Origin of the sequence: Longimicrobium sp. (genome assembly GCA_036387335.1) — a bacterium.
Lineage (GTDB): Bacteria > Gemmatimonadota > Gemmatimonadetes > Longimicrobiales > Longimicrobiaceae > Longimicrobium.
This window is the reverse complement of the sequence record DASVTZ010000025.1, coordinates 1-57,167: the sequence shown is the minus strand read 5'-3', so window position 1 is coordinate 57,167 and position 57,167 is coordinate 1. Positions and strand designations below refer to the sequence as shown.

55 protein-coding genes are annotated in these 57,167 nt (G+C 70.7%); 44 read left to right on the top strand and 11 right to left on the bottom strand.

Features of this window, described 5'->3' with window-relative positions:
• A partial coding sequence (locus tag VF647_02140) for a M1 family aminopeptidase (protein HEX8450864.1) occupies positions 1-2,106 on the top strand: 2,106 nt, incomplete at its 5' end.
• A gap of 386 nt (positions 2,107-2,492) precedes the next feature.
• On the opposite strand, the gene VF647_02135 is transcribed toward VF647_02140, so the two are convergent.
• Complete coding sequence (locus tag VF647_02135) at positions 2,493-2,663, bottom strand: hypothetical protein (protein HEX8450863.1); 171 nt, start codon at positions 2,661-2,663, stop codon at positions 2,493-2,495.
• 389 nt (positions 2,664-3,052) lie between these two features.
• On the opposite strand from VF647_02135, the gene VF647_02130 reads away from it, so the two are divergent.
• On the top strand, positions 3,053-3,364 hold the full coding sequence (locus VF647_02130; protein HEX8450862.1) for a hypothetical protein: 312 nt from the start codon (positions 3,053-3,055) through the stop codon (positions 3,362-3,364).
• A gap of 209 nt (positions 3,365-3,573) precedes the next feature.
• Positions 3,574-3,996 carry an NUDIX domain-containing protein gene (locus VF647_02125; GenBank protein HEX8450861.1) on the top strand — a complete coding sequence of 141 codons (423 nt, stop codon included), beginning with the start codon at positions 3,574-3,576 and terminating at the stop codon, positions 3,994-3,996.
• A 97-nt stretch (positions 3,997-4,093) separates the two neighbouring features.
• Here the strand turns inward: VF647_02125 and VF647_02120 are convergent, their stop codons facing one another.
• Complete coding sequence (locus VF647_02120; protein HEX8450860.1) at positions 4,094-5,281, bottom strand: patatin-like phospholipase family protein; 1,188 nt, start codon at positions 5,279-5,281, stop codon at positions 4,094-4,096.
• A complete protein-coding gene (locus tag VF647_02115) occupies positions 5,278-7,041 on the bottom strand; it encodes an amidohydrolase (GenBank protein HEX8450859.1) in 1,764 nt (587 codons plus the stop codon). Before VF647_02115 ends, VF647_02120 begins: the two co-directional genes overlap by 4 nt.
• A 239-nt stretch (positions 7,042-7,280) precedes the next feature.
• On the opposite strand from VF647_02115, the gene VF647_02110 reads away from it, so the two are divergent.
• Positions 7,281-8,354: a glycosyltransferase family 9 protein gene (locus VF647_02110; protein ID HEX8450858.1), complete on the top strand. Its 1,074-nt coding sequence runs from the start codon at positions 7,281-7,283 to the stop codon at positions 8,352-8,354.
• Here the strand turns inward: VF647_02110 and VF647_02105 are convergent.
• On the bottom strand, positions 8,324-9,028 hold the full coding sequence (locus tag VF647_02105; GenBank protein HEX8450857.1) for a lipopolysaccharide kinase InaA family protein: 705 nt from the start codon (positions 9,026-9,028) through the stop codon (positions 8,324-8,326). The genes VF647_02110 and VF647_02105 overlap by 31 nt on opposite strands.
• Positions 9,029-9,233: 205 nt before the next feature.
• Here VF647_02105 and VF647_02100 point away from each other — a divergent pair, with 205 nt between their 5' ends.
• From VF647_02100 to VF647_02015, 18 genes are all read left to right on the top strand, one after another.
• Positions 9,234-10,793, top strand: coding sequence for a response regulator (locus VF647_02100; GenBank protein HEX8450856.1), 1,560 nt, complete (start codon positions 9,234-9,236; stop codon positions 10,791-10,793).
• Complete coding sequence (locus VF647_02095) at positions 10,790-12,637, top strand: ABC transporter ATP-binding protein (protein HEX8450855.1); 1,848 nt, start codon at positions 10,790-10,792, stop codon at positions 12,635-12,637. The genes VF647_02100 and VF647_02095 overlap by 4 nt, the downstream gene beginning before the upstream one ends.
• Positions 12,638-12,957: 320 nt before the next feature.
• Positions 12,958-14,082, top strand: a complete 1,125-nt coding sequence (locus tag VF647_02090; GenBank protein HEX8450854.1) for a DegT/DnrJ/EryC1/StrS family aminotransferase — start codon at positions 12,958-12,960, stop codon at positions 14,080-14,082.
• 134 nt (positions 14,083-14,216) lie between these two features.
• Positions 14,217-15,290, top strand: a complete 1,074-nt coding sequence (locus VF647_02085) for a glycosyltransferase (GenBank protein HEX8450853.1) — start codon at positions 14,217-14,219, stop codon at positions 15,288-15,290.
• Positions 15,287-16,390, top strand: a complete 1,104-nt coding sequence (locus tag VF647_02080; GenBank protein HEX8450852.1) for a glycosyltransferase — start codon at positions 15,287-15,289, stop codon at positions 16,388-16,390. Before VF647_02085 ends, VF647_02080 begins: the two co-directional genes overlap by 4 nt.
• Positions 16,387-18,105 (top strand): hypothetical protein, encoded by a 1,719-nt coding sequence (locus VF647_02075; protein HEX8450851.1) that lies wholly within the window; start codon positions 16,387-16,389, stop codon positions 18,103-18,105. Before VF647_02080 ends, VF647_02075 begins: the two co-directional genes overlap by 4 nt.
• Before the next feature lie 3 nt (positions 18,106-18,108).
• The gene (locus VF647_02070) at positions 18,109-19,167 is read left to right on the top strand and encodes a glycosyltransferase family 9 protein (GenBank protein ID HEX8450850.1); all 1,059 of its coding nucleotides are present in this window, start codon (positions 18,109-18,111) and stop codon (positions 19,165-19,167) included.
• A 138-nt stretch (positions 19,168-19,305) separates the two neighbouring features.
• Complete coding sequence (locus VF647_02065; GenBank protein HEX8450849.1) at positions 19,306-20,292, top strand: lysophospholipid acyltransferase family protein; 987 nt, start codon at positions 19,306-19,308, stop codon at positions 20,290-20,292.
• Positions 20,289-21,131: a glycosyltransferase family 2 protein gene (locus VF647_02060; protein ID HEX8450848.1), complete on the top strand. Its 843-nt coding sequence runs from the start codon at positions 20,289-20,291 to the stop codon at positions 21,129-21,131. Before VF647_02065 ends, VF647_02060 begins: the two co-directional genes overlap by 4 nt.
• Before the next feature lie 15 nt (positions 21,132-21,146).
• Positions 21,147-21,902 carry a DUF3108 domain-containing protein gene (locus VF647_02055; protein ID HEX8450847.1) on the top strand — a complete coding sequence of 252 codons (756 nt, stop codon included), beginning with the start codon at positions 21,147-21,149 and terminating at the stop codon, positions 21,900-21,902.
• A gap of 19 nt (positions 21,903-21,921) precedes the next feature.
• On the top strand, positions 21,922-22,917 hold the full coding sequence (locus VF647_02050; GenBank protein ID HEX8450846.1) for a hypothetical protein: 996 nt from the start codon (positions 21,922-21,924) through the stop codon (positions 22,915-22,917).
• A 167-nt stretch (positions 22,918-23,084) separates the two neighbouring features.
• Positions 23,085-23,354 carry a hypothetical protein gene (locus VF647_02045; protein HEX8450845.1) on the top strand — a complete coding sequence of 90 codons (270 nt, stop codon included), beginning with the start codon at positions 23,085-23,087 and terminating at the stop codon, positions 23,352-23,354.
• Positions 23,355-23,377: 23 nt separating this feature from the next.
• Entirely contained in the window at positions 23,378-23,761 is a 384-nt protein-coding gene (locus VF647_02040) for a hypothetical protein (GenBank protein HEX8450844.1), read from the top strand.
• A gap of 1,108 nt (positions 23,762-24,869) precedes the next feature.
• Positions 24,870-25,478, top strand: a complete 609-nt coding sequence (locus tag VF647_02035) for an HAD-IA family hydrolase (GenBank protein ID HEX8450843.1) — start codon at positions 24,870-24,872, stop codon at positions 25,476-25,478.
• Positions 25,479-25,607: 129 nt separating this feature from the next.
• Positions 25,608-25,916: a hypothetical protein gene (locus VF647_02030; protein HEX8450842.1), complete on the top strand. Its 309-nt coding sequence runs from the start codon at positions 25,608-25,610 to the stop codon at positions 25,914-25,916.
• A gap of 250 nt (positions 25,917-26,166) precedes the next feature.
• Positions 26,167-26,889: a hypothetical protein gene (locus VF647_02025; protein ID HEX8450841.1), complete on the top strand. Its 723-nt coding sequence runs from the start codon at positions 26,167-26,169 to the stop codon at positions 26,887-26,889.
• Between the two features lie 218 nt (positions 26,890-27,107).
• The gene (locus VF647_02020; protein ID HEX8450840.1) at positions 27,108-27,428 is read left to right on the top strand and encodes a hypothetical protein; all 321 of its coding nucleotides are present in this window, start codon (positions 27,108-27,110) and stop codon (positions 27,426-27,428) included.
• Positions 27,429-27,616: 188 nt separating this feature from the next.
• Positions 27,617-28,075 (top strand): glycine-rich domain-containing protein-like, encoded by a 459-nt coding sequence (locus VF647_02015; protein ID HEX8450839.1) that lies wholly within the window; start codon positions 27,617-27,619, stop codon positions 28,073-28,075.
• Positions 28,076-28,126: 51 nt separating this feature from the next.
• Here the strand turns inward: VF647_02015 and VF647_02010 are convergent, their stop codons facing one another.
• Together VF647_02010 and VF647_02005 are read right to left on the bottom strand one after the other, a co-directional pair.
• Complete coding sequence (locus VF647_02010) at positions 28,127-28,954, bottom strand: alpha/beta fold hydrolase (protein ID HEX8450838.1); 828 nt, start codon at positions 28,952-28,954, stop codon at positions 28,127-28,129.
• Complete coding sequence (locus VF647_02005; GenBank protein HEX8450837.1) at positions 28,951-29,796, bottom strand: alpha/beta fold hydrolase; 846 nt, start codon at positions 29,794-29,796, stop codon at positions 28,951-28,953. The genes VF647_02010 and VF647_02005 overlap by 4 nt, the downstream gene beginning before the upstream one ends.
• Before the next feature lie 175 nt (positions 29,797-29,971).
• On the opposite strand from VF647_02005, the gene VF647_02000 reads away from it, so the two are divergent.
• The 14 genes from VF647_02000 (at position 29,972) to VF647_01935 (ending at position 45,333) form a co-directional block, all read left to right on the top strand.
• The gene (locus tag VF647_02000; protein ID HEX8450836.1) at positions 29,972-30,313 is read left to right on the top strand and encodes a hypothetical protein; all 342 of its coding nucleotides are present in this window, start codon (positions 29,972-29,974) and stop codon (positions 30,311-30,313) included.
• Between the two features lie 113 nt (positions 30,314-30,426).
• Positions 30,427-31,794, top strand: coding sequence for a hemolysin family protein (locus tag VF647_01995; GenBank protein ID HEX8450835.1), 1,368 nt, complete (start codon positions 30,427-30,429; stop codon positions 31,792-31,794).
• A gap of 545 nt (positions 31,795-32,339) precedes the next feature.
• A complete protein-coding gene (locus tag VF647_01990; GenBank protein ID HEX8450834.1) occupies positions 32,340-32,648 on the top strand; it encodes a BrnT family toxin in 309 nt (102 codons plus the stop codon).
• A gap of 308 nt (positions 32,649-32,956) precedes the next feature.
• Positions 32,957-35,593 carry an alanine--tRNA ligase gene (alaS, locus tag VF647_01985; protein ID HEX8450833.1) on the top strand — a complete coding sequence of 879 codons (2,637 nt, stop codon included), beginning with the start codon at positions 32,957-32,959 and terminating at the stop codon, positions 35,591-35,593.
• Entirely contained in the window at positions 35,590-35,898 is a 309-nt protein-coding gene (locus VF647_01980; protein ID HEX8450832.1) for a hypothetical protein, read from the top strand. The genes alaS and VF647_01980 overlap by 4 nt, the downstream gene beginning before the upstream one ends.
• 177 nt (positions 35,899-36,075) lie before the next feature.
• Entirely contained in the window at positions 36,076-36,660 is a 585-nt protein-coding gene (locus VF647_01975) for a hypothetical protein (protein ID HEX8450831.1), read from the top strand.
• The gene (locus VF647_01970) at positions 36,657-37,181 is read left to right on the top strand and encodes a hypothetical protein (protein HEX8450830.1); all 525 of its coding nucleotides are present in this window, start codon (positions 36,657-36,659) and stop codon (positions 37,179-37,181) included. The genes VF647_01975 and VF647_01970 overlap by 4 nt, the downstream gene beginning before the upstream one ends.
• 26 nt (positions 37,182-37,207) lie before the next feature.
• The gene (locus VF647_01965) at positions 37,208-37,612 is read left to right on the top strand and encodes a hypothetical protein (protein ID HEX8450829.1); all 405 of its coding nucleotides are present in this window, start codon (positions 37,208-37,210) and stop codon (positions 37,610-37,612) included.
• The gene (locus VF647_01960; protein HEX8450828.1) at positions 37,597-38,367 is read left to right on the top strand and encodes an SDR family oxidoreductase; all 771 of its coding nucleotides are present in this window, start codon (positions 37,597-37,599) and stop codon (positions 38,365-38,367) included. The genes VF647_01965 and VF647_01960 overlap by 16 nt, the downstream gene beginning before the upstream one ends.
• A complete protein-coding gene (locus VF647_01955) occupies positions 38,360-39,364 on the top strand; it encodes an asparaginase (protein HEX8450827.1) in 1,005 nt (334 codons plus the stop codon). The genes VF647_01960 and VF647_01955 overlap by 8 nt, the downstream gene beginning before the upstream one ends.
• A 100-nt stretch (positions 39,365-39,464) precedes the next feature.
• On the top strand, positions 39,465-39,890 hold the full coding sequence (locus tag VF647_01950) for a hypothetical protein (protein HEX8450826.1): 426 nt from the start codon (positions 39,465-39,467) through the stop codon (positions 39,888-39,890).
• 253 nt (positions 39,891-40,143) lie between these two features.
• Complete coding sequence (locus VF647_01945) at positions 40,144-42,186, top strand: PQQ-binding-like beta-propeller repeat protein (GenBank protein HEX8450825.1); 2,043 nt, start codon at positions 40,144-40,146, stop codon at positions 42,184-42,186.
• Positions 42,187-42,618: 432 nt separating this feature from the next.
• The gene (locus VF647_01940) at positions 42,619-43,095 is read left to right on the top strand and encodes an Lrp/AsnC family transcriptional regulator (protein ID HEX8450824.1); all 477 of its coding nucleotides are present in this window, start codon (positions 42,619-42,621) and stop codon (positions 43,093-43,095) included.
• Positions 43,096-43,140: 45 nt separating this feature from the next.
• Positions 43,141-45,333: a glutamine synthetase III gene (locus tag VF647_01935; protein HEX8450823.1), complete on the top strand. Its 2,193-nt coding sequence runs from the start codon at positions 43,141-43,143 to the stop codon at positions 45,331-45,333.
• Between the two features lie 237 nt (positions 45,334-45,570).
• Here the strand turns inward: VF647_01935 and VF647_01930 are convergent, their stop codons facing one another.
• Positions 45,571-46,095, bottom strand: coding sequence for a hypothetical protein (locus VF647_01930; GenBank protein HEX8450822.1), 525 nt, complete (start codon positions 46,093-46,095; stop codon positions 45,571-45,573).
• Positions 46,096-46,426: 331 nt separating this feature from the next.
• Positions 46,427-46,894: a hypothetical protein gene (locus tag VF647_01925; protein HEX8450821.1), complete on the bottom strand. Its 468-nt coding sequence runs from the start codon at positions 46,892-46,894 to the stop codon at positions 46,427-46,429.
• A 132-nt stretch (positions 46,895-47,026) separates the two neighbouring features.
• Between VF647_01925 and VF647_01920 the strand changes: the two genes are divergently transcribed.
• The 3 genes from VF647_01920 to VF647_01910 are packed head-to-tail and all read left to right on the top strand — an operon-like array spanning position 47,027 to position 49,817.
• Positions 47,027-48,367, top strand: coding sequence for a CCA tRNA nucleotidyltransferase (locus tag VF647_01920; GenBank protein ID HEX8450820.1), 1,341 nt, complete (start codon positions 47,027-47,029; stop codon positions 48,365-48,367).
• A 3-nt stretch (positions 48,368-48,370) separates the two neighbouring features.
• On the top strand, positions 48,371-49,318 hold the full coding sequence (locus VF647_01915; GenBank protein ID HEX8450819.1) for a hypothetical protein: 948 nt from the start codon (positions 48,371-48,373) through the stop codon (positions 49,316-49,318).
• Positions 49,311-49,817 carry a DinB family protein gene (locus VF647_01910; GenBank protein HEX8450818.1) on the top strand — a complete coding sequence of 169 codons (507 nt, stop codon included), beginning with the start codon at positions 49,311-49,313 and terminating at the stop codon, positions 49,815-49,817. Before VF647_01915 ends, VF647_01910 begins: the two co-directional genes overlap by 8 nt.
• Positions 49,818-49,841: 24 nt before the next feature.
• Here the strand turns inward: VF647_01910 and VF647_01905 are convergent, their stop codons facing one another.
• A complete protein-coding gene (locus VF647_01905) occupies positions 49,842-51,410 on the bottom strand; it encodes an FAD-binding oxidoreductase (GenBank protein HEX8450817.1) in 1,569 nt (522 codons plus the stop codon).
• 71 nt (positions 51,411-51,481) lie between these two features.
• On the bottom strand, positions 51,482-51,925 hold the full coding sequence (locus VF647_01900) for a transcriptional repressor (protein ID HEX8450816.1): 444 nt from the start codon (positions 51,923-51,925) through the stop codon (positions 51,482-51,484).
• A gap of 187 nt (positions 51,926-52,112) precedes the next feature.
• Between VF647_01900 and VF647_01895 the strand changes: the two genes are divergently transcribed.
• Entirely contained in the window at positions 52,113-53,048 is a 936-nt protein-coding gene (locus VF647_01895; GenBank protein HEX8450815.1) for a hypothetical protein, read from the top strand.
• A 307-nt stretch (positions 53,049-53,355) separates the two neighbouring features.
• Here VF647_01895 and VF647_01890 read toward each other — a convergent pair whose 3' ends face one another.
• On the bottom strand, positions 53,356-53,931 hold the full coding sequence (locus VF647_01890; GenBank protein HEX8450814.1) for a GNAT family N-acetyltransferase: 576 nt from the start codon (positions 53,929-53,931) through the stop codon (positions 53,356-53,358).
• Positions 53,932-54,071: 140 nt separating this feature from the next.
• Between VF647_01890 and VF647_01885 the strand changes: the two genes are divergently transcribed.
• From VF647_01885 to coaD, 4 genes are all read left to right on the top strand, one after another.
• Entirely contained in the window at positions 54,072-54,239 is a 168-nt protein-coding gene (locus VF647_01885; protein ID HEX8450813.1) for a hypothetical protein, read from the top strand.
• Positions 54,240-54,317: 78 nt separating this feature from the next.
• Complete coding sequence (gene recJ / locus VF647_01880) at positions 54,318-56,042, top strand: single-stranded-DNA-specific exonuclease RecJ (protein HEX8450812.1); 1,725 nt, start codon at positions 54,318-54,320, stop codon at positions 56,040-56,042.
• 184 nt (positions 56,043-56,226) lie between these two features.
• Complete coding sequence (gene rsmD, locus VF647_01875; protein HEX8450811.1) at positions 56,227-56,754, top strand: 16S rRNA (guanine(966)-N(2))-methyltransferase RsmD; 528 nt, start codon at positions 56,227-56,229, stop codon at positions 56,752-56,754.
• Positions 56,751-57,167, top strand: a 417-nt coding sequence (gene coaD / locus VF647_01870; GenBank protein HEX8450810.1) for a pantetheine-phosphate adenylyltransferase, incomplete at its 3' end; no start/stop codon positions are given. The genes rsmD and coaD, both read left to right, overlap by 4 nt.

The window sequence follows — 57,167 nt, the reverse complement described above, 5'->3', positions numbered from 1 at the left end:
CCGACGATCTACGCGCTCGGGGTGAGCCACAACCTGCTCGTGTATGCATCGACGCCGTCGCTCCAGTACTCGGACAGGAACGGGTGGAACGGCGCCGAAGGGTCGTGGACGTGGTACGCGCTCTTCTGGGGCGGGGTGGCGGTGCTGCTGGCGATCGTCTCCAATCTCGTCTGGCGCCGCGGCGAGGAGCAGGGCGGCGGGTGGCGCACGCGGCTCGCCCGCGCCAGGGCCACGAGTCCAGTCCTGGTCGCCGCGGGTCTGGCGGGGCTGCTGGTGCTGGGGACGGGCGGCTTCATCGTCTACAACACGGCGATCCTCAACCCGTGGACGAGCGAGAGCGATTCGGAGCAGGTTCAGCTTCGCTACGAGCGCGAGTACAAGCGCTTCGAGTGGGCGCCGCAGCCCAGGATCACCGGGGTGAAGCTGCGGATGGAGCTCTTTCCACGCGCGCAGGAGCTGCGGGCGCGCGGCACGTACCGCCTCCACAACCGCACGCGGTCGCGCATCGACTCGGTGCACGTGGACATCTCCAGCAGCATGAAGATCCACTCGTTCACCTTCGACCGGCCGGCGACGAAGGTGGTGAGCGATTCGGCGGGTGGGTACTACGTCTACCGCCTGGCGCGTCCGCTCATGCCCGGCGACTCTGCCGAATTCCGCTTCGACGTCGCGCACCTCACCCCCGGCTTCACCGACGAGCCGCACTACGGGCCGGTGGTTGAGAACGGCACCTTCGTGAACAACGAGGTGCTGCCGCGCATCGGCTACAACCCGGAGGGCGAGATCACCGGAGAGGGCGACCGCGAGCACTACGGCCTCGCGACGCGCCCCCGCATCGCGCCGATCAGCGATCTGCGCGCCCGCAACCTCAACTTCATCTCGCGCGACGCGGACTGGGTGAGCTTCGAGGCGACCATCGTCACCGACGCGGACCAGACGGCGGTCGCGCCCGGCTACCTGGTTCGGCCGAGCTGGCTGGAGCGCGGGCGGCGCCACTTCCACTACCGGATGGACGCGCCGATCCTGAACTTCTACGCCTTCCTCTCCGGCCGCTACGCCGTGCGCCGCGATCGCTGGCGCAACGTGGCGATCGAGGTCTACCACCATCCGCCGCACGACCGGAACGTGGAGCGGATGATCGGGGCGGTGAAGAAGTCGCTGGACTACTACACGGCGGAGTTCGGCCCGTACCAGCACCGGCAGGTGCGCATCCTGGAGTTTCCGCGCTACGCCGAGTTCGCGCAGTCGTTCGCAAACACCATCCCGTACTCCGAGGGGATCGGCTTCATCGCGCAGGTGGGGAAGGAGGACATCGACTACCCCTTCTTTGTGACCGCGCACGAGGTGGCGCACCAGTGGTGGGGGCACCAGCTGGTGGGCGCGGACGTGCAGGGCGCCGCCATGCTGAGCGAGACGCTGGCCGAGTACAGCGCGCTGATGGTGATGGAGCGCGAGTTCGGGCGCGCCCACATCGGCCGCTTCCTGCGCTACGAGCTGGACCAGTACCTCCGCGGCCGCGGCAGCGAGGGACGCGCCGAGATGCCGCTGTCCCTCGTCGAGAACCAGCAGTACATCCACTACAACAAGGGCGCGCTGGCGATGTACGCCCTGCGCGACTACATCGGCGAGGCGCGGGTGAACGCCGCGCTCAAGAACTTCCTGGACGAGTGGAAGTTCCGCGGCCCCCCGTACCCCACCTCGCGCGACCTTCTGATGCACCTGCGCGCCGCCACCCCGGACTCGCTCGGCTACCTGATCGACGACCTCTTCCAGCGCGTCACGCTGTACGACAACGCTGCGGAGCGCGCCACCTCCCGCCGCCTCCCCGACGGCCGCTACCAGGTGGACGTCCGCGTCCGCGCGCGAAAGGTGCGCGCCGATTCGCTCGGCAACGAGACGGAGGTGCCGCTGGATGACCGCATCGAGATCGGCGTCTTCGGCGCCGGCAGGGAGGTGCCGCTCTACCTCGCCAAGCACCGCATCCGCTCCGGCGTGCAGACGGTGCGCGTGATCGTGAAGGAGATGCCGGAGCGCGCCGGCATCGACCCGCTCCACAAGCTGATCGACCGGGGGATCGAGGACAACGTGCGGGAGGTGGAGGGGTAGGGCGGAGGGCCCCCTCCCCCCGGCCCCCTCCCCCGCCTACGGGGGCGCAGGGCGGGAGAGGGGGAGAACTCCGCGCGCGCCGCACAGATCCGGTAGGGGCGCGATTTATCGCGCCCGTGGCCGATGCCGCACCGTCGCCCGCCAACTCGCACCCATTCCGTAGGGGCGCGATTTATCGCGCCCGCCCTTTCCATACCTCGACCATCGTCTCGCCGGGACCGATACCCGTAGGGGCAGACCTGTGTGTCTGCCCGACCTCCGGGTGGCACCACCGCCGGGGAATTCCAACGGCGGGCGCGGCTCGTCAGCGGCGCATGTGTGTTCTTGCAACGGGTCGCCGTCGTCCATCTTCGTGATTCGCGACTGGCTCGACCCCTGACGCCTGGCTAGTTCGGCCCGCGTGAGGCCCCGCGCGTTTCGACGGCCTTCAGCGCGTTGTGAACGCTGAGTTTCCGCTCCACGAGCACCACCTCATCGTCGGAGAGGTTCAGGAACTCCTGCACCGTTCCTACGCGCCAGCCCGCGCTCTCCAGTCGCTCCCGCTTCTCCTGCTGCATAGGCAACTCCTCCGATCGTCCGATAGCCCTGGGACTTCGTTGGCACCGCTTGCGCGTCCACCGGCGACAGCTCTGGGATGCACGTCGCCGCCAACTTGCCTGCCGAGATGGCGTTTGTCAACTTGGTCGAAGTGCTTGGGGGAAAGCAGGTTAGGGCCGTGGCGCGATGCGGGCGGGAGCGCTCTTCTGCGGGTCGTTAGCTCGTCACGAAGCGTTGCTCGTCATCCTCGTTGTGCTGGACGCGCCACGGGGGACCACGCTGCTCCGATGGTGGCAGGGTGGTTGCGTTGGGCTGGTCACGAGCGGCGGAATGGATGGGTTCCGCGCCCGTGGGAGGGCGGTGTGCCGCGATTCCTCGAGACAGGGGGTTGGCTATGTGGAGGAGATCGGTGGTTCTCGTGGCGGCGGTCGCCGCGGTGACGGGTGCGCTGGCGTGCGGCGACGGAGGCGGGGTGGACGAGAAGGGGACAGCGGACACGGAGACCCTCCAGCACAACCCCGATCCGGCGACCGGCAGCCCGGCCGGCGGCGGCGCGGCGGCGGGGAGCCAGCCGCCTTCGAACGGTGAGGGCGGGGCGGTGAACGCCCAGGGCACCGCCGACACCGAGCTGCTCCATCACAACCCTGACACGGTGACCGGGAGCCCCGCCGGCGGCGGCGCCGCTCCGGGAACTCAGGCGCCCGCCCCGACGCCTCCCTGAGGCCCGGCGGCAGGAAGCGACGAGCCCGACACCGGATGCGGTGTCGGGCTCGTTTCGTCGTCGCCAGGTTTGCGGCCCGCGACTCGCGTCTCGGCGAGCGGTGGCCACGGGCGAAATCGTTCTAGCGAGACTCCATGGGCGTGCGATTGAAAGACCGGCGGGCGCGGTCGCGAAAGGGCGGGCAGCTCTGGCGGCACCTGCGGACTGCGATGCGTCTCGTGCTGCGGCACCCGCTCGTGAGCGTGACCGTGGTGCCCGTGCGCGAGGATGGGCGCATCGTGCTGGCGCGCAGGGTGGACTCGGATCGCTGGGTGCTGCCGGGTGGGCTGCTCGACTGGGGCGAGACGGTGGAGGAGGCCGCCCGCCGCGAGCTGGAGGAGGAGACCGGGATGGAGGTGGCGCGGATGGGGCGGCTCGTCGGCGTCTACTCGGCACCGGGGCGCGATCCGCGAGGGCACTCGGTGACGATCCTCGTGGCGGCGGAGGTGCGCGGGACGGCCAGCATCAGCGACCCGCTTGAGATCAGCGAGATCCACGCGTTCGCGCCCGCCGAGGTCCCGTTCCAGCACATGGCGCTCGGCACCGACGTCATGCTGCGCAACTACCTCGCGGGGCAGACGGTCATCGCCTGATCGCAAACCATGGCTCACCGGGAGACGCGGAGGCGCGGAGAAATGCTTCTTCGCGCCTTACGGTTCTCTCTCTGTGCCCTCTGTGTGACGCGCCGTTTCAGTCCCCGCTGCCGCGCATGAAACGGTCGATCTCCTTGGAGCGGCGCTCGGCGTCTTCCTCGCCGAGGGCGATGAGGCGCTTCACGTAGTCGTCCTGGAACATCAGCATGCTGAGGACGTCCGGGGCGGCGGTCTCGCGCGTGCCGAGGCCACGGGTGAGGAGGCGGATGGGGCGCGGGAGGCGCGGCTCGTACTCGGCGGCGATGCGGGCCAGGTCGCGCGAGGGGCGCACCACCAGCAGGTCGACGACGCGCATCCCGTCGCGCCGCGTCTTGGGGACGCGGTTGAGGACCTCGTTCATCTTCTGCATGCGCAGCGCGTCCTGGTCGATCAGGTCCAGGAAGACGGCGTCGAAGAGGACGCCCATCACCTGCGCGGGCGGCGGATAGCCGTGCACCTGGGGCTTGGCCGCCTCGTCGAAGTTGCGGCCGTAGCGCGTGGAAACCGCGATGATCTTGTGCGCACCCAGGTGCAGCGCGGGGGAGAGCGGGGCCGTCAGCCGCACGTTGCCGTCGCCGTACCAGTGGTCGCCAATCTGGACCGCGGGGAAGAAGAGGGGGAGCGCGGCGGAAGCCATCACGTGCTCCACCCGTAGCCTCGTATTGACGCTGCGCCGCTGCGGCCGCTCCCACGTCTCGATGGCGCGCCCCTGCAGCCAGATCACCGACTGGCCCGTCGTGTAGCTGGTGGTGCCGATGGCCGCCGCCCGCAGCGTGCCGCGGTGCAGGTTGTAGTCGATGCCGGTCAGCTCGCCGTTCACGGGGCAGAGCGCTTCTTCGAGGAAGGAGCGCAGCGGCTCCGTGTCCACCACGCCGCGCACCCGCGACTCGCCGCGTGACGCCCGCGCGAACCGCATCCCCCAGCGCCCCATGTTGCCGAGGAGGGCGCCGGTGTCCACGTGGAAGATTCGCTCGGGCGTCAGCTCGCCCCAGAGCGCGGCGAGCTCGTCGGCGGCCTGGAGAAAGGTGCCGTGGTGCTGAGCCAGCAGGGCGACGTTGATGGCGCCCGCGGACACCCCCGTCAGGATAGGGATGTGCAGCTCCGGATACGCCTTCGCCAGGTAGCGGAGGAAGCCCACCTGGTACGCACCGCGCGCGCCCCCGCCGGTCAGGACGAGCCCGAGGTCGCCGTGGTCAGTGGTGCCGCGCTTCCGGGGCGCGGGCGTCTTCTCCGCCGGCTTCTTCACGGGCGCCGGAAGACGGTGCGGCCGCCCACCACCGTCATCGTGGGCTCGGCCTTGAGGATCTCCGCCTCGGGGATGGTCAGCAGGTCGGCGGACCAGACGACGAAGTCGGCGAACATGCCCGGGCGCAGCGTGCCTTTGCGCGCCTCTTCCCACTCGCCGTACGCGGACGCGGCGGTGTAGAGGCGGATCGCCTCGGCGCGGGTCAGGCGCTGCTCGGGGAGCCAGCCGCCCGGCGGCACCCCCGGCTCCTCGCGGCTCTGGCGCGTGACGGCGGAGTAGATGCCCTCCACCGGCGCCATCGGCTCCACGGCGAAGTCGGTTCCAAAGATGACCACCGCGCCCGAGTCGAGGAGCGTGCGCCAGGCGTAGGCGCCCTCCGCCGCGCGCTCGTGGCCGATGCGCGTCTCGGCCCAGCGCATGTCGCTGGTGGCGTGCGTGGGCTGCATGGACGCGATCACGCCGAGCTGCCGGAAGCGCGGGATGTCGCGCCGGTCCAGCACCTGCGCGTGCTCGATGCGGTGGCGGCGCGGGTGGGCGGGGTTGACCCGGATCACGCGCTCGAACGCGTCCAGCGCCTGCCGGTTTGCCGCGTCGCCGATGGCGTGCAGGATCACCTGGAGCCCCGCGCGGTCCGCCATGCCGACCAGCGAGTCGAGCTGCGCCTGCGTGTACTGTGGAAGTCCGCGGGTGGAATGGTCGTCCGCGAAGGGCTCCAGCATGGCCGCCGTGCGCGAGCCGAGCGTGCCGTCCGTGTACCCCTTCACCATCCCCAGCCGCACCCACTCGTCGCCGGTGGGGGCGGTGACGCCGCGCGCCTGCAGCTCGCGGATGGTGCGCTCGGTGAGCGGCAGCCAGCCGTAGACGCGCACCGTCAGCGAGTCGGCGGCGGCGAGGGCGCGGTACACCTCCACGTCGGCGGGGGAGACGTCGCTCTGAACGCTGGTGACGCCGGTGCGGGCCGCCATCTCCAGCGCCGCGCGGATGCCGCGCCTCACCTGCGCCGGGGTGGGATCGGGGACGACGCGCCCCACCAGCCCCTCGGCGGACTCCTTGAGGATGCCGGTCGGCTCGCCCGCGGGGGTGCGCACGATCTCGCCTCCGGCGGGGGCGCGGGTGGCGCGCGTGACCCCCGCGATGCGCAGCGCCTCGCGGTTCGCCCACGAGGTGTGCCCGTCCACGCGCGAGAGGAGCACGGGGTTGCGGGGGGCGGCGCGGTTCAGGATCTCGTTGGTCGGCCAGCCGCCCGGGCCGAGCTCGCTGGCGGGGAGGCGCGTGTGGTCCCATCCGCGACCCGTGATCCACTCGCCGGGCTGCGCGCGGGCGGCTGCGGCGGCCACTCGGCGCTCGATCTCGGCCAGCGACCGCGTGCCACCGAGGTCCACCGCCAGCAGCGACGCCCCGCCCGCGGCGAAGTGGATGTGCGCGTCGTTGAAGCCGGGCGTCACCAGGCGGCCTTCGAGGTTGTGCTGCGCCGTGTTCAGGCCCACCAGCGAATCGACCCCCACCCGCGGGCCGGCGTACACAACGCGGCCGCCCCGCACGGCCATCGCCTCCACGATCGTCCCCGCGCTGTCGCCCACGAAGATCTTGCCGTTGACCAGCACCATGTCCGCCGGCGCCGCGGGGTTTGGGCGTGTCAGGACGGGAGCCGCCTCGCTCCGCGGCATCGTGGGGACGGGCTGCGGGAGCGTGCGGGCGCAGCCGGCGGCGAAGGCCAGCGGCGCCGCGAGCGCGGCGGTGCGGACGATGGTTCGGGTCATCGTGGCGGTCTCTCGAAGGCTGGGATCAGGGTGCGGAACAAGGTGCTCCAAGCGGATGCGTGCCGCAAGGCGGCAGGAACAGCATGGCCTCACGCGGAGACGCGGAGACGCGAAGGAGGAGCGGGCTCACACGGAGACACAGAGCCACAGAGAGAAAAGCCGGAGCGAGAACGGTGCTGCGGCGGCTTCACGGTGAATTTCGTTGACGCCCTTACTGGTTGCGGATAGCTTGGGCCGCCATGCTGAACCCAAAGAATGACGCGCGGTTGCACGCATCCGACCTGTCCGGCGCACGCATCGCCATCGTGATGATGAGCGCGATCGGCGACGCCGTGCACACGCTGCCGGTGTTGAATTCGCTGCGCGCGGCGGCGCCGGATTGCAGGCTGACCTGGGTCATTCAGCCGGCCCCGCACGCGCTGGTGGCGGGGCACCCGGCGGTGGACGAGTTCATCCTCTTCGACCGAAAGCGCGGGTGGCGCGCGTACCGCGACGTGGCGCGCGCCACGGAGGGGCGCAGCTTCGACCTGGTGATCGCGCTGCAGGTGTACCTCAAGGCCGGGCTGGTGACGCGGGTCCTTCGCTCGCCGCGCAAGCTGGGGTTCGACCGGGCTCGCGCGCGCGACGCGAACTGGCTCTTCACCACGGAGCGCATTCCGCCGCGCGGGCAGCGCCACGTGCAGGACCAGTACTTCGAGTTCCTGGAGCACCTGGGCGTCCCGCCTCTCCTGGAATGGCGGCTGGGGCCCACCGCAGCGGAGCGCACCCGCTACGAGGGCATCCTTCCGCGCGACGAGCGGCCGACCGTGGCTTTCGTGGTGGGGACGAGCAAGCCGGCGAAGGAGTGGCCCGCCGAGCGCTACGCCGCCCTCGCGGACCGCCTCGCCTTCGTGGGGATGAGGACGGTGCTGGTGGGCGGCCGCTCGACGCGCGAGATGGCGGCGGCGGAGGCGATCCGCGCGAAGGCGCAGTATCCGCCGCTGAACCTGCTGGAGTGGGACCTGCGCAAGCTCGTGTACCTGCTGGACCGCGTGGACGTGCTCGTGAGCCCGGACACGGGGCCGCTGCACATCGGCGTGGCGCTGGGCACGCCCACCGTGTCGCTGATGGGCTACACCAACCCCAAGCGCGTGGGCCCCTACCGCCGCTTCCACGACCTGATGATCGACGCGTACGGCGACCCGGGCGAAGACTACCCCGTCAGCGCCGAGTACCGCCCCGGCCGCATGGAGCGCATCACGGTGGACGAGGTGGCGGACAAGGTCGCGCTGGCCCTGGAGCGCTACTCCAGGTCCGGCCTCTCGGAGAGGTAGCCGACCTCCAGCCCGCCACGGCGCACCTCGCTCAACGGCATGCCCAGTTTCGCGAAGGAGCGCACCAGCCGCGACAGGTCTCGCTGCCGACGGGCGCGCGGCACCACGCCCTCCACCACGAGGGCGCGGTCGAAGTCGATTATCCAGAGCTCGCCCAGCTTCCCCACCAGCAGGTTGCGCAGGTTGAGGTCCGGGTGCCCCACCCCCGCCGCGTGCATCCGCCCGATCTGCTGTCCCGCCTCGAAAAGGACCTCGTTCAAGTCCCTCCCGCCGAGCAGCGCGGTGGCGGCGTCCTTGACCCCGGGAATCAGCCGCGTCGCGATCATCGCGCGGTAGCCGGGGAACGCGGCGATCCGTCCGGCCGCGATCACCTCGGGCGCGTGCACCCCGCCCGCTCGCGCCACTTCCGTCGCGCGCAGCTCGTGCGCGGCTCTATCCCCGCCGAAGTAGCGGTCACGGTTCACGTGCCGCACCATCCCGCCGCGCATGTAGCGCCTCACCACCGCCTTTCCGCCATCCGGCAGCACGACCACCGGATGCGGCGCCCGTCCCCCCTCGATCCACTCCTCCGCGCGCCCCTCCCACGCATCCACCAGCACCCCCGCCATCCCCTCGTACCCATCGCGGATGAGGAGGCGGGCACTTCCGACCGAAACGCGAGTGAAGCCCATCATCCAGCCCACCCCAACGGCGATCTCACGCGGAGGCGCGGAGGCGCAGAGGAAAGACGGGGAGGTCTCTCTCTGCGTCTCCGCGTCTCCGCGTGAGCCATGCAGTTGCTGTTCTTGCCCATAACGAGAAGGTGAGGATCGCAAGCCGCGCTGTCAAACGGGCCGGTCGCGTTGACCCGCACCCCTCGGGCGCCTAGCTTTCCACACCATGCCAGCACCGGTCAAACGCCTCCTCTGGGTAGACGACGAGATCGATCTCCTGCGCCCGCACCTGCTCTTTCTGCAGGGGCGCGGCTACCACGTGGACGCCGTCTCCAACGGCGACGACGCGCTGGAGCTCCTCCGCCTGCACCCGTACGACCTGATCCTGCTGGACGAGCAGATGCCCGGCCGCTCGGGGATGGAGGTGCTGGACGAGCTGCGCAGGCTGGACCCCCGCGTTCCCGTGGTGATGATCACCAAGAGCGAGGAGGACCGGACCATGACCGAGGCGATCGGCCGGCGCGTGGCCGACTACCTCGTGAAGCCCACCTCGCCCCGCCAGGTCCTCTCCGTCGTCACGCGCCTCCTGGAAGGCGAGGCGATCCAGCAGCAGGTGGTGGCGCGCGACTTCGCGGGGCGGTTCCGCGAGCTCAACGCCCGCCGCGCCGAGCCGCGCGACTGGCGCGAGTGGGCCGACGACTACTCGGAGCTGGTGGACTGGGAGCTGCGCCTTCGCGAAGCCGGCGAGACGGGCCTGCTCGCCGCGCTGGAGACGCTGCTGGACGACTTCCGCCGCGAGTTCTGCCGTTACATCGCCGAGGTGTACCCCAAGTGGACCGAAGGGGGCTCCGGCGCGCCGCCGCTCTCGGTGGACATCGTGCCGCAGTTCCTGGCGCCGCTGGTGGGAAAGGACCGCGCCGTGCTCTTCGTGGTGATCGACTGCCTGCGGCTGGACCAGTGGCGCGCCCTTCTCCCCATCCTGGAGCCGCTGGCGCAGGTGGAGGAGGCGCTCTACTACTCCATCCTCCCCACCGCGACCCCCTTCTCCCGCAACGCCATCTTCAGCGGGATGTACCCTGACGGCGTGTCCGAGCGGGTGCCGGGGTGGTGGGGGTGGGAGGGCGAGGGGAGCCTCAACTCGTTCGAGGCGGAGCTCTTTCGCGAGCAGCTCAAGCGGCTCACGGGGCTCAGCATGCCCGTGCACTACGACAAGGTGTTCGACGCGGGCGACGGCGAGGCGATGCTGCGCCGCCTTCCCGCGCACCTGGCGCAGCCGGGGGTGACCGCGGTCGTCTTCAACTTCGTGGACCTGCTGACGCACGGCCGCACCGAGAGCACCGTGCTGCTCGAAGTGGCGCGCGACAAGGAAGCGCTGCGGGCCCTCACGCGGCAGTGGTTCGAGCGGTCGGAGGCGCTGACGGCAATCCGCGAGGCGCTGCGCATGGGCGTGCCGGTGCTGGTTACCACCGACCACGGCTCCATCCACTGCCACCGCCCGGCCACCGTCTTCGCCAAGCGCGACACCACGCAGAACCTGCGCTACAAGTTCGGCGCGGACCTGCGCGCCGAGGACCGCACGCTGGCGATGACCATCAAGGACGAGAAGGCGCTGCGCTTCCCGCCGGGGAAGGCGGCGACCAACTACCTGATCGCGCTGGAAGACGTCTTCTTCGTCTATCCCACCAAGCTGCGGCAGTACCAGGCGCGCTACCGGGGCTCCTTCCTCCACGGCGGGGTATCACCGGAAGAGATGATCCTTCCAGTGGCGCTGCTGACCCCGAGATGAAGCTCTACCTCCGCATCCTTCGCTACGTCCGTCCCCACATCGCGCTCTTTTGCTGGGCGATCGTGGCGATGTGCGCGTTCGCCGCGCTCGACGCATTCTCGTTCACGCTGCTCATCCCCTTCCTCAACCTGCTGTTCGGGGGCGACGTGGTGCCCGGCGGGGCGGTGGGCTCCGTCTTCATGGGCGGCGGCGCGGTCGGTGACCTGCTCCGCTGGTCGGTGGGGTGGCTGGTGCAGGGGCGCCCGCCAATGGAGGGGCTGCGCAACGTGGTCGGCTTCCTCTTCGTCGTGTTCCTGGTGAAGAACATCGCCCTCTACGTCTACCAGATCTGCATCTCGGTGGTGGAGGGGCGCGTCACGCGCGACGTGCGCAACGACATCTACGGCCACCTGCTGTACCTGGGCTTCCCCTTCTTCCAGCAAACCCGCGCCGGGCAGGTGATCTCCCGCGTCACCAACGACGTGGAGCAGATGCGCGGGATCGTGGTCGGCAGCATCTCCAAGCTGATCTCGCAGGTGTTCCAGGCGGTGTTCGCGCTCACCTTCATGATGCTCCTCTCCTGGAAGCTCACGCTGGTTTCCGCCCTGTTCATGCCGCCGATGCTGGGCTTGTGGGCACGCCTGCGGAAGCGTTTGCGGCGCGGCGTGCTGCGGGTGCTCAACGCCACCGGCGAGGTCGCGTCGCAGGTGCAGGAGACGGTGAGCGGGATCCGGCTGGTGAAGGCGTCGGGCGCGGAGGAGTGGGAGGGGCAGCGCTTTCGGGCGCTCACGCGCGGGCAGTACAAGGCGTGGGTGAAGAACGAACGCTGGCGCAAGTTCTTTCCGCCGGCCACCGAGATGATCACCGCCACCTGTATCCTGGTGCTGCTCTGGTACGGGAGCTACCTGGTGCTGGAGGAGCGGTCGCTCACGGCGACCGCCTTCCTCGGCTTCCTCACACTGGCCGGCAAGCTGATGTCGCCGGTGAAGTTCATCGCCCAGTTCCCCTCGGTGGTGCAGCCCGGCCTCGCCGCCGCGGAGCGCGCCTTCGAGCTGATGGATGCGCCCGTTGAGGTCAACGACGCCTCCGGCGCGCTCCCGGTGACCGGCTTCCGCGACGAGATCCGCTTCGAGGACGCCGGCTTCGCCTACGCGCCGGGCGTCCCGGTCCTCTCCGGCATCGACCTGCGCATCCGCCCGGGCGAGGTGGTGGCGCTCGTCGGCCCGAGCGGGGCGGGGAAGAGCACGCTCGCCGACCTCCTCCCCCGCTTCCACGACGTCACCGAGGGCCGCATCACCCTCGACGGCGCCGACCTGCGCGAGCTGCGGCTGGCTCCCCTGCGCGGGCTGCTGGGGATCGTCACGCAGGAGACCATCCTCTTCCACGACACCGTGCGCGCCAACATCGCCTACGGCGTCCCCGACGCGCCGCGGGAGCGTGTGGAGGCGGCGGCGCGCGCGGCGAACGCGCACGAGTTCATCGCGTCGCTCCCGGACGGCTACGACACGGTGCTTGGCGAAAAGGGAACGCGCCTTTCGGGCGGACAGCGCCAGCGGATCGCGATCGCGCGCGCCCTCTTCCGCAACCCGCCGATCCTGATCCTGGACGAGGCCACCTCCGCGCTCGACACGGAGAGCGAGCGCCTCGTGCAGCAGGCGATCGACGAGGTGATGGCAGGGCGCACCGTCCTCGTGATCGCCCACCGCCTCTCCACCGTGCGCCGCGCCGACCAGATCGTCGTCCTCGAAAACGGCCGCATCGTGCAGCGCGGCACCCACGACGAGCTCCTCGCCCGCGGCGGCACCTACCGCCGCCTGTACGAGATGCAGTTCGGCGGCGCCGAGGCGACCGGCGTAGGGGCGTGATTCATCACGCCCACCGTTCGCCGCGGACAACCGTTCGCCCGGCGCAACGATCCCGCGTCGCCGGGGGATGAATCCCCCGGCTGGAACGACGCGAAGACGGCTGAAGCCGTCCCGTACACGCCGGCATTGGACCCACGCCACGGTCGTACCGCGCCGCTCAGGGATGCCAGATTGAGAGCGATGCGGCCCGCAGCCCACTTCAGTGGGCTTCGCGTGGTTCCAGCCGGGGGCTTTAGCCCCCGGCGGGCGCGGCACCGGCAACCGTGAGGCGGGCCCCAGTGCCGGTGTTCAACATCCGAATCCAAACGAGCAATCCATAGATGCAAGTACCCCTGTTGGACCTGTCGCTCCAGTATCGCCAGGTAGCGGACGAGGTGATGGAGGCGCTGCGCGGCGTGGTGGAGGATCAGCGCTTCATCCTGGGGCCAGTGGTGGAGAAGCTGGAAGCGGAGATGGCGGCGAAGCTGGGCGTGCCGCACGCCATCGGCTGCGCCAGCGGGACGGACGCCATCCTCCTGGCCGTGCGCGCGCTGGGCGTGGAGCGCGGCGAGGAGGTGGTGACGAGCCCGTTCACCTTCTTCGCCACGGCGGGCGCCATCCACAACGCCGGCGCGCGCCCCGTCTTCGCGGACATCGAGGCCGACACCTTCAACCTCGACCCCGCCGCCGCCGAAGCCGCCATGACCGAGCGCACGCGCGCCGTCATGCCGGTGCACCTCTTCGGCCAGATGGCGGACATGCGCGCCTTCCGCTCCCTTGGCGACCGCCGCGGCGTGCCCGTCATCGAAGACGCCGCGCAGGCCATCGGCGCCCGCCAGCGCGACGGGGAGGGGTGGCTCACGACCGGCACGCTGGGCGACGTCTGCTGCTTCTCCTTCTTCCCCACCAAGAACCTCGGCGCATTCGGCGACGCCGGGATGCTGGTGGCGAACGACGACGCGGTCGCCGAGCGCCTGCGCAAGCTGCGCGTGCACGGCGGCCGGCAGATGTACCACCACGAGGAGGTCGGCTACAACTCGCGCCTCGACGCGCTCCAGGCGGCCGTCCTTTCCGCCAAGCTGCCGTACCTGGACGGCTGGAGCGCCGCCCGCCGCCGCAACGCCGCCTTCTACGACGAAGCGCTCGCGGGACTCGACGGCATCGTGCTCCCGGTAGTGCGCCCCGGCAACGAATCGATCGTGAACCAGTACACGATCCGGGTGACGGACGGCCGCCGCGACGCGCTGCAGGACTTCCTCAAGGCGCGCGGCGTCGGCAGCTCCGTGTACTACCCGATCCCCCTGGACCGCCAGGAGTGCTTCGAGTACCTGGGCTACCGCCCCGGCCAGTTCCCCGAATCGGAGCGCGCGAGCCGCGAAGTCCTCTCGCTCCCCGTCTTCCCGGAGCTCACCGAGGCCCAGCTCGCCTACGTCGCGGATTCGGTGCGGGCGTTCGCGGGGGCGTAGCACCGGGGATAAATCCCCGGGTGTAGCAGGGCGACGCACGTAGATCCATGCAAGCACCCCCTCCCCCAGGCAGTTTTGGGGGAGGGGGATGCGTCGCGGAGCGACGCTGGGGGTGGGGCCCATACCAACGCACAATGTTCATCGTCGCCCACAACGGAGCCCCCATCTGGGGCGGAGCGGAGCGCGCAACGGCCCTCCTCCTGGCGGGGCTGCGGGAGCGGGGCCATCGCGTTCTCCTCCTCTGCAACGAGGCGGAAGTGGCGCGGCGGGCGGAGGAGCTGGGCGTGCCCACCGAGATCGCGCGGCTAGGTGGCGACGCGGCGCTCCACCACGCGGCCGCGATGGGCCGCCGCCTGCGCGCGCTCCGGCCCGACGCGTTCATCGTGGGGACGTTCCGCAAGCTCTTCCTCGCATCGCTGGCGGCGCGGCTGGGCGGGGTGCGGCGGGTGGTGGCGCGCGTGGGGCTGGAGTCGGATACGCCGCGCAGCGCCAAGTACCGCTTCGTGCTGGCGCGCTGGGTGGATGCCGTGGTGGTCAACGCCTCGCGGATGCGCCCCGCGTTCGCCGCGCTCCCAGGGTGGAGCGATGCGCGCGTGCCCGTGATCCACAACGGCGTCACCGCGCCCGCGGGTGCAGGGTCGATGCGAGCGGAACTGTGCATACCCCCGGGTGCGCCGGTGGTGGGAACGGTGGCGCGGTTGGCGCGGCAGAAGCGGATCGACCGGCTCCTCCACACCGTCGCGCTCCTGCCGCCGGAGACGCACTGCGTGGTGGCCGGCAGCGGCGGGCGCCTGGAGCGGTTGCGCACCCTGGCGAATGAGCTGGGGATCGGCGCGCGCGTGCACTTCGTGGGGCATCGCGACGACACCGGCACTGTGCTGGCGACGCTCGACGTCTTCGTCACCGCGTCCGACTCCGAGGGCCTGAGCAACGCGATGCTGGAAGCGCTGGCTTGTGGAGTCACCGTCGTGAGCACGCCCGTGAGCGGCGCCGAAGACGCACTGGAGCCGCTCCCCGACGGCCGCCGTCCGGGCACGGTCGCAGGGTGGGAGCCGGAGGAATTGGCCGCCGCCATCCGCCCCATCCTGGACGATTCGGAGATGCGTGCGCGCATGGGCGAGGCGGCGCGTGAGAGGGCGGAGGAGCGCTTCGGAGTCGCGGGGATGCTGGACCGCTGGGAGCGCGTGCTGCGCGCGGACGCGGCGTGAAGGTCGTCATCCACAGCGCGGCTACGGAGCTGCGCGGAAGTGAGCGGCAGGCGCTCCTCATCGCCACCGAGCTGGCGCGGCGCGGGCATGAGGTGGTCGTGTCGTGCGACCCGCGCGCACCCTTTCGCCAGGCGCTCGCCCGAAAGAACGTGCGTACCGCCGCCGTGCGCCCTCGCGGCGACTTCGACCCCTGGAACTTCGCGCGCTTCGTGCTCTGGCTGCGGCGCGAGCGGCCCGACGCGCTCCTGCTGACCACGTGGAGGCGCATCCCGACCGCCGCGCTCGCCGGGCGCGCTGCGAGGGTGCCTAAGGTGGTGCTGCGCCTCGGCATTCCGCGCCCGATCCCCGCGCGGCGCGACTTCCGGCTCGCCTTTCGCCACTGGATCGACGCCCTGATCGTCAACTCGCCCGACGTGCGCGATCGTTTCCTCGCCTCCGCGCCCTGGTTCCGCCACGACCGCGTGCACCTGGTGCTCAACGCCGTGGAGCCCGTGCTCCCGAGTGCGGCCCCGCTGCGCCAGGAGCTGGGCGTGCCGTCCGATACGCGGCTTGTGGTGAGCGCGGGCGGGCTGGAGCGCCGCAAGGGCTTCGACCTCCTCCTCGAGGCCTTTGCGCGGCTGCGCGACCGCCGCGCCTGGCTCGCCATCGCCGGGACCGGGCCGGATGCGGACCCACTGCGCACAAAGGCCGATGCGCTCGGGATCGGCGAGCGCGTGCGGTTCCTCGGCCAGAGGCGCGACATGCCGGAGGTGATCGCCTCCGCGGACGTGTTCGTGCTGGCCAGCCGCAAGGACAGCCTAGCGAACGTGATGCTGGAGGCGATGGCGCTCGGCATTCCCGTCGTCGCGACCGCCGCCGGGGGCGTGCCGCTCGCGCTGGGTGCCGCCGATGACGCGCCGCCAGCCGGCTGGATCGTCCCCGTGCGCGACGCGGATGCGCTGGCCCGCGCGCTCGACGAGCTTCTCGCGACGCTGGATGCCGATCCCACCACCGTCACGGCGCGCACGGAGGAGGCGCGGCGGCGCGTGCGCGAGTGGTTCAGCGTGGAGCGCATGGTCGATAGCGTGGAGGCGGCGCTGAACCCGGAGCCCTCTCGATGAGCGACTTCCTCTTCGCCGCGCGCCGCCGTGCGCCCGGCGAGCTCCGCGGCGTGCTCCACCGCTACCTGGGCGCCGTCGCCGCGGAGATCGTGGAGCACCATGGCGCGTGGGGCTCGCTAGCGGTCGTCCGTGCGCCACACGATGGCGATGTCGTGGTAGAGGACGAGCGCTCGATCTCGGTCCTCGTCGGCCTGCCCATCGCTCGGATTGCGCCACATGCGCCGGGTCTGGCGTCAAAGGGGCCGCGGCGCGGGGTGGTGCATGAGGTTCTGGCGAACGGGCCGGCGCTTCCGTGGCACGAACGGCTCGACAGCGGGTTCGCGGCGCTGCGGGTCGACACCGAGCGCGGCGGCGGGATGGTGGTGACGGACATCGCCTCCTTCGTACCCGTCTTCTTCGCCGATGGCGTGATCGGGACGCACCCGGACGCGGTCGCGCGCGCGGCCGGACGCCACCGCGACATCGACGAGGTCTCCGCCGCGGGTCTCCTGCTCAACTTCAGCAGCACCTTTCCGCACACCCTCTTCCGCGGCGTCGAGCAGTTCCCGCCAGCGACCGCGCGCAGCTTCGACCCGAGTGGCGCGTGGATGGAGGACGCGCACACTTACTGGCGACCCACCGAGGACAACCCGTACGCCTCGCGCACCGATGCGGCCACGGCTCTGCGCGAGGCGCTGGTGGAGAACCTGCGCGAGTCGTGCGGCGAGCTCCCCGTCGCCGGCATCCTCCTCAGTGGCGGCGAGGATGCGCGGGCGGTGCTCGGCGCCGTGCCGCGCGGGCCGGAGGTGCGCGCATTCGTGTACGCGGACTGGGAGAACCGTGAGGTGCGCGTAGCTCGCGACGCCGCGCGGGCGTACGGCGCGAAGCTGACCTTTGGCGCGCGCCGGCCGGACCACTACCTCAACGGGCTTGAGACGGTGGCCGCGCTGCTGGGGAGCGGACAGCTCTTCATGGACGTGCACGGCTACGGCTTCCACGAGTCGCTCGGGCTGCGCGAGCTACCCATCGTGCTCGGCGGCCTCTCCTCGGACTCGTTCCTCAAGGGCGAGCACGCGCCTCCCGCGTCGGCGCCCGGCGCCCCGTTTCCGGTTCCAGACGCCCCGGAGATGCGAGCGGATCTCCTGCAGGCGGTGGCGGAGCGGCGCACCGTCTTCCGCCGCTGGCTGGAGGAGTTCCGCCCGACGACGGCGCAGGAGTGGGAGAAGCTGTACCCGTTCACGCAGCGCAAGCACTCGGCGAACTTCCACGGCAACCGGCGGCTCTTCGCGAGCCACGAGCCGTACCACTCGGTCGCGATCGTGGCGCTGGCGGGCGCGGTCCCGCTCCGCTGGAAGCAGGGGAGGGCGCTCTTCCACCAAGCGATGAAGCCGCTCTTCGCGCCGTCCTGGCACGTGCCGCACTCGCGCTGGCGCTATCCGTACTTCGGTCGCGCCGCCAACCTCCCGCTGACCGTTGGGCTGCGGGTGGCCCGTGGGGTGCGCGCCGTTGTGACCGGTGAGGTGCGCGCGCGGCAGGGGCCCTGGCCCAAGTGGCGGAGCGTCGTAGAGTCGCCGATGATGGCGGAGAAGCGGCGCGCCTATCCCGTCACCGCCACCCCGATCGCCGCCGCCTTCAACGCGACACGCGAGGAAGATGTGGAGCGGGCGGTGGCGCATTGGCATCCGCTCAGGCAGCTCCTGCTCCTCCAGCTCTCCTACCTCACCCGCGGGGAGTAGGCGATGCGCATCTGTATCGTCCTCCTCACCGGTCTGGGCGACGTCATCCACGGGCTCCCACTGGCCAACGCGCTCCGGGATCAGGGCCACAGCATCACCTGGATCGTGGAGCCGATGCCCGCGCCCGTCCTCCATCCCCATCCGTCGATCGACGAGGTGGTGGTCTACCGGAAAAAGGATGGGGTGCGCGGCGTGGCGGAGCTTGCGCGGGCGCTATCGGCGCGCCGCTTTGACGTCACGCTGAACCTCAACGTGTACACGAAAAGCGTGTGGCCCACGCTCCTTTCGCGCGCCCCGTTGCGCATCGGCTTCGACCGCGCGCGCTCGTTCGAGGGCGTCTGGCTCGCCTCCAACCGCCACCTTCCGCCGACGCCGCGCGCGCACACCCAGGAGATGTTCCTCCAGTTCCTGGACGTGCTCGGCGTGGCGCGTCTGGAGCCGCTGGAGTGGCGCATCCCCTTCACGGACGAGGAAATCCGCGCGCAGGCCGAGTTCTTTGGCGCCCTCGACGGGCGCCCCGTCGCCGCGCTGGTCCCCGCATCGGCCAACCGCAAAAAGGACTGGCTACCGGAGCGCTACGCCGCCGTCGCGGACGCCCTCGAGCGCGACTTCGGCTTTCGCGCGATGCTGGTGGGGGGGCCCGGCGAGCGCGAGAACGCCCTCGCACGCGAGATCGCCGAGCGCGCCGCCGTCCCACCCGTGTGGGCGATGGGCGATGGCATCCGCCGCCTGATGTGGACGCTGGCCGGTTGCAGTCTTGTGATCGCGCCGGACACAGGGCCGGTGCACATCGCCCGCGCGTTCGGGGTGCCCGTCATCGGGCTGTACGGCCACACGAATCCCTGGCGCGTGGGCCCGTACCGCGCCTTTGAGGACCTGTGGATCGACCGCTACACGGAGCCCGGCGCCACGCCCGATCCATCGCACTGGGATCCACGCCACGGCCGCATGGAGCAGATCACCATCGAGGACGTATTGGAGCGCGTCCAGCGCGCCATCGGCCGCTACTCTGCCGGTGGCACGCCTCGGCCGCGCGTAGACGAACCCCCCGGCACGTGCTAAACTGCGCCTCCTCCCCAGTTCGTTCCCTTGCATCCACTTGCCTCACGCGGAGGCGCGGAGACGCGGGAGAGAAAAAATCCGCGCCTCTCCTCTGCGTCTCTGCGTCTCCGCGTGAGATGCTGTTAGGGATCTATAAGGATGACCGAGAAGCTTGAGCCCCGCCACACCGCCACGCACCGGGTGGAGTACGCCCTCGCACGGACGCTGGAAACCGCTGTCGCCACGCTGCCGGAGGGCGCGGCGGACGCGGTGGGGCGGCGCGTGGGGCGCATCGTGCACGGGATGGGGATCCGGCGGAAGGTGGTCGAGTCCAACCTGCGCCTCGCCTTCCCGCAGGCCGACGAGGCGGGGATCGAGCGCACCGTCCGCGCCAGCTACGAGCACCTGGGCCGCGAAGCCGCCGCCATCCTGCGCCTCTCCAAGCTGGACCCGCAAGCGGTCATCGAGCGAACGGACGTGACCGAGGACTGGCCCAAGCTGCAGGCAGCACTGGGCGAAGGACGCGGCGTGCTCCTGGTGACGGGCCACTACGGCAACTGGGAAATCGCCGCCGCGGCGGTAGCGGCGCGAGGAGTCCCCATCGCGGCGATCGTTCGGCGCCAGGGGAACCGGCTGGTGGACGAGCGGCTGGACGCCCTGCGCCGCAAGCTGGGCGTGGAGACGATCTACCAGAGTGAGGCGCCGTCGCGCGTGCCCCGCGTGCTGCGCAAGGGCGGCATCGTGGGGATCGTGGGCGACCAGGACGCGCGGCGATCGGGCGTTTTCGTCCCCTTCTTCGGCCGCCCGGCGAGCACGCACCGCGGCCCCGCGCTCTTTGCGCTCAAGCTGCGCGCGCCCGTCTTCGCGTGCGTGGCGCGGCGGCTCCCCGGCGGCGCGGTGCGCTACGTCGTGGCCGGCCAGCAGATCGTCACGGAGCGCACCGGCGAGCTGGAGACGGACGTCCGCACGCTGACGGCGGCGCTGGCGGCGCGGCTGGAGGCAGAGGTCAGGGAGGCGCCGGAGCAGTACTTCTGGTTCCACCGGCGCTGGAAGAGCAAGCCGCCGCCGGAACCCGCCCCTGCCGAGCAGGGTACCCACACGACACAAAGCGCCGAGCGCGCGGCACCGGACGAGGACGAGGCGTGATCTACATCTGCATTCCCGCGCTGGACGAAGCGCCCACCGTGGGCGTGCTCCTGTGGAAGGTCCGCCAGGTGATGGCGGAGTTCGGGCGCGACTTCCACCTGATCGTGGTGGACGACGGGTCGACCGACCACACGCAGGAAGTGCTGGAGCCGTATGCCCGCGTCCTGCCGCTGACCGTGCTCCGCAATGAGCGCACGATGGGCTACCCGGCGGCGGTCGAGCGCCTCCTTCGCGAGGCCGTGGCCCGCTCCACGCACCCCAAACGCGACGTGGCCGTGTTGCTCCAGGGCGACTTCACCGAATCGCCGGACGACGTCCCCGCGCTGGTTCGCAAGGTGGAGGGCGGGGCGGACGTGGTGGGGACGGTGGTCGCCGCGACGGATCGCGAGCTGCCGCGCGCCGAGCGCTGGGCGCGCCGCGGGCTGCCGTGGCTCCTCTCGGGACGCGCCCTGCCGCGCGAGATCCGCGACCCGCTCTCCGGCTTCCGCGCGTACCGCGTCGCCGTGCTCAAGCGGGCGCTGGCCGCAAGCGAGGGGAAGCCACTCCTTTCGCGCCCGGGGCTCGCCGCCAACGTGGAGCTGCTCGCGGCCGTCGCGCCGCACGTGCGCCGGGCGGACGCCGCGGAGGTGTCGCTGCGCTACGCGCGCCGCGAGCGCGAGACCCGCTTCCGCACGTGGGGCACGGTGAAGGAGGTGTGGAACCTGGCGCGCCGCACACCCCGCCGCGGTCCTGCGCCGGTGGAGGCCGAACCAGCCAGGGCGGCGCCCACGGAGGGTGCGCGCCCGTCGCGCAGGGGCCCGCGCGGAACCAACGAATCCGGAGCTGCGAAGCCGGAATAAAACGACGATAGAGGGATGCACTTCTTTTCGATAGGCGGGATGGGCAGGGCGGCGCTGGCCGTGCTCGGCGTGGCGATCCTCGCCGCGGCGGGGCGCGCGTCCGACCCGCAGCGGCTGTACGGCCCCGGCGAGCGGGCGGAGTACCGGGTGCGGCTGGCCGGCGTCGGCGTGGGCCGCGGGTCGCTGGAGATGCTGACGGTGCAGAACGTCAACGGCCGCCCCGCGTACCACGCGCGGATGACGGTGCAGGGCGGCGTGCCCGGCGCGCGCGTGAACGACCTGTACGAGACCTGGATCGACACGGCGGGGGGCTACTCGCGCCGCTTCCACCAGAAGCTGCAGGAGGTCCGCTACCGGCGCGACCGCACCTACGACTTCAACCCGGAGCGCCGCACCTGGCGCCGCGACAACGGCGACACGGGCACGCTCCCCACCAGCCGGCCGCTGGACGACCTGTCGTTCCTGTACCACGTGCGTACGCTGCCGCTGGAAGTGGGGAAGACGTACACGCTGCGCGACTACTTCAAGGAAGACGGCAACCCCGTCGTCCTGCGCGTGGTGCGCCGAGAGACGGTGGAGGTCCCCGCCGGCCGCTTCCGCACCATCGTGGTTCGCCCCAGCATCCGGACCAGCGGCCTCTTCAGCGAGGGCGGACAGGCGGAGGTGCACTTCACCGACGACGCGCGCCGCGTGGTGGTCCTCATCCGCAGCCGGGTGCCGGTGGTGGGCTCGCTTACGATGCACCTGGAACGCTACCAGCCCGCGCGCTGACCCGCACCCTGCCCTCCACGTGACCGACGACTCCACTCCATTCAGGTCCGCCCCAGGCCCCGCGCCCGAGGCGGACCTTTCGCTGGTGCGCACCGTCCCGGTGGCCGGGCGCCCCAACAAGGTGCTCGCGGAGCAGTTCGCCGCTCCCGTCCCCGCCGAGCCGGCGCAGCGCACCTTCTCCGCCTTCCTCACCTCGCTCCCCCACATCCTCCAGGCCGAGTCGTTCCTCGCCGTCGCCGACGCCATCGCGGACGCCGTTCGTCGCGAGCGCGCGGTGGTGTGGATGCTGGGTGGCCACGTGGTGAAGACGGGCCTCGCGCCGCTCCTCATCGACCTGATGCGGCGCGGCGCCGTGTCGCACCTGGCCTCAAACGGCTCCGCGGGGATCCACGACTACGAGATGGCGCGCTGGGGCGGCACCAGCGAGGACGTGGAGGCGGGGCTGGCGGACGGCTCGTTCGGGATGGCGGAGGAGACGGGGCGCGACATGAACGCGGCCCTGACTCGCGGGATGGGCGCGGGGTGGGGGATGGGCGAGGCGCTGGCCCGCGACCTGGACGAGCGCAAGGATCTGGCGTACCCGGATCTCTCGCTCCTCCTCCAGTCGCACCGCCTGGGCATCCCCTACACGCTGCACCCCGCCCTCGGCGCCGAGATCATCCACCAGCACCCCGCCGCGGACGGCGCCGCCATCGGCGCCACCGGCCACCATGACTTCCGCCGCCTCGCCGGCGCCCTCCCGCGCCTGGATGAAGGAGGCGTGGTGATCAACGTGGGCTCCGCCGTGGTGATGCCGGAGGTCTTCCTCAAGGCGCTGACCGTCGCGCGCAACCTCCACGCGGGAAAGCCGGGCCGGTTCACCGCCTGCAATCTGGACATGCAGGCGCACTACCGCACGCGCGTCAACGTCGTGGAGCGCCCCACGCGCCACAGCGGCGGCCGCGGCTTCCACATCACCGGCCACCACGAGATCATGGTGCCGCTGCTGGCGTGGGCGGTGGTGGAACGGTTGTAGCGGTTCCGCGTAGCAACGCCGTATGAGCCCGATACCACGAACCGGTATCCCGTAGCGGAATGGACACTTGCGCACGTAGCCGAATGCCGTCTACTTACTGGGCGGTTCGGCGGCTTGCCTTAGCCGCTGCGCACGAATGCAGTGCATCTACACCATAGGTTTACGGCATGAGCCGAATCATCGAACTGCCCGAACCCGTGTACGAGGCGTTGCGCGATGCCGCCGAAGCCAGCGGCGTTAGCCCGGCAGCGTGGATCGCCGCACAGGTGGGCGCGCCCACCGAGCCCGGGTCCGGGCCAACGGCTCGAACACTCGCTGAGTTGTTCGCCGGCCGCGTGGGCCAGATCGCGAGTGGAGGGCGGGAACCGCTGTCTGAAGGCGCGGGCGAGGCCTTCGTGGAGCACCTGGAGGCGAAGCGGCGCGCAGGTCACCTGTGACTCTCTGCGACGCCGGGCCGCTGGTGGCGCTCATCGACCGCGATGATGCCCACCATTCTCGGTGTGTGGCCCTGCTCGGGAAGTTGCCTCCTGGCCCGTTGCTCACCACCTGGCCCTGCTTCACTGAAGCCATGTACCTGCTGGGCCGTGCCGGCGGCTTCCCTGCGCAGGATGTGCTCTGGGGCTATGTGAGTGACAATCTGGTCATGCTGCATCCACCCGACGAAGCGGAGCAGGACCGCATCCGGGTGCTGATGCGGCAGTACCACGATACGCCGATGGATCTGGCCGATGCTTCTCTGGTTTCGGCCGCCGAACGGTTGAGCCTGCGCCGCATTTTCACCGTCGACCGGCACTTCCGTGCGTATCGGATCAACGGAATGCACGCATTCGATATTCTACCATAGCCGCATCATCCCTGGCGCTCCCGGAGTTCTCGCTCTTCATCCAGCCGCACCACCGGGGCACCCCCTACATGCTGCACCGGTGCTCCGAGCGGAGGTCATCCACCAGCACCCGCCGACGGAGCCGATCCGGTTCTGTCTCGCATCCGGAGTTACCCGGATGGTGGCCCCGGTACCCCATCCGCGATGGCGTCGACCGACGAACTATACCGCGAGATGTACCCTGCTGATGGCTTAGTCAGGCGCACTCAACCCGCTGGACAGAGAATGCTCGGGACTTTGATGAGGTCGCCGATCCGGGCCACGCTCGCGGCGGTCATATTGACGGCGGGAACTGCCTGGGCCGCGGCTTTCGATTTCAATCCTCCACCGAACGGGAGAACGGAGGAGCTGGCGGACTCCGCCGCGTTTTCTCTGGTGGTGGCGCGCTTTCTCCAGCAGCACACCGGGCCGGTTCGCATCGATCCTGCCCCACCCGTTCATCTCGGTGCGGCCGCAGCGACAAGGCGAACAGGTTTAGGATCAACGGATGAACAGCTGCTACGGAAGCGCCGCGCGCACCTCGCATCTCTCGGGGTGCCGGAGGACTCGCTCGAGCGCGCGCTCGGCTGCGTCCTGAGTGGGTTGGAAACGCCTGCCGAGCGCGAGCGCGTGCGCGAGGGGTGTCCAGAATGGGCGCCGTACTCCGGATTGGCGGTTGAGCTGCCGACCCGAACTGAATCCAACCTCAAACCGACGGGACTCGTCGGGATAATGGGGCCGTGGCGGGTCCGGGCAGTTGAATATGCAGTCCATCCTACTCAGCGCCGCAGTTGGGCGGTGTACGACTATTACCTCTCGCCTTGTGAGCGCTCCTGGAGGGTGGTTGGCCGGTCGACGGTTGTCCACGCGAACTGAACGACAGACCGTCGCGATGTACATCCCTGGGCTGCGAATCCTCCAGGTTAGTGACCACGCCTGAGCAACCGGAGGCCTGTCTCGCGCGCATATCGACCCAAGTATCCTGGGCCGGCTCAGACAGCATGCGTTCATCGTCACCAGAGTTCTGGACGCACGCGTGGGAGTACTCGCCTTCTTATCAACGAGCACTCGCGTCGATGAGGGGGGAGCCTTGCCGATCAAGGCACTGATGGTAGATGTCGACGGCGTTCTAGTCGACGGGCGGCCGGAAGACGGGCGTCACTGGCAGGCGTCGCTCGAAGAGGATCTTGGACTCACCTCTGAGATGCTGAATGAGGTGTTCTTTGCCCCTTCCTGGGCGAACATCGTCCTCGGTCGGGCCGGCTTGATGGAGCATCTGACGACCGCACTTCTGAGGATCGCTCCGCATGTAAGTCCGGCTGAGTTCGTGTCGTACTGGTTCGAAAAGGATTCGCGTTTGGCCGCAGCATTGTTGCCTGAGATCTCGCTGGTTCGCTCCGCGGGAATCCGGGTGTATCTGGCGACCAATCAAGAACACCTGAGAGCCGCCTATCTGATGGAGAAGCTCGGTTTGGCGGAGCATGTGGACGGCATCTTCTACTCCGCGCGCCTCGGAGCAAAGAAACCGGACATGGAGTTCTTTGCAAAGGTCCAGGCGGCCGTGGGGCTGCATGGAGATGAAATGCTGCTCATCGACGACGACAGCCGAAATGTCGAGGCCGCGTTGAGGGCGGGATGGCAGGCGCTTCATTGGACGAGAGAGAGCTCACCCGGCATCATGCGCAGCTTGTGTGTATGATGTGTCCGTGGAAGGACTCGCGACGACGCTGGCCAGGTAGCGGATATGCAGACGCAGACGTTCGGTTGTGAACATTGCTGGCCCGCGGAAGCACGCGCGGCGTGGGAGGCTCGCGCGGGCCTCAGGCGTGTGAGAACGCTGATCGGCGAATCCCATTTCATCGTCTCGCTCCTCACCTGCCCTCGCTGTGCGCAGCGGTACGTCTCCATCTTCACCGAGACGATTGACTGGACTGATGGCGAGGACCCGCAGTACTGGACGCTCCTGCCGATCACGGCGGCCGAGGCCGATGGCTTGATTCAGCGGGCGGCTTCTCTGGATGAGACCACCCTTAACGCGCTGGGGCCTGAGAGGCGTTCCCTCCGGCGCGACAGCCCCAAGGACAAGCCGCCGCGTGTGTTCTGGGAGTCCGGCATCCTCGTCGGCCCGCACGACTGATGCTCAGCCGGCGCCGTCACGGTCCGTGGGTTCCGTGCTCGACACGCTGACCTACGCCTGCTGGACTGCGCCGCCGGATTCCTCCAAATTGGGACATGCGGCTCCTCACCCTTCTGCGGCCGAAGCCTTCCGGGGCGCGGCATGCGGCTTAACCGTGATGTTGGGTGACCTTTCACTCTCCAGTTACCGGCCAGTGAGATATCGAATTTTCCTGGGGCTCGGGCCTGTTGTCTTACTGGCGGCGTGTGCCATGAAGGGCACGACGCTACAGCCCCTCCAGAATCGCATGGGCGCACTGGAGGGGGCGCGGCTCTGCGGGGTCGTGACCGCGATCGAGATCGAGGATGCGCGGGACAGCGTCTCCGATCGTGCGATCCGGATTCCTACCTTCTCGACAGGCCGACAGCGCGATACCATCAGACCCGCGCTGTCGGAGGATCTGCGGCAGATAATCCGCGCGGAACTGACCCGCAGGATCAACGGTGGAAGCACTGAGTACCGGGTACGGGTTCGCGTGCTCGACGGCATCCAGGCGTACCGGGCACGCAGGCTCTCCGAAGAGGAGACAGCGCGGTGGGAGACGGAGGTCAGCCTCCAGGGTCCCCGGCGGACGGTGAGCGCCACGGGAGGCCTCGAGTACTTCGTCAGCTCGCGTGACGCCTCCCGCAGCTTCTCGGACACCCTCTCAAATCGAGTGCTGCAGCTCAGCGTCGCCGAGGCGTTTCGCACTGCATCGGCTTTGATCATCCGGCAGGGGGGAGGTGGTTGCGCGGAGGTGCGTTCGACCGACGCCCGGCAGTCGCTCAATGATGTGCCAATCGTCCCCGCAGCTCCACGCGGAGAGCGGCGCGAGAACTCCCGACGCGCTGTAACTCGCGGCCGCAGTAGCAGAGGGCTGTACGGTCTTCGTGACCAACCCGCCATCTTCCTTCTCTCCCGGGCTGCGGATCCTTCAGGCTGGGACCACACGTGAGCAGCTGGTGGAGCGGTCCCGCCGGGTACGGGCCCATCAGGAAGATCTCCGCCTCGGTTCGCTCTCTCACCACCTCAGCTTCCACATGAGGCACACAGCTCTCAGTGACGTTGGCAGAAATTGCCCTAATACGGCTGTCCGGATACATTAGACGGGTGACGCAACCGCCCTCACTATAAGGCAGCCTTCCCATGAGTACACCGACAGACACTGCTACAATGCGCCGCCTTGTCCAGATCAGGGCGAAGCAGCTCAAGGACGAGGGAACAGGGTACCTCGCTGCTCGGAATCAGATCGCGGAAGAAATTTACGACGCTGAACGGGGGAAGAATTCTCCAATTTCTACCATCCAGAATGCCGAGGGCTTCGGTGCAATGAGTGGTGGCATCGACCTCAGCAAGCTGCCCTGGAAGGAAATCCTCGCTGCCGTATCCGGGGTTGTCGGCTGGATAGTCACCAGAGCAAAGAACCGGGGTGCGGCGATTAAGGGCATTGCGGACACGATCGCGCCCTGGGTTTCTGAGGTTTATGAGACGTAAGGTTGCCCCCTTCGCTACTTAACGGAAGTGCTGCAGGCATCAGTTGGCCGGGCATTCTTCCGCCGCAGAAATGGACAGCGGGAGCGGGCTCTGCGCGCGTTGTGCGCATTTCGGTCCTGTGCAACTGTGCCTGAGGGCGTTCGCCAGGTCGCTTCACTCACTCGATTTACTTTTGGAGGTATTCCCCGATGAGCACGGGCGCCATCAACCATACTCGCCCCGTCACTATCTCCGTGGATCTAGTTGTCGCATCCCGCAGAGTGGAGGATGGGTTTTTTTCAGGCTGCAGCCCGCGTGAGATTGTAGAGTCTGCCGACCGGTATAAGAAGTTCCTGACGCTCATCCAGAGGTATCCGGAAGCTATCATCGCGCCGACGCGGGATATCGACGAGATGTGGCATCTGCACATGCTTCATCCGGTTGCTTACTATCACGACTGCATGTCGAGCTTCGGGGAGATTATCGATCACGATGGCGGTTTCGGTAGTGAGCCCGAGGAAGCGCCAGTACTCGCTGCCACGTTCCGCTACACATCCGAACTGTGGCAGCAGGAATATGGTGAATCTTATGCCAGCAACGACGAAGGGTCAGTCAAATGCACCCGTAACTGCGTCAGCCGCTGCAAGCGGGCGTGCAAGACGAACTAATGCGACTGGTCGGTGGAGAGGTCCGAGGAAGTCTGCCTCCGCAGGCACCCCTCACCTCCCCCGCAGCGCCGTGTTCGGCAGCGGGCCGGGGTCGGCGTGGCCGGTGTCGCGGAGGAAGTCGAGGATGGCAGTGTTGAATTGCTCGGCGGCGTCGAAGATGACGGCGTGGGCGGCGCGGGGGATCACGTCGCAACGCGCGCCGGGGAGCGCCGCTGCCACGGATTCGGCGAACCATACCGGGACCACCGGGTCGCGCTCGCCCACCACCACGCGCGCGGGGACCCTGACGCGCGCGGCGGTGCCGAAGAGGTCGTGGTGCTTCGCCTTCCACCAGGTCAGGAACCACCGCACCAGGCCCGCGCGCAGGTACGCCTCCGCGATCCAGGGGACGAGCGACAGAGGCTCGCGGAACATGTCGCGCGCGAAGCCGATGATCTCGCGGATGCGGCGCTTCTCGCTGCGGTCGCCGGTGGGGGCGGCGAGGAGGAGGGCGACGGCGCGGCCGGGATGGTCGGCGGCGAGGTCCACGACGGTCTGGCAGGAGAGCGAGTGGCCCACGTACGCGGCCGGCGGCAGCCCCATCGCGTCCGCCCAGTCCGCGAGGGCCGCCGCCTGCTCGTCGATGTCCAGGCCGCGCCAGGGGCCGTCGGTGCGGCCGAAGCCGGGGAGGTCGGGGGCGAGGACGCGCAGGCCGGCGGCGGCGAGCGGCGGGCCGTTGCGCACCCAGTAGTCCGCCGAGCAGCCGAGGCCGTGCACGAGGACCAGAGCGGGCCCGCTCCCCGCCTCACGGTAGCGCACGGCGATCCCGTTCACCTCCACCCGCCGCGTCACGATCCACTCCGCGGCGGCGCGGCCCAGCGCCTCGCCGGGACGCGTCACTCCCCCACCTGCTCGCCCGCGAGGAAGCCGAGCACCAGCCGGTTGAAGGCTTCCGGCTGGTCCACCATGGGGTTGTGGAAGGCGTGCGGGATCACCGCCAGCCGCGCGCCGGGGATGGTGGCGCGGAAGACGTGCGCGTTCTCCAGCGGGATGACGGCGTCGCCCGCGCCCCAGATCACCAGCGTCGGCTGGGTGAGCACGGGGAGCAGCGGGCGCACGTCGTCGCGCAGGATGTTGCGGAGCCCCTGCGCCACCGCGAACGGACCGGCGGAGAGCGCGTCGCCCCAGATGACGGGGAGGAAGGCCGGGTCGCCCCACTGCTTGGGCGGGGCGAGCTCGTAGACGAAGCGCACCACCGAGCTGATGGTGACAGGCCGCGGGAGCCCGGCGGCATCGGCCAGCACCAGCCGGCGGATGCGCTCCGGGTGGCGCGCGGCCACGTGCACGGCCAGGTGTCCGCCCATCGAGTGCCCCACCAGGTGCACGGGACCCGTCCGCGCGACGTCCATCCACTTCGCGAAGACGGAGGCCACGTCCGGCATGGCGGGCAGCGGCCCGGGGCAGCGGCTGCGCCCGAAGCCGATCAGGTCCGGCACCACCACGCGGTAGCGCGCCGACAGCGCCGGGATGTTGCGCTGCCACCAGCGCGACGATCCGCTCAGGCCGTGGATCAGCACCAGCGTCTCGGCGGTCGCATCGCCGGCTTCCACCCAGTGCACGCGGTAGGGGCCGACGTCCGCGGACGACGCGCGCAGGCCGAGCGTGTGCCACCACGCACGCGCCACCGGCCACCTCCACCGCTCCCGAACCGGGCCCCGCTCGATCCCCCCGCGCGCCATCATCCCCCTCCGCCGGACGTTCCTTCCACGAGGCCGCAACCTCCTTACGCGCCGGGGGTAGCAAAGGACGGACCCCGGAGTTTCCAAAACGCCGAAAAAGTGCTATATTACCATACATTTGCAACGCACCACTCTCCCCTCCGCGCGAGGGGTTCTTTTTTCGCGACTTGGAGGCCTTTTGAGCAGAAACCGCGATCGTGATCGGAAGCCGCAGCGTTCCTCCGCGCCCTCGGCGCTGGAAGAGGCTCGGAACGAGCTGTTCAGCCACATCCACCGCTGCGGCGTGCTTCGCGCCGAAGCTGAGCAGCAGGAGGAGTGGATGAAGGATACGGTGGACTTCATGGGCGAGCGCTATCCGGCGCTGACCCGCGAAGAGCTGGACGAGCTGGCTGGGATCGGGCTGCGCTTCTGCCGCCCGGTGATCGCCAACTCGCCCGTCGAGGTTGAAGCGGAAGCCGAAGCCGTCAGCTTCGAGGCGGAAGCCGAAGCCGAGACAGAGACCGAGACCGCCGCGGCCTGACGCGGCGGCCGCACGGAGGGCCGGGATAGCGCCGAGAGGGTTCGGCGCGCCGGCCGCTCCGCGCGATTCGGGGAGCCCGGGTGGGCCGGGCTCCCTTCCTACGTACACCTCGCATGGATCCTGAACCTGGCGGTCTAAGCATCCTCGCAGTGCTGGGCCTCGTGCTGGTCAACGCCTTCCTGGTGGCCGCCGAGTTCGCCCTCCTCTCCGTTCGCCGCACCCGAATCGAGCAGCACGTCCGCCAGGGCGACACCCGCGCGGCCCGCGTCCTTCCGGCGCTCGGCCAGCTGGAGGAGCTGCTCTTCGCCGGCCAGGTCGGCCGCAGCCTCGTATCCATCCTCCTGGGCACCTACGCCCTCGCGGCCTCGCGCGCGCACCTCGTGCCGCTGCTGGGTCCCGTCCGCGCGCTCCCCGTCTTCGGCTCGACGGCCGCGGTCGCGGACGTCATCGCCATCGCGGTCGTTGTCGTTCTGCACGCTACGCTGGGGCAGCAGGTTCCCAAGCTGGTGGCCGTGCACCGCGCGGAGCCGGTGGCGGCGGTGCTGGGCTATCCCGTGCTGCGCGCTCTGTGGGTGGTGTTCTGGCCCGTGCTCAAGCCGCTGGAGTGGTGCGTGCGGCTGGCGCTGCGGCCGTTCGGGCTGGGCGGCGCCGGCTTCGCGCACCTCACCGAGCCGGACGAGGAGCTGCGCATGCTGGTGGCCGCCGGCGCCGACCCCACCGAGATCGAGGAGGACGAGCGCGAGATGATCCGCGGCGTCTTCGGCTTCTCGGACACGGTGGCGCGCGAGGTGATGACGCCGCGCACCGCCATGGCCGCCATCCCGGTGGGCGCTTCCTTCGAGGAGATGCTGGACGTCTTCTTCGAGGAGGGCCACTCGCGCCTCCCCGTCTTCGAGGGGACGATCGACACCATCGTGGGCGTGATCCTCATCAAGGACCTCTTCCCCCTGCTGCGCGATGCCGAGCGGCGCGCCGGGTTCGACATGCGCGCCGTGATGCGTCCCCCGTACTTCGTCCCCGAGACCAAGCCGGTGAGCGACATCCTGGCCGAGCTGCGCCAGCAGAGCGTGCACCTGGCCATCGTGCTGGACGAGTTCGGCGGCACGTACGGCCTGGTGACGATGGAGGACATCCTGGAGGAGATCGTCGGCGAGATCAACGACGAGTTCGACGTGGCCGAGCCCGAGTTCGAGCCCACTCCCGAGGGCGACACCCTGATCGACGGCGCCGTCTCGCTCTCCGAGGTGAACGACCGCTTCCTCCTGCACCTCCCGGTGGACGACTTCGATACGCTGGGCGGCTACGTCTTCGGCACCCTGGGCCGCGTCCCGGTGGCGGGCGACGTCGTGGCCGTGCCCGGCGCGGAGGGCGAGTGGGAGCTGCGCGTGGAAGAGGTGGAGGAGCGCCGAGTGAAGTGCGTGCGGTTGTACCACCCGGTGCCGGTGAGGGAGCCGGTGGCGGTGGATGGGGCCGGTGGGTGAAACGGATGGTGATGGGCCGGTAGCGGTGCCAGGGGCCGGCGGTTGAAACCGCTGCAACAACCGCGGGAAGCCTGCCTTCGCAGGCTCGGGGCCGGGGGTGGGCGTGTGACGGCGGGTGTCGGCGGGTGTCGCGAGCGCCGGGGGCTGAAGCCCCCGGCTGGAACTACGCGAAGCCCACTGAAGTGGGCTCGAGAAACGCGGCATCGGACCCCCTCCTCTGTCATCCTGAGCGACGCGCCGCTCAGTCCTTGCCTTGTCTCGGATCTCCGGCGCGAAGCGAAGGATCTAGTGCGCGTTGCGCGAGGCCCGAGTGACGTGCGAACCCCGGCCCGGCTTCCGGCCAAATCCTTCGGCGGCTCGCAACGCGGCGAGAACTCATCGAGTTCTCGCCGTTTCTTCTGTGCCTCGTGACGGCCGACGTGTGTTGCGGGTGGCGGTGTTGTGGTGCGGGGTTGAACCAGCGGACGGTATCCATATACGATGGTGTTCAGCGCGGCTTCAAATGGACCGCGACACCTTCGCCACTGTATGAAGGGACGAGTTCGTTGACGACGCCACCTCCGGGGTTTGACTGGGACCCATTCACGAATAGCCGCTGCGAGCGCGAGTACGGCTTCTCGTTTTTCGATCTCGTTGAGCTGTTCGAAGACAAGCGTTACCCCTATCTCGATCTCGGAGAGCGGGAGCATAACGGCGAGATGCGCCGTGTCGTTATCGGACGACTGCCTTGGGGCTTGATCGTTGCGGTCGTATTTACCGTGCGCGAAGGTGTGAGGCGCCTGATCTGGGTGCGACCCGCCCGGCGAGGAGAGCGCCGCGCGTTCAACGAGTTCAATGGAGTGGACAATGGCTGAGCGTACATCCGGAAAGCACCCTCGTCGGACGTGGACTGAGGCCGAGATCGAGGTGATTGCGGCCGCGGATACGGAGTTCCCACCGATTTCCGAGGAGGATCTCGCCCGTGCCCTGGCCGTTGCTCGGCGGGTGCCGGTCCGCGGTTCAGGCCCGTTCCGCATTGATCCGCCCGTAGCCGATGCGAGCGAGCCGGAGCGTCCGTGATCCGAGTCGATCGCGGGGATCTCTCGGCGCGCCTTGAACCGCGCCCCTGCGGTGCGTTAAGTTGCGCGTTCGCTTCGATCGATCCCTATCCCGGTCTTCATACATGCGCTCCGACGAGATCCGCACCCGGTTCCTCGACTACTTCGCCCGGCAGGGGCACACCGTCCGGCCGTCGGCGTCGCTGGTGCCGGGGGACGATCCCACGCTGCTGTTCACCAACGCGGGGATGGTGCCGTTCAAAAAGGTGTTCCTTGGGGCGGAGAATCCCGGGTACTCGCGGGCGACCACCTCGCAGAAGTGCGTGCGCGCGGGCGGCAAGCACAACGACCTGGAGCAGGTGGGCGTCACCGCGCGGCACCACACCTTCTTCGAGATGCTGGGCAACTTCTCGTTCGGTGACTACTTCAAGCGCGACGCCATCCGCTTCGCGTGGGAGCTGCTGACCGAGGAATACGGCATCCCCAGGGAGCGGCTGTGGGTGACGGTGCACTACACCGACGACGAGGCCGAACGGCTGTGGCTGGAGATCGCCGGGGTGAAGCCGGAGCGCATCTTTCGGCTGGGCGACAAGGACAACTTCTGGCAGATGGCCGACACCGGCCCCTGCGGCCCGTGCAGCGAGATCCACTTCGACCTGCGGCCCGAGGGGGAGCGCGGGACGGAGGTGTCGCGGGAGCAGTTCGAGGAGCTGGGCGAGGAGGGGCAGTTCCTGGAGATCTGGAACCTCGTCTTCATGCAGTACGACCGCGACGCGGACGGCAACCTCAACCCGCTCCCTGCGCCCTCCATCGACACGGGAATGGGGCTGGAGCGCCTCGCGTCGGTGCTGCAGGGGGTGAAGGCGAACTACCTGACCGACCTCTTCACCGACATCATCGACCGCGCGGTGGCGACGGTGGGGGTGCCGTACGAGTACGACACTCCGCAGGGCGTGTCGTACCGCGTGCTGGCCGATCACGGGCGCGCCACGGCCTTCCTGCTGGCGGACGGCGTCTTTCCGTCCAACGAGGGGCGCGGCTACGTGCTGCGCCGAATCCTGCGCCGCGCCGTCCGCCACGCCTACCTCCTCGGGCGTCGCGAGCCGACGCTGGTGCACGTGGTGGAGGCGGTGATCGACCGGATGGGCGGCGTGTATTCCGAGCTGAACGCGCGGCGCGAGTACATCCTGCGCAACACGCGGGCTGAGGAGGAGCGCTTCCTGGCCACCGTCGACGCGGGGATGAAGCGCTTCGACGAACTCGCCCCCGCCGGCGGGAGCGGCACTGTGAGCGGCGCGGACACCTTTCGGCTGTACGACACCTTTGGCTTCCCGCCCGACCTAACCGAGCTGATGGCCGCCGAGCGCGGCTACTCGGTGGACATGGAGGCGTTCGAGAACGAGCTGGAGGCGCAGCGCCGCCGCTCCCGCGAGGACCGCGCGGCTTCCGGGATCGGCGTGGGCGCGGACGCGCTGGCGGACGGATGGGAGGCGGTGGGCGATGCGGCCGGCGCGGAGCAGGACTACGCCGCCTACCGCGCCGTCTCGCTGGACACGGACATCCTCGCCTTCCGGCGGATGGAGGACGGGCGCGTCGCGCTGCAGCTCCGCGAGAACCCGTTCTACGCGGAGAGCGGCGGCCAGGTCTCCGATGCCGGGCACGTGCGCGGCGACGGGTGGTCGATGAAGGTGGAGGAGGTGCGCAAGGTGAGCGGCCGCGTCGCCGTCGTCGGCCCGGTGGAGGGCGACTTCGCGCCGGGGCTGGTGCGCGCGGAGGTGGAAGAGCCCCCGCGCCGCGACACCGAGCGCAACCACACGGCCACGCACCTCCTGCACGCCGCCCTGCGCGCCGTGCTGGGCGAGCACGTGCACCAGATGGGCTCGCTGGTGGCGCCGGAGCGGCTGCGCTTCGATTTCTCGCACAGCGGGCCGATGACGCCGGCCGAGGTCACCGACGTGGAGGGGCGCGTCAACCGCGCGATCTGGGCGAACACGCCGGTGGAGCCGCGCGAGATGGGGTACCAGGACGCGATCGGCCTCGGCGCAATGGCGCTCTTCTCCGAGAAGTACGGCGACGTGGTGCGCGTGGTGGACATCCCCGGCGTGTCGATGGAGCTGTGCGGCGGAACGCACGTGCGCACCACGGGTCAGATCGGGCTCTTTCGCATCGTGTCCGAGAGCGGGGTGGCAGCCGGGGTGCGGCGCATCGAGGCCGTCACCGGCCCGCAGGCGTTCGAGCGCGTACGCCGCGACGAGGCCACGCTGCGCGAGGTGGCCGCGCTCCTGAAGACCCGCGAGGAGAATCTCGTCCCGCGCATCCAGCAGGTGCTCGGGGAGCAGCGCGAGCTCCAGCGCGCGCTGGAGAAGGCGCGCACCCAGGGCGGCGCGGACGTCATCGGCCGCCTGCTGGATTCCGCGCACCAGGTGGATGGCGCGCGCGTGATCGCCTCCACCGTCGACGTCGCGGATGCGGACGAGCTGCGCGCGCTCGGCGACGGGCTTCGCGAGCGGCTGGGGAGCGGGGTGGCCGTGCTCGCCGCGGCGCTCGGCGACCGCACCACGATCTTTGCCGTGTCCACCGACGACATGGTGACCCGCGGCGTGCGCGCGGACCGGGTCGTGCGCGAGGTGGCGGCGCTCGCTGGTGGAAAGGGTGGCGGCAAGCCGCACATGGCGCAGGCCGGCGTCACGCAACCGGAGCGCGTGCCGGAGGCGCTGGAGCGCGTCCCCGAGATCGTCCGCCCGATGCTGGCCGGGGCGTGAGCGCCGCAGCGGACTGGCTGCGCGCCCGCCTCCCCGACGCGCCGCCGTCGCTGCTGGAGCGGATGGTCGCCGCGCTTCCGCCCGAGGGTGAGGTGCCGGATGCGCTCGCGGCGGGGGCGATGTCGCTGTACGAGCAGGTCCTGCGCGGCACGGGCGGGCGGGAGGATGCGCTCCCGCTCCTGGCCGCCGACGCGCTCCTCACCCACGCCCTCGAAGCCCGCGCGGAGATGGATGCGGACGCGGTGCGGGAATTCGCGGAGGTGTGGGGCGGGGCGGGGAGGATCGGGGCGCTGGCGGAGGGATGAACACCGGGGCCGAACACCGGGGGATCGGCATCGGGGGCTGAAGCCCCCGGCTGGAACCACGCGAAGCCCACTGAAGTGGGCTGGAGGAGCGCGGAAATTGGGCCTGGAGTCCGCGCAGGCGGACTTTGTGCTGTTGTAGCCGCGAGTTTACTCGCCTGGTACCTCGGGAGGGAGTGGATGGCGATGAACCGGTGGATCGTGTGCGGGTGCCTCGCGCTCGCGGCGTGCGGAGGCGGGGCGAAGGAGGAGCCGAAGCCGGGGGCCGGCGAGTCGCCCATCATCAGCGTCGCGCCGCCCGCGAGCGCGAGCAAGTTTTCGCGCGCGGACACGGCGTGGTCGGTCACACCGCGCGGGATCGGGTCGGTGAAGGTGGGGTCGAATGCGCGCGACGCACTGGGGCTCAACGTGACGCTCGCGGACGCGCCGGGCGCCACGCAGGCGTGCGCGTACGTGAGGTCCGGCCGGCTCCCCGCCGGGGTGGGGGTGCTGGCCACGAAGGGGGAGGTGGCGCGCATCGACGTCGACTCCGGACGGGTGGCGACGCTGGAGGGCGCGCGCATCGGCGACCCCGAGGAGCGCATCCGGCAGATCTACGCGGGCCGCGTGAGACAGGAGCCGCGCAAGTACACCGACGGGCACTACCTCGTGGTCACCCCCGCGGACAGCGGGTACCGCATCATCTTCGAGACGGATGGCAAGGCCGTGACCAGCTATCGTGCCGGGCGCATGCCCGAAGTGGCGTGGGTGGAGAAGTGCGGGTGAGGGCGCGCGCGCTAGCCGCCGCGGCGCTGGTTCTGGCCGGGTGCGGCAAGGAGGGCGGCGACTTCAACGGGCGCGTGGGCGGCACCATCGAAGGGCCCCTCGCCGGGACATCGTGGTACTGCGAAAGCCCCGGCGGCGTCCAGTTGACGATGGAGGACGAGCGGCGCAAATCGGCGATCTCCTTCACCGGGGCGCCCGGCTCGCTCACGCCCGGCGCCTGGCTGCTCGGGATGCAGCCGCAGCCGGGCGGCTTCAAGGTGGACGCGGCCCTGGACGCCTACCCGGACCCCGATGCCGAACGCCTCGCGATCCACGTGCGCGGCGGCAAGCTCACCATCGACGCCGTGCGCGACGGCGTCGTGTCCGGCCGCTACGAGGCGGAAACGGTCACCACGGACGTGAAGCCCACGACGCATCCGGACGGACGCGTGGGGCGGGTGCCGAACGCGGCTGGGACGCTGGTCGGCTTCTTCAAGGCCGTGCGGCGCGAGTGCCCGTCGTCCGGCGCTGCAAAGCAGTAGCGTTCCGGCACCCGAACCGACTTCCAATGCCCGACATCCTGAAGCTGCTGGCCGAGGCCCGCGCCGCCGAGAAGGCGCAGGCGCTCTTCTACCGCGCCCTCGCAGCGGAGGCGGGGGAGCGCGGCGCCGCGGCGCTCGCCGAACGTTTCAACGACCTGCACGCGGACGAGCAGCACCACCTCTCGCGGCTCTCGGTGCGGCTGATGGAGATGGGCGCGCCGCTCGTGGAGCTGGGCGAGATGAAGGGCGAGCTCGTCGGGATGGACGGATGGGAGCCCGCCGCGCGCTTGCGCGAGGAGGCCGAGGTGCATCGCTACGAGGCGCTCCTGGCCGAACCGCTCGATCCCAAGACCGACGCGCTGCTCCGCGAGATCCTGGACACGGAGCGGCACCACGCCGAAGAGCTGGGGGGAAAATGGACGCCGGCCTGAGCATCGACCTGCGCGGGCGGCGCGCGCTCGTCACCGGCGGCTCGCGCGGCGTGGGGAGGGCGACGGCGCTTCTCCTGGCCCGCGCCGGCGCCGACGTGGGGATCGGATACCTTAGCCGTACCGCCGAAGCCGAAGCCGTCGTCGCCGAGCTGCGGGCGCTCGGTGTGCGCGCCTTCGCCGCGTCGGCGGACGTGGGGACGGCGGAGGGGGCGCGCGTCCTCTTCGACCGCTGCCAGGAGGAGCTGGGCGGGGTCGACATCTTCGTGGGCAATGCGGGGGTGTGGCCGCCGGACGACGTGCCGATCGCGGAGATGGCGGAGGAACAGTGGGCGCACACGATGCGAGCCAACCTCGACTCCATCTTCCACTGCGTGCGTCTCGCCGCCACGCGCATCGGCGACGGCGGGCGCATCGTGCTGGTGGCCTCCACCGCGGGCCAGCGCGGCGAGGCGGGCCACGCGGACTACGCGGCCAGCAAGGGCGCCGTCATCTCCCTCACCAAGTCGGTGGCGGTGGAGCTCGGCCCGCGGGGCGTCACCGTGAACTGTGTGGCGCCGGGGTGGATCGACACCGAGATGGTCGCCGGGCCGATGGCCGGAGAGGGGCGCGCGCGCATCGAAGCCGCCATCCCCCTGCGCCGCATCGCCTCCGCCGACGACATCGCGGGGCCGATCCTCTTCCTCTGCTCGCCGCTGGCCCGGCACCTGACGGGCGAGATCCTGAACGTGAACGGCGGGAGCGTGCTCTGTGGCTGACGCGCTCCCGAGGGTGGTGCTGATCGCCACGGGCGGCACCATCTCCATGAAGATCGACGCGGAGAGCGGCGGCGCCGTCCCGCGGCTCACGGGCGCGGAGATCCTGGAGGCCGTCCCCGGCGTGGACCAGGTGGCGCGGCTGGAGGTGCGCGAGTTCGGGCGCTACCCCGGTCCGCACATGACCATCGAGCGGATGTGGGAGCTGCGGCGCGCCATCCTCGCCGCCATCGCGGAGGGCGGGGTGGACGGCGTGGTGGTGATGCACGGCACCGACACCATCGAGGAAACGGCGTACCTCCTCGACCGCTCCATGCCGGCCGGGGTGCCGGTGGTCATCACCGGCGCAATGAGGAACTCCAGCGAGCTCTCGTGGGACGGCCCCGCCAACCTGATGAGCGCGGTGGAGGTGGCCGCCAGCCCCGAGGCGCGCGGTCGCGGCACCATGGTGGTGATGGACGAGGAGATCGTGCAGGGAGCGGAGGTGGTGAAGACGCACACCGAGGCGGCGGGCACCTTTCGCTCGCCCAACTGGGGTCCGCTGGGGATCACGGACAAGGGGCGCGTCCTCTTCTACCGCGAGAGCCGCCGCAAGCCGCCGCTGGAGCCGGAGTCGCCCGTCACCCTGGTGGACCTGGTGAAGGTGGTGGCCGGGATGGACTCGCGGCTAGTGGAGGCGTCGCTGGACAGCGGCGCGCACGGCATCGTGCTGGAGGCGATGGGGCGGGGGAACGTGCCGCCCGCGGTGGTCCCCGGCGTGCGCCGCTGGGTGGAGGCGGGGCGGCCGGTGGTGGTGGCGTCGCGCTCGGCAAGGGGGCGGGTGCTGGACACGTACGCGTATCCGGGCGGCGGCCACGAGCTGCGGGAGATGGGGGCCATCTTCGCGGACCACATGACGGGGCAGCAGTCGCGCATCGAGCTGATGCTGGCGCTGGGCACGTACGGCGGCGACCTGGCCCGCGTGCGCGAGGTGGTGGAGGCGGGCCGCTACGCCCCCTGAGGTCCTTGCGCCCCGCGCGGGCGCGGGTGAGTATTGCGAACATCGCCCCTCCGGCCTGGCGCCATGCCCGGCCTTCCGCACCCCATCCCGGAGATCCGGTATGCGCCTCCCTCTCCGCGCGGCCACTTTCGCCCTGCTGCTGGCTTCGAGCGCGTGCATCTCGGCGTCGCAGTCCGGCGGCGGCGCCCTGGCCGCCCGCGATGCCACCAAGATCACCACTGACGAGATCCGCTCCTCGCGCCGCGCCAACGCGCTGGAGCTGGTGCAGGCGCTACGGCCCGAGTGGCTTCGCAAGCGCAGCAACACCTCGACGCTGCGCCGCGCGCGCGTCTCGTACTCGGGCCCGGACGACGTGCTCGCCTACCTCGACGGCCAGCGCCTGGGCACCGTCGAGTCGCTCCGCTCGATCCCCGTGGATGACGTCGAGATGATCCGCCACTACACCGCCTCCGGTGCCCAGCAGCGCTTCGGCGACGGGCACCCGAACGGCGCCATCGAGATCATCACGCGGCGTGGGGGCGGCTGAGGGCGGGTGTCCCAGGCACATCGCCGGGGGATGAATCCCCCGGCTGGAACCACGCGAAGGCGGCTGAAGCCGGCTCGACAACCGCGAGCATCAGTCCCCGTTTGTCATCCTGAGCGACGCGCCGCTCCGTCCTATCCTCGGCTCCATACTCGGGCGCGGAGCGAAGGATCTACTGTGCGTGCCGCGGGGCTGGCGTGACGAGCAGGGGGACTTTGCGCTGTTCGTTCACCCACACATCCAACTCCGCAGGCCCTTGATCCTCACCCGCCGCGACTTCCTGAAGACCGGCATCGCAGCCGCGCTCACGCCGGGGGCGTCGTTCGCGATGCCGCCGCGCGCGTTTTCGTTCGCGTTCTTTTCGGATACGCACGTGGCGCTGGGGCGCAACGAGCGCGAGTGCAGGGCGATGATGGAGGAGATCGCGAGCGGCATCCGGCCCGATTTCGCGATCAACGGCGGCGACGTGACCGATTACGGGTGGCGCGGCGAGTACGACGGGTACGCGCGCGTGCTGGCGGGGATGAGCTTTCCCGTGCACCACATCCCCGGCAACCACGACGTGCGCTGGTCGCCGCTGGGGCCGCAGATCTTCGCGAAGTACTGTGGCGAGCCGTTCCGATCCTTTGAACACAAGGGATGCCGCTTCGTCCTCCTGGACAGCTCGGTGCCCCTGTCGCACTGGGGACACTTCGAGAGCGGGCAGCTTCGCTGGGCAGAGCGCGAGCTGCGCAGGGTGGGGCGCGAGACGCCGGTCTTCGTCTTCACCCACCACTGGGTGGGGCGCGACCGCGTGATGGTGGACAACGAGAACGAGCTCCTGCGCGTGCTGGAGCCGTACAACGTGAAGCTCGTCTTCAACGGCCACGGGCACCAGGACCTCCTCTGGCACTGGAACGGCGTCGCCGGGACGATGAACAAGGGGCTGTACCAGGGCTCGTACCAGCGCGTGGACGTGGACTGGAACGCAGGCGAGGTGCGCCTCTCCCGCCGCACGACGGAGGCGCCCGAGCTTCGTCCGCTCCTGAGGGTGCCGCTCGCCCCCCGTCGCGATGCGCGCCCGCTGTGGGCCGTGGGCGTGTCGCTGGTGGGTGCGGGCACTGCCGTTCCCACGCGGGCGGAGGGCGCGCGCGAGTTCCGTTGGGATGAGGGGGCGTGGGCCCCGCTCCCGCTCGCGGGCGCCCCCACGATCGGGTTGCGGCCGGGCTCTCACCTCCTCTCGCTGCGCGCGCGCGATGGCGGTGCGCAGCGCGCCTTCCCCGTACGCGTGACCCGCACCGATGCCGCGCTTCGACCCCGCTGGGAGCGGCGCCTCACCGGCGGCGTCATGTCGCACCTGCGGCTCGCGGAGGGTGTGCTCTTCGCCAGCGCGATGGACGGCTCCATCACCGCGCTTCGTGCCAGCGATGGGACGCAGCTCTGGACGGCGCGCACGGAGGGCTACTGCCACTCGTCGCCCAGGGTGGATGCGGGGCGGGTGATCGTGGGGAGCGCGGATGGCGGGGTGTACGCTTTCGACGCGCGCACCGGGCGGCGCCTGTGGAAACACGCCACGGGCGGGCCGGTGTACGCATCTGCCGCCGTGGCGGGGGGGATCGCCGCCATCGGCTCGGGCGACGGGACGGTGTACGGGCTGGATGCGCGCACCGGTGCCGTACGCTGGCGCTTCGCCCTCCCCACGGGCGACACCGCGTTCGCGCAGAGCCCCGCCGCGACCGACGGCGAGCGCTTCTACGTCGGCGCCTGGGACCGCAACCTGTACGCGCTCGACGTTGCCACGGGGCGCGAGGTGTGGCGGCGGCAGTGCACGGACAAGTCGTTCGCGTACTCGCCGGCCATCGGCGGGCCGGCAGTGGGAGGAGGGCGGGTGTACGTGCCATCCAACGACAACGTCCTTCACGCCTTCGATGCCGCGACCGGCGCCCCGCTCTGGCAGGCCACGGCGCCCGGCGACAAGTTCGGCTACTCCTCGCCCACCCTCGTCGGCGACCGCATCTACATCGGCTGCCTGGGCGACAAGGGCCAGGTGCGCTGCGTCTCCGCCGCCGACGGCCGCGAGCTGTGGATGACGGAAACGGGCGGCGAGATCTACGACTCCTCCCCCGCGGTCAGCGACGGCCGTGTGGCGATCGGCTCGGTGAACGGCACGCTGCACCTCCTGTCTGCCGATGATGGGCGGATGGTGGCGCAGCATCGGTTGCCGGCGGGGCACTTCCTCGCATCCCCGGCGGCGGGCGGGCGGTCCGTGTACGCCGCGACGTTTTCGGACGTGGTGATGGGGTTCGACGTGGCGGGGTGATTCGGGTGTGGGAGCGGAAGGCGGCGCCTGACATGGCGCGGGCAGCCACGTGGGGCTGCCCCTACGGGGATCGGTGCGGAAAGGCAAAGGTCGAGATAGCGCAGGGGAGGGCAGACACGCAGGTCTGCCCCTACGGGATCTGTGCGCGTCGCAGGCGGCGGAGCAGCGTCGAGCACGGGCGCGATGAATTGCGCCCGTGCCGAGAACTGGGGTACGCGGGGTGTGTAGCCCCCTCTCTCGATAACGGCGAGGGCGCAGCCCTCTCCTGTTATCGGGAGAGGGGGCAGCGAGGAACGAGCGGGGGTGAGGGCCGGCCGTCACACGACGCCCGGCCCGTTTTCGTCTTTGACGCATACCTCTTGCATACGCAGCGGAGCCAGCGTATCATTTGCGAAAGTTTGGTGCATCGACCACATGACTTAAGAAAGTTAAGTGACTCGTCTCGATGATGTGGACACCCGGCTCCTGGAGATGCTGCAGGAGAACGGGAGGACCTCGCAGCACGACCTGGCGGTGGCGGTGGGGCTCTCGTCGCCGGCGGTGGGGGAAAGGCTGCGGAAGCTGGAGGAGCGCGGGATCATCCGCCGCTTCGCCGCCGTGCTCGATCCCAAGCTGCTGGGGCGCGACGTCACCGCGTTCCTGGCGGTGGGGATCGCGGGATCGAGCTTCTACGAGGAGTTCAGGGCGCGCGTGCTGGCGCACCCCGAGGTGCTGGAGTGCCACTCGATCACCGGCCAGGGCTCGCACCTGCTCAAGGTGCGCACGGATACGACCTCCGGGCTGGAGGGGCTCCTCGCCGAGATCCAGAGCTGGCCGGGAGTGCAGTGGACGAACACCAGCATCGTCCTGTCGACCATCAAGGAAACCGCTGTGCTCGGCCTCCGGCCGCGCGTGCAGGCGGAGCGGTAGCAAGACCACAACGCCCTTCAACCCGAGCAAAAGGAAGGAGCTCCAATGCCCAAGACCGCCGCCCGCTTCGACACCCTGGCCGCCGCCACCTGGGAAGCAGACGAGAGCCGGAACGGAGATAGCGCCGCACGCGGCCCCATGGACATCGAAGGAATCTTTGGCAAGAACACCTTTGGCCTGGCGGAGATGCGCGCGCGCCTTCCCAAGCAGGTGTTCAAGGCGCTGATGAACACCGTGGACCGCGGCGAGGCGCTGGACGCCAGCGTGGCCGACGCGGTGGCGCTCGCCATGAAGGAGTGGGCCACCGAGCGCGGCGCGTCGCACTTCACGCACTGGTTCCAGCCGCTCACCGGCTCCACGGCAGAGAAGCACGACTCCTTCATCACCCCCAACGTGGGCGGGGGCGCCGTCGCCGAGTTCAGCGGCAAGGAGCTGATCCAGGGCGAGCCTGATGCGTCGTCGTTCCCTTCGGGCGGCCTGCGCGCAACCTTTGAGGCCCGCGGCTACACGGCGTGGGACCCTACCTCGCCCGCGTTCATCGTGGACACGCCGGCCGGCTGCTACCTCTCCATCCCCACGGCGTTCGCGTCGTGGACGGGCGAGGCGCTGGACGTCAAGATCCCGCTCCTGCGCTCCATCGCCGCGCTGGAGACGCAGACGCGCCGCGCGCTCGCGCTCTTCGGCGACACGGCGGAGCGGGTGGTGGCCACCTGCGGGCCGGAGCAGGAGTTCTTTCTGATCGATCAGGAGTTCTTTTACCGCCGCCCCGACCTGGTGACGACCGGCCGCACGCTGTTCGGCGCCAAGCCGCCGCGCGGGCAGGAGCTGGAGGACCACTACTTCGGTTCGATCCCGGACCGCGTCCTGGCCTTCATGACCGAGGTGGAGCGCGAGCTGTACAAGCTGGGCGTGCCGCTGCGCACGCGGCACAACGAGGTGGCGCCGGGCCAGTTCGAGATGGCCCCCATCTACGAGAACGCCAACCTGGCGGCCGACCATCAGCAGCTGGTGATGATCACGCTGCGCAAGGTGGCGCGGAAGTACGGACTGGCCTGCCTTCTCCACGAGAAGCCCTTCGCGGGCGTCAACGGGAGCGGCAAGCACCTCAACTGGTCGCTGGGCACCGAGAGCGCCAACCTGCTGGAGCCGGGCGACACGCCGCACCAGAACATGCAGTTCCTCTTCTTCTGCACCGCCGTGTTGCGCGCGGTGGAGCGGCACCAGGACCTGCTGCGCTCAGCCGTCGCCTTCGCGGGCAACGACCACCGGCTGGGGGCCAACGAGGCGCCGCCCGCCATCATCTCCGTCTTCCTGGGGACGCAGCTCGCGGACGTGTTCGACCAGATCGAGCAGAGCGGCACGGCCACGTCCAGCAAGCAGGGCGGGCTGATGGGGCTAGGGACGCACGTGCTGCCGCACATCCCGCAGCACGCGGGCGACCGCAACCGCACCTCGCCCTTTGCTTTCACCGGGAACAAGTTCGAGTTCCGCGCGCTGGGCGCATCGCAGTCCGTCTCCTGGCCTGCTACGGTGCTCAACACCGTCATGGCCGAGTCGATCGACGAGCTGTGCGCGGCGCTCGAAGCGGAGGTGGAGAAGGGCACTTCCTTCGAGGACGCCCTGCAGCAGCTGATCGCTTCGGAGATCCGCCGCGTGAAGCGCATCGTCTTCAACGGCGACGGCTACAGCGACGACTGGCAGGAGGAGGCGGAGCGCCGCGGCCTGCTGAACCTGCGCACCACACTGGACGCGCTGGAGACGATGGTGAGCGACAAGAACACGGCGCTCTTCGAGAAATACGGCGTGCTCTCGGCCCGCGAGCTGGAGTCGCGCCACGAGATCGCGCTGGAGACCTACTTCAAGACGATCAACATCGAGGGCGAGACCACCGCGGACGTGGCGGCCACGATGGTGCTGCCGGCGGCGTTCCGCTACATGAACGACCTCCTCGCCGCCGCCGAGCGCGCCGCGGACATCAAGCTGGACGCGCGCGGCCTGCACTCCACGCTGCGCGAGCTGAACGGCCTCATCGACGAGCTGCGCGACGCCCTCGACACCCTGCGCACCCACAACGCCGAACTGGGCGGCGACGACGTGCACTCCAAGGCCTACCACATGCGCGACAACATCGTCCCCGCGATGCTCGCCGTGCGCTCAGCCGTGGATCGCCTGGAGAAGATCGTCCCCGACGACATGTGGCCGCTGCCCACGTACCGCGACATGCTGTTCGTCAAGTAGCGGATTTGGAGGAAAAGCAGAGAGGCACGGAGATCGGTGATCTCCGTGCCTCTCTGCCTTTCTAGCCCCAGGCGAGTAAACTCGCTGCAACAACAGCACAAAGTCCGCCTTCGCGGACTCGGGGCCAATGCCGTGCTACTCGAGCCCACTTCAGTGGGCTTCGCGTGGTTCCAGCCGGGGGCTTTAGCCCCCTGTGCGCGTCCCCGGCGCGCGTCCCCGGCGCCCCGGCCACCCACATCAACCCTCCGAATCCCCGCCCAGCGCCTCCATCCGCGCGCGCAGGTGGCCGAGGTGGGTGGTGAACACGGAGTCCTCCTCCGGCTCGGCGCGGCCGTCGGCGGCGAGCATGGCGAGCGCGAGGCCGCTGAGAGCGGTGACCACCTGGCGCGAGTTCTCGGTGCCGCGCTCCCGGTCCATCGCCAGGATGGACTCCAGGTAAGCGGGGGTGGACATCAGGTAGTCGTGAAGCGCGTCCGGGTCGTCGGCCAGCTGCACGCTCTCGGCAACGGAGCGGCGCAGGACGTCGTCGCTGGGGTGCTCGCCCGTGGCGGCGCGGAACACCTCACCGAAGAGCTCCAGCTCGTGCTCGTTGAGGTCGTCGTCGCCGCCGGCGAGCACGCCGAGGAAGCGGGTCAGGTGCGCGACGGCGTTCTCGGCCGCGGTGCCCGGGCCGGACCAGTAGCCCTGCTCGGCCGCGTTCACGGCGGCTTCTACGACCAGCCGCGACAGCTCGTCGTGCGACAGGTGAATGCTATGAGTCATTGTATCTGGTCGACGGGGCGGCGAAGGGCGCGGGCGCCAGGGAAGGTGCCGGTTGCCGTCCTCCGCTGCAAGGGCGCGCTCAGGCGAGCTCGTGCACCGTCCCGGCGTCCAAGCCTCTCAACCGTCTTGCAGGACTCGCGAGCCAGCGGGCGAACAGCAATCTCACGCGGAGGCGCGGAGGCGCTGAGGAGGACGCGAAGTTCCCTCCGCGCCCTCCGCGTCTCCGCGTGAGGCCATGCAGTTGCCGTTCTGCGTTGGACGCGCAGATCGAATGCGAAAGGGCCGCCCCGATGTCAGGGCGGCCCTTCTGTGATCTGAACTCGACTCGTCCTCAGGCGAGGATCGCCGGCATCTCCTGGCGGTCGATGACCTCGACGATCAGCATCGGCTCCAGCGGCACGATGCGCTCCTCCACCCAGGAGCGGAAGCAGTCGTGGCCGAACTCGCGGGCCGCGCGCGCCTGGTCCGGAAAGCCGAAGTAGTCCGCCCACCCCTCCTGCTCCGCCCTCCACTTGCAGTCCCAGTGGAAGCGGACGTGCCGCTCTTCCGTCGCCGTGCGCACGATGAGGGTCCCACGATAGAACTCGCACCCGCTCGACCCGCGGACTTCGATTGATTCGATGGCGAGGTCGGGATATTCTAACAGCGCCTTGGTCAGCGTCCGCTCCACCTTGACGGGGGGCGAGAGCCGGTCGAAAGAGATCCGTTCGTTGGGACGGCCGCTGCTGCGAAAGGAGCGGAATGCCGCGCGGAAGGCGTCGCTGGCGGGAGCCTGGAGGAGGAGATCTTGGGTGGTCATCACTCGCGCGGTAGGGGTGGAGGGAGCGGTTCGCGATTACAAGATAATTAAGAGTGGCCGATCCGCCAAGCCGTTGCCGCAAATGTGCTTGCATTCGGAACGGACGGGGCCTGACGGGGGATGATGGCAGAGGTGACGGTTACCAGCGCGGAGCTGCGCGCCCCGGATGAGGTCGTCCGCATCACCCGCGTCCTGCGGGATGCGGGGTTCGAGACGTGGACGGTGGGCGGCGCCGTGCGCGACGCCCTGGCCGGCCGCACGCCCGGCGACTGGGACCTCGCCACCGCCGCCCGCCCCCGCGACGTGCAGCGCATCTTCCGCCGCACCGTCCCGGTCGGCGTGGCGCACGGCACGGTGGGGGTGCTGGGCAAGGACGGGCGGATGTACGAGGTGACCACCTTTCGCCGCGACGTGGAGACGGACGGGCGGCACGCGGTGGTTCGCTTCGCGGACTCGGTGGAGGAGGACCTTCAGCGGCGCGACTTCACCATCAACGCCGTCGCCTGGCACGCGCTCACCCGGGAGCTGCGCGACCCGCACGGCGGCGTGCCCGATCTGCGCGAAGGCGTCCTGCGTACGGTGGGCGATCCGCGCGAGCGCTTCCGCGAGGACCGGCTGCGCGTGCTGCGCGCCCTGCGCTTCGCCGCGCGCTTCGGGCTGCGCATCGACGACGCCACTTGGGCCGCCGCGCGCGAGTCCGCCCCGGAGCTTCCGAAGCTCTCCGCCGAGCGGGTCCGCGAGGAGCTCCTCAAGGTGCTGCGCGAGACGGAGCGCCCGTCCGTCGCGCTGCGGCTGTACGAGGGATGCGGCGCGCTCGCCACCCTCTACCCCGAGCTGCAGGCGTGCGTCGGCGTGCCGGACGGCGCGGACGACGTGTGGAGCCACCTGCTGAAGACGGCCGACGCACTGCCGCGCCACCACGCCGCGCTTCGCCTTCCCGCGCTCGTCCACGACGTCGGCAAGGCGCGCACGGCGGATGCGGGGTTCGCCGACCACGCGGCGGCGGGCGCGGCGGCGGCGTTCGGGATGCTGCGGCGCCTCAAGTTCTCCAACGCGGAGACGGACCGCGTGGTTCACCTGGTGGCGCAGCACAGCGCCATCCCCGCCTCCGATGCGCCTGAGGCCGATCTGCGGCGCTGGTTGCGGCTGGTCGGCGCCGGCTACGTGCGCGACGTGCTGCGCCTGCGCGTGGCGGACGTGCGGGCGCGCGGCGCGGGCCCGGGCGACCCGCGCCTGCGTGAAACCGCGGCCCTGCGCCGGCGCGTAGGGAGGATCATGGCCTCGGCGCCCGCGCTCACGCTGGGCGACCTGGCCATCGGCGGCGCGGAGCTGCGCACGCTCGGCATCCCCGCGGGCCCGGTAATGGGCGAGATCCTCCGCGACCTGCTGGAGCGCGTGACCGACAATCCGTCGCTCAACACTCCCGAGGCTCTCACGGAGATCGTCCGGGCCCGACTCTCCAGCCCCGGTTGAGCCATGTACTCCACCTGCCTCTACTGCCACCGGCCCCTGGGCGCCAACACCCGCGTGGAGGCCTTCCCCGTGGGCGAGCGCCTGGCCTTCGACCCGGAGCGCGGGCGGCTGTGGGCGGTCTGCCGCGCGTGCGCGCGGTGGAACCTGAGTCCGGTGGAGGAGAGGTGGGAAGCGCTGGAAGAATGCGAGCGCCTCTTCCGCGACACGCCCCGCCGCACTACCACGGAGAACATCGGGATGGCGCGGCCCGCCGAGGGGCCGGTGCTCATCCGCGTGGGGCGCCCGATGCGGCCGGAGTTCGCCGCGTGGCGCTACGCCCCGCAGCTCGAGCGGCGGCGGCGCAACGACCTGCTGGGAGGAGGGCTCATCGCGGCGAGCCCCCTCGGCGTGCTGGCAGCGGGGGTCGCCACGTTTGGGACTGCGGGGTTCGCGGCCGTCGCCGCGGCTCCGCTGGTGTTCGTGGGCAGCGCGGTCGCGTGGTCCAGGTCGCAGCTCCGGCGGGTGGTGGGGCTTACCGCCGAGGGCTCGCCGATCCGTGTGCGCCACCTGCGGGACGTGCGCCTGGAGGACGCGGGGATGCGCGTCGTCACCGACAGCGATGCGGGGCGCGCCGAGCTCACCGGAGCCGCGGCGCAGACGCTGGCCTCGGTGGCGTGCGCGCGCAGCAACCAGATCGGCGCGAGCCCCAGCTTCGTGCGCTCGGCCGTGGAGAGCCTGGAGCGGAGCGGCGGTCCCACTGCGGTGCTCGATGCTGCGTGCCGTGCAGGCGGGCTCTCCCAAATCCGCTACGTAGACCGGCTCGCGCTGGAGATGGCGCTGCACGAGGAGCAGGAGAGGCGCGCGATGGAGGGCGAGCTGCGCACGCTGGAAGCCGCCTGGCGCGAGGCGGAGGAGATCGCCGCCATCGCGGATGGTCTGGCCATCGCGTCCCGTGGAGCGAACGATGAGTGAGCCCGAGGTCTGGCTGCGCGGCCCGATGCCCGGCGTGCCGCCGCTGCTGATGCCCGCCGCGCACGCCCTGGCCGGCGCAGGCGAGGACGTCGCGCGCGTCGCCGCGGGGCTCACGGTGGAGCAGCTGTGGGCGCGTCCCGGCGGCGTGGCGTCGGTCGGCTTCCACCTGCGCCACATCCCTGGCATCCTCGACCGCCTTCTCACCTACGCCCGCGGCGAGCCGCTGACGGACGCGCAGCTCGCCTACCTCCGGGCCGAGCCCGACCCCGGCGATCCCGCGCCCACCGCCGACGACCTGCTGCGCGGCGTGGACGAGGCGATCGCGCGCGCACTCGCGCAGATCCGCGCCACGCCTGAGGCGGATCTCCTGCTCCCGCGTGGCGTGGGGCGGCTCCAGCTTCCGAGCACGGTGATGGGCCTGATCTTCCACGCCGCCGAGCACGCGCAGCGGCACACGGGGCAGATCGTCACGCTGAGCCGCATCGTCCGCGCAGGCTAGTCGCGCAACCTCAGGAGCGCGGCTTCAGTAGCGGATCGCGTCGAGCGGGCGCTGGCCGGGGAGGGGGAGGATCACGCCGGGGTTGAGGATGCCGAGCGGGTCGAAGGCACGCTTCACGGCGCGGAAGCACTCCACGATCTCGGCGCCCCAGATGATCTCGATGAGCGGCGCGCGCAGTCGGCCGTCGCCGTGCTCGCCGGCCATGGTGCCGCCGAGCGACGCGACGCCCTCCGCCACCTCGTACACGATGGCCTCCACACGCGCCTTCCACCCCGGCGCGTCCACGTCAACCAGCGGGTTGACGTGCAGGTTGCCGTCGCCCGCGTGGCCGAAGATGACGGCGGGGAGATCGTTGGCCGCCAGCACGCGCCGCAGGAGGTGGACGTAGTCGGCGAGGCGATCGACGGGAACGACGCCGTCCTCGATGAACTGCATCGAAATCCGCCCGCCGGCCAGCTTCGCGATCAGGGGGCTCGCGGCGTGGCGCACGTGCCAGAAGCGCTCCTGCTCCTCCGGATCGATCGCGATGCTGATCCGGTCCGCCACCCTGCCCAAAGCCTCCCGCACCCGCTCCAGCGACCCGGCGACCTCATCCACCGAGGCGCCCTCCATCTCCACGAAGAGGATCGCCTCCAGGCCGGGGCGCAGGGGGTAGCCGGGGTCCTCGCCGCCGCCGCGCACCAGGTCGATAAAGGTGCGGTCGATCATCTCGCACCCGGCGGGCTCCAGCGCCAGGATGCGCTGCACCGCGGCCGCGGCGGCGGACAAGTCGGTGAACTCCAGCAGCGCCAGCGCGCGCGCGGCGGCGACCGGCTCCAGGCGCACCTCCGCGGTCGTCAGCAGCGCCAGCGTCCCCTCGCTCCCCACCAGCAGGTCCATGGCGTCGCCGCTCTCCAGGTACTCGCGCAGGGCGTAGCCGGACGAGTTCTTTCGCACGCGCGGCCACCGCGCCTCGATGGCGGCGCGATGCGGCTCGATGGCGGCGTCGACCTCGGCGAGGATCTCGCGCAGGCGCGGGTGCTCGGGCGGGGCGCCGCGCTCCACGTGAGCGCGCGTGCCGTCGGCGAGGACGACCTCCAGCGCATGGACCCAGCGGCGCGTGGAGCCGTGCTTCACCGTGTGCACGCCGCCCGAGTTGTTGGCGATCATCCCACCCAGCGTGGCGCGCGCGGCGCTGGACGGGTCCACGGGGAATTGGAGGCCGTGCGGCGCGGCGGCGGCGTTGAGCTCCGCCAGCGTGCAGCCGGGGAGGATGCGGGCGCGCCGCGCATCTCCATCCACCGAAAGGATCGCGTGAAAGCCGGAGACCAGGTCCACCGCCATGCCGCGCCCCACGTTGCCACCCGGCATCCCCGTTCCGGCGCCGCGGGGGACGAGCGCGGTCCGCGTCGAGGCGGCCCACGCCACCAGCGCGGCCACGTCGCCGGCATCGACAGGCACGGCGACGGCGTCGGGGAGCGCGCGAAAGATCCCCGATGCCTCGCCGAAGGGGGTGCAGCGCGCCTCGTCACCCAGCACCTCGCCCCGGAAGCCGGGGATCGAAGGCGCGGCGCGCGGAGCGGCGGGTTGACAGGGAGGGGAGGCGGGGTGCATCGTGGCGCGCTTGGAGGCGGAAACGAAAAACGCTCCCCGCGGGGAGCGTCAGGAGGGGGAGGCGCGGTGGGTCAGCCGCCGCAGCTTCCGCAGTAGCCCACCACCTCCACGCGGAACCCTTCGACGCGGAAGCCGTCGCCCACGCGCACCTGGGGGCGGTACGCGGGCTCGGTGGCGTGCACGTCGCGAACCACGCCGCAGCCCAGGCAGCGGGAGTGGTAGTGCTCGTCGGTGCGCGCGTCGTAGCGGGCCGAGCCGTCGCCGTACGAGAGCTTGGCGGCCAGCCCGCAGCTCACCAGCGTCTCCAGCGCCTTGTACACCGTGGCCAGCGAGATGTCCGAGATCTCGCCGCGCACGACGGTGAACACCTCGTCGGCGGTGGGGTGCTCGTCGGTGCCGCGGAGGAAGCGGTAGACGGCGGCGCGCTGCTCGGTGAACCGCTGGCCGTTCGCCTCCAGCGCTTCGCGGAGGACGGCGTCCACCTCTTCGGGGCGCGGGTTCGCGGTGGTGACCATCGGAATCAGGGGGCGGCCTGGGAGTCGGGCGGGCTCCATCGCGGAGCACCGGCGTTTCCAAGCTAGGGCGGGTTCCGGAGGGTGTCAACTCCAGCGCCCGCGCGCACGTAGCCGCACTCGCCGCCGCCCCGGCACGGACGATGCGCGGGCGGGCGCCGTGCGATCCAAACCCAACAGGGAGAGAGGCGTGGCCGGACGACGGGGAAGAGCGATCTGGGCGGGGCTGGCGCTGCTGGCCTTCGCGGCGGGATGCGGGCCCGACGAGGTGGAGCCGCTGCCACCGTTGCAGCGGCCCAGCGCGGAGCGGAGGGCGGGCTTGCCGGAGGTGCGGGGGCGGTGGCTCTTCGCCGGCTTCGAGATCGCGCCGCGCGACAGCGCGTCGATGGCGAACAGCGACTACCAGCTCACGCCGCCGGGCGAGTTCCGCTTCCTGACGCAGCGGCTGGACTCGGTTGCGGGTCAGTACGGGGTGCCGGGCAGCTTCGTGATCCCCTTCACCGGCGAGGTGCGCAAGGACGGCGTCTTCGCCCTGGTGGCCTTTCCGGGGGAGGGGGTGCAGCAGTTCGTGGCGGGCCGCGTGGTGAACGACACGCTCTGGCTGGAGCTCACCAACGTGCTCTCGGTGGAGCGCTGGCCGCCGCGCACCCGCGCCGCCTTCGTGCGGCGTCCCCGCGGCGCGCCCTTTACGCGGCTCCTGGGCGGCGCCCCCATCATCGTCCCGCCCACCCCGGAGGAGCTCGACTCCATCCGCCGCGACTCGATCCGCCTGGACTCGATCCGTATGGATTCGATCCAGCGCGCGAGCGTCGCGCCGGGTGCCGTGCCTCCGGGCGGGGTGCAGCCTGCGGTGCCGGGCGCGGTACCGGGTGCTCCAGTGCAGCAGCCGGGAGTGGCGCGCCCGCCCGTGCAGCAGCCGGGCGCCGCCCGCCCGCCTGCGCAGGTGCCGCCGGCCGCCACCCCGCGCCCGCGTCCCCCGGTGCGCCGCCCACCGCCGCCGACGCAGAACCCCGCGCCGACCCAGGGCCCGCCCGCACCGCAGGAGTACCCGCAGCCCGCGCCGCCCTCCAACCCGCAGCCATCCATGCCGCGCGAAACGATCAGCATCCCGCCGCCGCGGCAGTGATGCGAAAGAGGCGGGGTCCCCAGCCGGGATCCCGCCCCTGGCGAGTGAACTCGCGGCAACAACAGCACAAAGTCCGCCTTCGCGGACTCCCGGGCGAGATCTGCGTTCCTCAAGCCGGCTTCAGCCGCCTTCGCGTGGTCCCAGCCGGGGGCTTTAGCCCCCGGCGATGCCCCGCCGGCGACCCCGCCCCCGGCGTTCCGGGCGCCGCCGATCCGGCACCGACACGCCCCCGACCAGCCTGCGAAGGCAGGCTTCCCGCCGTTGTTGCAGCGGTTTCAACCGCCGGCCCCCGCTCAGCCCCCAAACCTCACCCCGCCCGCCACTCCGCGTTCGTCAAGCTCGTCAGCACGTGGTCCTGCCACTCGCCGTCGAGGTACAGGTAGTCCCGCGCGTACCCCTCCACCACGAACCCGAGCCTCCGCAGCAGCCCCCCACTGCGCCGGTTCCACGGAAAGAAGTTCGCCATCACGCGGTGCATGTTCAGCTCGCGGAACACGTATTGGATCGCCGCCTCCAGCCCCTCGCGCATCAGCCCGTGCCCCTCGCGGTCGGCGGCGATGCCGTAGCCGAGGACGCAGTAGTGCGCCGCGCCGCGCACGAACTGGGTGAAGTTGGCGTTGCCGATCACGCGGCCGGGGTTCGCGTGCTCCCACATGAAGAGGCGCAGCGAGCGGTCGCCGCGGAACTCGGAGCGGCTCGCCTGCGCCTGCGAGCGCCAGAACTCCGCCGTAAAGAACTCGGCCTCCATCCGCGGGCGGGTGCTCGCCAGGTGGTCGTGGTTCTCCACGAAGTAGCGCGCGATAGCCTCGGCGTCGCCGGGCTCGGCCAGGCGCAGCGTCAGGCGCGCGGTGGTCAGCACCGGAGGCTCGCGAAGGGTGGGCATCGTTGGGCGAGGGAAGGCGGTGGGGAGCGCGTGACCCCGCCAAGGTAGGGAACGGGCGCCGCCGGGGGAAGCGGCATGCGGGTTGCTCTCCACCGCGCCTCGAATCACGATGCCCACACACCCGCAAGCTGGAGCACGCCATGAGCCCCGACGACCACAAGGACCTCCCCTTCGACGGCGGGTCGGAGCCCGTGCCCCAGGTGAAGGAGAGCGTCCCCAGCCCTGGCCGCGGCGCCATGCAGTACGTGGTGATCGGCGTCTGCGTGCTGATCGCGCTCTTTTCGCTGCTCTGGGTCTTCGGCTTCTAAGCGGGCGGTACGCGCCACCCCGCGCACGCCCCGCCGGAACGGCTTGCCCGATCCGGCGGGGCGTGGCTACACTTGGGCATGCTCACCGCCGTCGCGCCCCGCCGCTGGGTCTTCCCCCAGCCACCCGACTCCGCCGCCGTCAACCGCCTCTGCCAGGAGCTGCGGCTCCCTCCCGTCCTCTGCGGCCTGCTGGCGCAGCGCGGGATGGCGGAGCCGCTGGCCGCGCGCGGCTTCCTGCGTCCGCACGCGGGGCAGCTCCACGCGCCCTCGCTGCTGGCGGGGATGGGCGACGCCGTGGCCCGCCTGCGCCGCGCGCGCGAGCGCAACGAGGCGGTGCTGGTGCACGGCGACTACGACGTGGACGGGATCTGCTCCACCGCGCTCTTCACCCGCGCGCTGGGGATGATGGGGCTGCGCGCCATCCCCTTCGTCCCGCACCGGCTGGTGGACGGCTACGACCTGTCCGACGCGGGGATCGCGGAGGCGAGGAAATGGGGCGCCACGCTGATCCTGACCGGCGACTGCGGGATCGTGGCGCACGATGCCGTGGAGCGCGCCACCGCCGCCGGCATCGACGTCATCGTCACCGACCACCACACCGCCGGCCCCACCCTTCCCGCCGCCGCCGCGGTGGTGAATCCCAACCGGGGCGATTGCGAGTATCCTGAAAAGGGACTGGCCGGAGTCGGGGTGGCGTACAAGGTGTGCTGTGCGCTCGCCGCCGAGCTCGGCTTCCCTGAGGAGCGCCTGCACTCGTTTCTGGACCTGGTGGCCGTCGCTACCATCGCGGACCTGGCGCCGCTGGTGGGGGAGAACCGGGCGCTGGTGCGCTGGGGCCTCAAGATCCTTCCACAGACGCCCAACCCAGGCCTCCGCGCCCTGCTGCGCGTCACCGGGCTGGCCGACAAGGAGATCACGGCGACGCAGGTGGGATTCGTCCTCGCCCCGCGCCTCAACGCCGTAGGCCGCATGGGCGAGGCGCTCCGCGGCGTCCGCCTCCTGCTGACCGACGACGAGCGCGAGGCGGACCGGATCGCGGCGACGCTGGAAGAGGAGAACCGCTGGCGCCAGACGGTCGATGGCGACACCCTGCGCGCCGCCCTCCTGCAGCTCGAAACGCAGTTCGATCCCGACCGAGACCGCGGCGTCGTGCTGGCGGCCGACGGCTGGCATCCCGGCGTAATTGGCATCGTGGCGTCGCGCGTGGTGGAGCGCATCCACCGCCCCACCGTGATGATCGCGCTGGATGGGGGGAACGATGGGAAGGGAAGCGCGCGCTCCATCCCCGGCTTCCACCTGTACGACGCGATGCGCGACTGTTCGGAGCACCTGACGCGCTTCGGTGGTCACCGGATGGCGGCCGGGTGCTCCATCCGCCCCGAACGGGTCGACGCCTTCCGCGAAGCCTTCGACGGCCGCGCCCGCTCCCTCCTGGAAGACGACCACCTGGTTCCGCAGGTGCGCGTGGACCTGGAGTTGGAGCTACACCAGGCGAACGAGGAGCTGGCGCGCCTGATCCGCCACGCCGGCCCGTTCGGGATGGGGAACGCGACGCCCATCTTCGCCGTGCGCGGCGTCCGCCTTGCGGCCCCGCCCAAGTCAGTGGGCAAGGGACACCTGAAGCTCACCCTGGGCGCATTCGGCCACACGCTGGACGCCATCGGCTTCGGGATGGCGGAGCGCCTGGAGGAGCCCGGCTTCTTCGACGGCCCCCTGGACGTGGCGTTCAAGCTGGAGGAGAACACGTACAACGGCCGCACCACGCCCCAGGCGAAGCTGGTCGACCTGCGGCCGGCGTCGTGAGGGCCCCCACCCCCCGGCCCCCTCCCCCGCAAGCGGGGGAGCGTGGGGGAGGGGGAGAACTGCGCGTGCACGCCGACGCGCAAACGCCAGGGTGCGAACCGCAACCCCGTAGGGGCGGCCCCATGTGGCCGCCCGTGCCCGCCGCCGCTCCGCCGCCCGGTTCCACGCGCTCCGCCCCGCACGCATGAGAATCGTCGCTGGAGAATGGGGCGGCCGCCGCCTCGTGGCGCCGCCGGGACGCGCCACACGGCCGACCACCGACCGCGTTCGCGAGGCGTGGATGAGCGCCGTCGACCCGCACCTGGACGGGGCGCGCGTGCTCGACCTCTTCGCGGGAAGCGGCGCGCTCGGCCTGGAAGCGCTCTCCCGCGGCGCCGCGCACGCGACGTTCGTGGAGCACGCACCGTCCGCGCTCCAGAGCCTGCGCGCCAACCTCACCGCCCTGGGCGCCGCCGCCCGCACCGAGGTCGTACGTGCCGATGCGATCAAGTACGTCGCCGGGCTGCAGGCGGCCGCCTTCGACGTGGCATTCGCCGACCCGCCCTACGCTCAGGGATTCGCCGCGGCGCTGGCGGAGGCGTTCGCGGCCGTGCCATTCGCGGGGCTGCTCTGCATCGAGCACGGGCGCAACGACGAGATCCCGGAACTCCCCGGCGCCCGAACCCGCCGCTATGGCGACACCGCGCTCACCTTCATCCCCGCCCCCGAATGAGCGACCCGCGCATCGCGCTGTGCCCCGGATCGTTTGATCCGCTGACACTCGGCCACGAGGACGTCGTGCGCCGGGCGCTCTCCTTCGCCGACCGCGTGGTGGTGGCCGTCTCGCACTCGCCCACCACGGCCAAGCAGGGGATGTTCACCGTGGACGAGCGCGTGGAGATGATCCGGGAGGCGTTCCAGGACGAGCGGCGCGTGGAGGCCGCCGCGTTCCAGGGGCTCCTGGTGGACTTCGCGCGCCTCCGGGGAGCATCGCTGGTTGTGCGCGGCGTGCGCGGCGCGGTCGATTGGGAATACGAGTCGCAGATGGCCGTGATGAACCGCCGCCTTCTCCCCACCCTGGAGACGGTGATCCTGCCGGCTGACCCGATGCACGCGCACGTTTCGTCCACCCTGATCCGCCAGATA

What these genes read in the sequence shown, in the direction of transcription:
- VF647_02135 (HEX8450863.1), bottom strand. Translation starts at nt 2,663, where the DNA reads ATGCAGCAGGAGAAGCGGGAGCGACTGGAGAGCGCGGGCTGGCGCGTA.
- VF647_02125 (HEX8450861.1), top strand. Translation starts at nt 3,574, where the DNA reads ATGCGTCTCGTGCTGCGGCACCCGCTCGTGAGCGTGACCGTGGTGCCC.
- VF647_02115 (HEX8450859.1), bottom strand. Translation starts at nt 7,041, where the DNA reads ATGACCCGAACCATCGTCCGCACCGCCGCGCTCGCGGCGCCGCTGGCC.
- VF647_02110 (HEX8450858.1), top strand. Translation starts at nt 7,281, where the DNA reads ATGCTGAACCCAAAGAATGACGCGCGGTTGCACGCATCCGACCTGTCC.
- VF647_02105 (HEX8450857.1), bottom strand. Translation starts at nt 9,028, where the DNA reads ATGATGGGCTTCACTCGCGTTTCGGTCGGAAGTGCCCGCCTCCTCATC.
- VF647_02100 (HEX8450856.1), top strand. Translation starts at nt 9,234, where the DNA reads ATGCCAGCACCGGTCAAACGCCTCCTCTGGGTAGACGACGAGATCGAT.
- VF647_02095 (HEX8450855.1), top strand. Translation starts at nt 10,790, where the DNA reads ATGAAGCTCTACCTCCGCATCCTTCGCTACGTCCGTCCCCACATCGCG.
- VF647_02090 (HEX8450854.1), top strand. Translation starts at nt 12,958, where the DNA reads ATGCAAGTACCCCTGTTGGACCTGTCGCTCCAGTATCGCCAGGTAGCG.
- VF647_02085 (HEX8450853.1), top strand. Translation starts at nt 14,217, where the DNA reads ATGTTCATCGTCGCCCACAACGGAGCCCCCATCTGGGGCGGAGCGGAG.
- VF647_02075 (HEX8450851.1), top strand. Translation starts at nt 16,387, where the DNA reads ATGAGCGACTTCCTCTTCGCCGCGCGCCGCCGTGCGCCCGGCGAGCTC.
- VF647_02070 (HEX8450850.1), top strand. Translation starts at nt 18,109, where the DNA reads ATGCGCATCTGTATCGTCCTCCTCACCGGTCTGGGCGACGTCATCCAC.
- VF647_02065 (HEX8450849.1), top strand. Translation starts at nt 19,306, where the DNA reads ATGACCGAGAAGCTTGAGCCCCGCCACACCGCCACGCACCGGGTGGAG.
- VF647_02055 (HEX8450847.1), top strand. Translation starts at nt 21,147, where the DNA reads ATGCACTTCTTTTCGATAGGCGGGATGGGCAGGGCGGCGCTGGCCGTG.
- VF647_02045 (HEX8450845.1), top strand. Translation starts at nt 23,085, where the DNA reads ATGAGCCGAATCATCGAACTGCCCGAACCCGTGTACGAGGCGTTGCGC.
- VF647_02025 (HEX8450841.1), top strand. Translation starts at nt 26,167, where the DNA reads ATGAAGGGCACGACGCTACAGCCCCTCCAGAATCGCATGGGCGCACTG.
- VF647_02020 (HEX8450840.1), top strand. Translation starts at nt 27,108, where the DNA reads ATGCGCCGCCTTGTCCAGATCAGGGCGAAGCAGCTCAAGGACGAGGGA.
- VF647_02015 (HEX8450839.1), top strand. Translation starts at nt 27,617, where the DNA reads ATGAGCACGGGCGCCATCAACCATACTCGCCCCGTCACTATCTCCGTG.
- VF647_02005 (HEX8450837.1), bottom strand. Translation starts at nt 29,796, where the DNA reads ATGATGGCGCGCGGGGGGATCGAGCGGGGCCCGGTTCGGGAGCGGTGG.
- VF647_01995 (HEX8450835.1), top strand. Translation starts at nt 30,427, where the DNA reads ATGGATCCTGAACCTGGCGGTCTAAGCATCCTCGCAGTGCTGGGCCTC.
- alaS (HEX8450833.1), top strand. Translation starts at nt 32,957, where the DNA reads ATGCGCTCCGACGAGATCCGCACCCGGTTCCTCGACTACTTCGCCCGG.
- VF647_01975 (HEX8450831.1), top strand. Translation starts at nt 36,076, where the DNA reads ATGGCGATGAACCGGTGGATCGTGTGCGGGTGCCTCGCGCTCGCGGCG.
- VF647_01965 (HEX8450829.1), top strand. Translation starts at nt 37,208, where the DNA reads ATGCCCGACATCCTGAAGCTGCTGGCCGAGGCCCGCGCCGCCGAGAAG.
- VF647_01960 (HEX8450828.1), top strand. Translation starts at nt 37,597, where the DNA reads ATGGACGCCGGCCTGAGCATCGACCTGCGCGGGCGGCGCGCGCTCGTC.
- VF647_01950 (HEX8450826.1), top strand. Translation starts at nt 39,465, where the DNA reads ATGCGCCTCCCTCTCCGCGCGGCCACTTTCGCCCTGCTGCTGGCTTCG.
- VF647_01935 (HEX8450823.1), top strand. Translation starts at nt 43,141, where the DNA reads ATGCCCAAGACCGCCGCCCGCTTCGACACCCTGGCCGCCGCCACCTGG.
- VF647_01930 (HEX8450822.1), bottom strand. Translation starts at nt 46,095, where the DNA reads ATGACTCATAGCATTCACCTGTCGCACGACGAGCTGTCGCGGCTGGTC.
- VF647_01925 (HEX8450821.1), bottom strand. Translation starts at nt 46,894, where the DNA reads ATGACCACCCAAGATCTCCTCCTCCAGGCTCCCGCCAGCGACGCCTTC.
- VF647_01915 (HEX8450819.1), top strand. Translation starts at nt 48,371, where the DNA reads ATGTACTCCACCTGCCTCTACTGCCACCGGCCCCTGGGCGCCAACACC.
- VF647_01910 (HEX8450818.1), top strand. Translation starts at nt 49,311, where the DNA reads ATGAGTGAGCCCGAGGTCTGGCTGCGCGGCCCGATGCCCGGCGTGCCG.
- VF647_01905 (HEX8450817.1), bottom strand. Translation starts at nt 51,410, where the DNA reads ATGCACCCCGCCTCCCCTCCCTGTCAACCCGCCGCTCCGCGCGCCGCG.
- VF647_01900 (HEX8450816.1), bottom strand. Translation starts at nt 51,925, where the DNA reads ATGGTCACCACCGCGAACCCGCGCCCCGAAGAGGTGGACGCCGTCCTC.
- VF647_01890 (HEX8450814.1), bottom strand. Translation starts at nt 53,931, where the DNA reads ATGCCCACCCTTCGCGAGCCTCCGGTGCTGACCACCGCGCGCCTGACG.
- VF647_01885 (HEX8450813.1), top strand. Translation starts at nt 54,072, where the DNA reads ATGAGCCCCGACGACCACAAGGACCTCCCCTTCGACGGCGGGTCGGAG.
- recJ (HEX8450812.1), top strand. Translation starts at nt 54,318, where the DNA reads ATGCTCACCGCCGTCGCGCCCCGCCGCTGGGTCTTCCCCCAGCCACCC.
- rsmD (HEX8450811.1), top strand. Translation starts at nt 56,227, where the DNA reads ATGAGAATCGTCGCTGGAGAATGGGGCGGCCGCCGCCTCGTGGCGCCG.